The 54,811-nt window shown below is 68.3% G+C and carries 55 protein-coding genes and 1 tRNA gene (2 of these 56 running past the window's edge); 34 read left to right on the top strand and 22 right to left on the bottom strand.

Features of this window, described 5'->3' with window-relative positions:
- The 8 genes from WDLP6_RS16545 to WDLP6_RS16510 all read left to right on the top strand — a co-directional run.
- On the top strand, window positions 1-121 hold the end of the coding sequence (locus WDLP6_RS16545; RefSeq protein WP_162568204.1) for a branched-chain amino acid ABC transporter permease. It extends 752 nt beyond the left edge of the window; the window shows 121 of its 873 coding nt (coding positions 753-873); its start codon lies off the left edge, out of view; its stop codon occupies window positions 119-121.
- A 25-nt stretch (window positions 122-146) separates the two neighbouring features.
- Window positions 147-1,169, top strand: coding sequence for a branched-chain amino acid ABC transporter permease (locus tag WDLP6_RS16540; RefSeq protein ID WP_232077087.1), 1,023 nt, complete (start codon window positions 147-149; stop codon window positions 1,167-1,169).
- Window positions 1,159-1,935 (top strand): ABC transporter ATP-binding protein, encoded by a 777-nt coding sequence (locus tag WDLP6_RS16535; RefSeq protein ID WP_162593219.1) that lies wholly within the window; start codon window positions 1,159-1,161, stop codon window positions 1,933-1,935. The genes WDLP6_RS16540 and WDLP6_RS16535 overlap by 11 nt, the downstream gene beginning before the upstream one ends.
- A 136-nt stretch (window positions 1,936-2,071) precedes the next feature.
- Window positions 2,072-2,800, top strand: a complete 729-nt coding sequence (locus WDLP6_RS16530; RefSeq protein WP_162593218.1) for a branched-chain amino acid ABC transporter ATP-binding protein — start codon at window positions 2,072-2,074, stop codon at window positions 2,798-2,800.
- A gap of 41 nt (window positions 2,801-2,841) precedes the next feature.
- Window positions 2,842-4,932 carry a hydantoinase/oxoprolinase family protein gene (locus WDLP6_RS16525; RefSeq protein ID WP_162593217.1) on the top strand — a complete coding sequence of 697 codons (2,091 nt, stop codon included), beginning with the start codon at window positions 2,842-2,844 and terminating at the stop codon, window positions 4,930-4,932.
- Window positions 4,933-4,943: 11 nt separating this feature from the next.
- Window positions 4,944-6,632 carry a hydantoinase B/oxoprolinase family protein gene (locus WDLP6_RS16520; protein ID WP_162593216.1) on the top strand — a complete coding sequence of 563 codons (1,689 nt, stop codon included), beginning with the start codon at window positions 4,944-4,946 and terminating at the stop codon, window positions 6,630-6,632.
- Complete coding sequence (locus WDLP6_RS16515; protein ID WP_162593215.1) at window positions 6,629-7,435, top strand: SDR family oxidoreductase; 807 nt, start codon at window positions 6,629-6,631, stop codon at window positions 7,433-7,435. Before WDLP6_RS16520 ends, WDLP6_RS16515 begins: the two co-directional genes overlap by 4 nt.
- 15 nt (window positions 7,436-7,450) lie before the next feature.
- Window positions 7,451-8,152 (top strand): HpcH/HpaI aldolase family protein, encoded by a 702-nt coding sequence (locus WDLP6_RS16510; protein WP_162593214.1) that lies wholly within the window; start codon window positions 7,451-7,453, stop codon window positions 8,150-8,152.
- 132 nt (window positions 8,153-8,284) lie between these two features.
- Here the strand turns inward: WDLP6_RS16510 and WDLP6_RS16505 are convergent, their stop codons facing one another.
- Complete coding sequence (locus WDLP6_RS16505; protein WP_162593213.1) at window positions 8,285-9,235, bottom strand: LysR substrate-binding domain-containing protein; 951 nt, start codon at window positions 9,233-9,235, stop codon at window positions 8,285-8,287.
- 90 nt (window positions 9,236-9,325) lie between these two features.
- Between WDLP6_RS16505 and nac (WDLP6_RS16500) the strand changes: the two genes are divergently transcribed.
- A complete protein-coding gene (gene nac, locus WDLP6_RS16500; RefSeq protein WP_162593212.1) occupies window positions 9,326-10,249 on the top strand; it encodes a nitrogen assimilation transcriptional regulator NAC in 924 nt (307 codons plus the stop codon).
- Between the two features lie 20 nt (window positions 10,250-10,269).
- On the opposite strand, the gene WDLP6_RS16495 is transcribed toward nac (WDLP6_RS16500), so the two are convergent.
- Together WDLP6_RS16495 and WDLP6_RS16490 are read right to left on the bottom strand one after the other, a co-directional pair.
- Window positions 10,270-10,941 (bottom strand): RraA family protein, encoded by a 672-nt coding sequence (locus WDLP6_RS16495; RefSeq protein ID WP_162593211.1) that lies wholly within the window; start codon window positions 10,939-10,941, stop codon window positions 10,270-10,272.
- Between the two features lie 34 nt (window positions 10,942-10,975).
- Entirely contained in the window at window positions 10,976-12,184 is a 1,209-nt protein-coding gene (locus WDLP6_RS16490; RefSeq protein WP_162593210.1) for an aspartate transaminase, read from the bottom strand.
- 165 nt (window positions 12,185-12,349) lie between these two features.
- Between WDLP6_RS16490 and nac (WDLP6_RS16485) the strand changes: the two genes are divergently transcribed.
- The 12 genes from nac (WDLP6_RS16485) to WDLP6_RS16430 all read left to right on the top strand — a co-directional run bounded on the left by nac (WDLP6_RS16485) (window position 12,350) and on the right by WDLP6_RS16430 (window position 22,163).
- A complete protein-coding gene (gene nac / locus WDLP6_RS16485; RefSeq protein ID WP_162568192.1) occupies window positions 12,350-13,288 on the top strand; it encodes a nitrogen assimilation transcriptional regulator NAC in 939 nt (312 codons plus the stop codon).
- A gap of 133 nt (window positions 13,289-13,421) precedes the next feature.
- Window positions 13,422-13,823: an acetyl-CoA carboxylase biotin carboxyl carrier protein gene (locus WDLP6_RS16480; protein WP_162593209.1), complete on the top strand. Its 402-nt coding sequence runs from the start codon at window positions 13,422-13,424 to the stop codon at window positions 13,821-13,823.
- Between the two features lie 12 nt (window positions 13,824-13,835).
- On the top strand, window positions 13,836-15,188 hold the full coding sequence (gene accC / locus WDLP6_RS16475; RefSeq protein WP_162593208.1) for an acetyl-CoA carboxylase biotin carboxylase subunit: 1,353 nt from the start codon (window positions 13,836-13,838) through the stop codon (window positions 15,186-15,188).
- A gap of 56 nt (window positions 15,189-15,244) precedes the next feature.
- Complete coding sequence (pxpB, locus tag WDLP6_RS16470; RefSeq protein ID WP_269475603.1) at window positions 15,245-15,904, top strand: 5-oxoprolinase subunit PxpB; 660 nt, start codon at window positions 15,245-15,247, stop codon at window positions 15,902-15,904.
- A complete protein-coding gene (locus tag WDLP6_RS16465) occupies window positions 15,901-16,890 on the top strand; it encodes a biotin-dependent carboxyltransferase family protein (RefSeq protein WP_162593207.1) in 990 nt (329 codons plus the stop codon). The genes pxpB and WDLP6_RS16465 overlap by 4 nt, the downstream gene beginning before the upstream one ends.
- Window positions 16,887-17,261, top strand: a complete 375-nt coding sequence (locus WDLP6_RS16460) for an acetyl-CoA carboxylase biotin carboxyl carrier protein (RefSeq protein ID WP_162593206.1) — start codon at window positions 16,887-16,889, stop codon at window positions 17,259-17,261. Before WDLP6_RS16465 ends, WDLP6_RS16460 begins: the two co-directional genes overlap by 4 nt.
- 25 nt (window positions 17,262-17,286) lie before the next feature.
- Window positions 17,287-18,051: a LamB/YcsF family protein gene (locus tag WDLP6_RS16455; protein ID WP_162593205.1), complete on the top strand. Its 765-nt coding sequence runs from the start codon at window positions 17,287-17,289 to the stop codon at window positions 18,049-18,051.
- A gap of 100 nt (window positions 18,052-18,151) precedes the next feature.
- Entirely contained in the window at window positions 18,152-18,904 is a 753-nt protein-coding gene (locus WDLP6_RS16450) for an SDR family oxidoreductase (protein WP_162593204.1), read from the top strand.
- 43 nt (window positions 18,905-18,947) lie between these two features.
- Window positions 18,948-19,649, top strand: a complete 702-nt coding sequence (locus WDLP6_RS16445) for an amino acid ABC transporter permease (RefSeq protein WP_162593203.1) — start codon at window positions 18,948-18,950, stop codon at window positions 19,647-19,649.
- A gap of 3 nt (window positions 19,650-19,652) precedes the next feature.
- Entirely contained in the window at window positions 19,653-20,411 is a 759-nt protein-coding gene (locus WDLP6_RS16440) for an amino acid ABC transporter permease (RefSeq protein WP_162568183.1), read from the top strand.
- A 44-nt stretch (window positions 20,412-20,455) separates the two neighbouring features.
- Window positions 20,456-21,190, top strand: coding sequence for an amino acid ABC transporter ATP-binding protein (locus WDLP6_RS16435; protein ID WP_162570514.1), 735 nt, complete (start codon window positions 20,456-20,458; stop codon window positions 21,188-21,190).
- Between the two features lie 136 nt (window positions 21,191-21,326).
- Complete coding sequence (locus tag WDLP6_RS16430) at window positions 21,327-22,163, top strand: ABC transporter substrate-binding protein (RefSeq protein ID WP_232077086.1); 837 nt, start codon at window positions 21,327-21,329, stop codon at window positions 22,161-22,163.
- Here WDLP6_RS16430 and mog read toward each other — a convergent pair.
- Both mog and yjgA read right to left on the bottom strand, forming a co-directional pair.
- Window positions 22,141-22,728 carry a molybdopterin adenylyltransferase gene (gene mog, locus WDLP6_RS16425; protein ID WP_162593202.1) on the bottom strand — a complete coding sequence of 196 codons (588 nt, stop codon included), beginning with the start codon at window positions 22,726-22,728 and terminating at the stop codon, window positions 22,141-22,143. The two genes, WDLP6_RS16430 and mog, sit on opposite strands and share 23 nt — an antisense overlap.
- Before the next feature lie 144 nt (window positions 22,729-22,872).
- Window positions 22,873-23,529, bottom strand: a complete 657-nt coding sequence (gene yjgA, locus WDLP6_RS16420; RefSeq protein ID WP_162568181.1) for a ribosome biogenesis factor YjgA — start codon at window positions 23,527-23,529, stop codon at window positions 22,873-22,875.
- 58 nt (window positions 23,530-23,587) lie between these two features.
- On the opposite strand from yjgA, the gene pmbA reads away from it, so the two are divergent.
- Complete coding sequence (pmbA, locus tag WDLP6_RS16415; protein ID WP_162593201.1) at window positions 23,588-24,958, top strand: metalloprotease PmbA; 1,371 nt, start codon at window positions 23,588-23,590, stop codon at window positions 24,956-24,958.
- On the opposite strand, the gene WDLP6_RS16410 is transcribed toward pmbA, so the two are convergent.
- The 11 genes from WDLP6_RS16410 to WDLP6_RS16360 all read right to left on the bottom strand — a co-directional run bounded on the left by WDLP6_RS16410 (window position 24,955) and on the right by WDLP6_RS16360 (window position 37,801).
- Window positions 24,955-25,410, bottom strand: coding sequence for an NUDIX domain-containing protein (locus tag WDLP6_RS16410; protein WP_162593200.1), 456 nt, complete (start codon window positions 25,408-25,410; stop codon window positions 24,955-24,957). The genes pmbA and WDLP6_RS16410 overlap by 4 nt on opposite strands.
- A gap of 2 nt (window positions 25,411-25,412) precedes the next feature.
- Window positions 25,413-25,862, bottom strand: a complete 450-nt coding sequence (locus tag WDLP6_RS16405) for a GatB/YqeY domain-containing protein (protein ID WP_162593199.1) — start codon at window positions 25,860-25,862, stop codon at window positions 25,413-25,415.
- A gap of 99 nt (window positions 25,863-25,961) precedes the next feature.
- On the bottom strand, window positions 25,962-26,174 hold the full coding sequence (gene rpsU, locus WDLP6_RS16400) for a 30S ribosomal protein S21 (protein WP_007833691.1): 213 nt from the start codon (window positions 26,172-26,174) through the stop codon (window positions 25,962-25,964).
- Window positions 26,175-26,407: 233 nt separating this feature from the next.
- The gene (locus WDLP6_RS16395) at window positions 26,408-27,610 is read right to left on the bottom strand and encodes an NAD(P)/FAD-dependent oxidoreductase (protein ID WP_162593198.1); all 1,203 of its coding nucleotides are present in this window, start codon (window positions 27,608-27,610) and stop codon (window positions 26,408-26,410) included.
- 31 nt (window positions 27,611-27,641) lie between these two features.
- Window positions 27,642-28,772: a sterol desaturase family protein gene (locus tag WDLP6_RS16390; protein WP_162593197.1), complete on the bottom strand. Its 1,131-nt coding sequence runs from the start codon at window positions 28,770-28,772 to the stop codon at window positions 27,642-27,644.
- Window positions 28,773-28,937: 165 nt separating this feature from the next.
- Window positions 28,938-29,726: a uroporphyrinogen-III C-methyltransferase gene (gene cobA, locus WDLP6_RS16385; RefSeq protein WP_162593196.1), complete on the bottom strand. Its 789-nt coding sequence runs from the start codon at window positions 29,724-29,726 to the stop codon at window positions 28,938-28,940.
- Window positions 29,723-30,646, bottom strand: coding sequence for a DNA-binding protein YbiB (gene ybiB, locus WDLP6_RS16380; protein WP_162593195.1), 924 nt, complete (start codon window positions 30,644-30,646; stop codon window positions 29,723-29,725). Before ybiB ends, cobA begins: the two co-directional genes overlap by 4 nt.
- A gap of 101 nt (window positions 30,647-30,747) precedes the next feature.
- Window positions 30,748-33,609 (bottom strand): nitrate reductase, encoded by a 2,862-nt coding sequence (locus WDLP6_RS16375; RefSeq protein WP_162593194.1) that lies wholly within the window; start codon window positions 33,607-33,609, stop codon window positions 30,748-30,750.
- A gap of 13 nt (window positions 33,610-33,622) precedes the next feature.
- Window positions 33,623-34,021, bottom strand: a complete 399-nt coding sequence (gene nirD / locus WDLP6_RS16370) for a nitrite reductase small subunit NirD (RefSeq protein WP_162593193.1) — start codon at window positions 34,019-34,021, stop codon at window positions 33,623-33,625.
- Between the two features lie 13 nt (window positions 34,022-34,034).
- Window positions 34,035-36,500 (bottom strand): nitrite reductase large subunit NirB, encoded by a 2,466-nt coding sequence (gene nirB / locus WDLP6_RS16365; protein ID WP_162593192.1) that lies wholly within the window; start codon window positions 36,498-36,500, stop codon window positions 34,035-34,037.
- The gene (locus tag WDLP6_RS16360) at window positions 36,497-37,801 is read right to left on the bottom strand and encodes an MFS transporter (protein ID WP_162593191.1); all 1,305 of its coding nucleotides are present in this window, start codon (window positions 37,799-37,801) and stop codon (window positions 36,497-36,499) included. The genes nirB and WDLP6_RS16360 overlap by 4 nt, the downstream gene beginning before the upstream one ends.
- Window positions 37,802-38,053: 252 nt before the next feature.
- Here WDLP6_RS16360 and WDLP6_RS16355 point away from each other — a divergent pair, with 252 nt between their 5' ends.
- On the top strand, window positions 38,054-39,334 hold the full coding sequence (locus tag WDLP6_RS16355) for an ANTAR domain-containing protein (protein ID WP_162593190.1): 1,281 nt from the start codon (window positions 38,054-38,056) through the stop codon (window positions 39,332-39,334).
- Between the two features lie 42 nt (window positions 39,335-39,376).
- On the opposite strand, the gene WDLP6_RS16350 is transcribed toward WDLP6_RS16355, so the two are convergent.
- The 4 genes from WDLP6_RS16350 to WDLP6_RS16335 all read right to left on the bottom strand — a co-directional run bounded on the left by WDLP6_RS16350 (window position 39,377) and on the right by WDLP6_RS16335 (window position 43,846).
- Window positions 39,377-40,186 (bottom strand): ABC transporter ATP-binding protein, encoded by an 810-nt coding sequence (locus tag WDLP6_RS16350; RefSeq protein ID WP_162593189.1) that lies wholly within the window; start codon window positions 40,184-40,186, stop codon window positions 39,377-39,379.
- Window positions 40,183-41,100 (bottom strand): nitrate ABC transporter permease, encoded by a 918-nt coding sequence (gene ntrB, locus WDLP6_RS16345; protein WP_162593188.1) that lies wholly within the window; start codon window positions 41,098-41,100, stop codon window positions 40,183-40,185. Before ntrB ends, WDLP6_RS16350 begins: the two co-directional genes overlap by 4 nt.
- A gap of 10 nt (window positions 41,101-41,110) precedes the next feature.
- On the bottom strand, window positions 41,111-42,355 hold the full coding sequence (locus WDLP6_RS16340) for a CmpA/NrtA family ABC transporter substrate-binding protein (protein ID WP_162593187.1): 1,245 nt from the start codon (window positions 42,353-42,355) through the stop codon (window positions 41,111-41,113).
- Between the two features lie 234 nt (window positions 42,356-42,589).
- Window positions 42,590-43,846, bottom strand: a complete 1,257-nt coding sequence (locus WDLP6_RS16335; protein WP_162593186.1) for a nitrate regulatory protein — start codon at window positions 43,844-43,846, stop codon at window positions 42,590-42,592.
- Between the two features lie 99 nt (window positions 43,847-43,945).
- Here WDLP6_RS16335 and tsaD point away from each other — a divergent pair, with 99 nt between their 5' ends.
- Entirely contained in the window at window positions 43,946-44,995 is a 1,050-nt protein-coding gene (gene tsaD / locus WDLP6_RS16330; protein WP_162593185.1) for a tRNA (adenosine(37)-N6)-threonylcarbamoyltransferase complex transferase subunit TsaD, read from the top strand.
- On the opposite strand, the gene WDLP6_RS16325 is transcribed toward tsaD, so the two are convergent.
- Window positions 44,943-45,677, bottom strand: a complete 735-nt coding sequence (locus WDLP6_RS16325; RefSeq protein ID WP_232077084.1) for an esterase family protein — start codon at window positions 45,675-45,677, stop codon at window positions 44,943-44,945. The two genes, tsaD and WDLP6_RS16325, sit on opposite strands and share 53 nt — an antisense overlap.
- Window positions 45,678-45,886: 209 nt before the next feature.
- Window positions 45,887-46,264 carry an Hsp20/alpha crystallin family protein gene (locus tag WDLP6_RS16320; RefSeq protein ID WP_162593184.1) on the bottom strand — a complete coding sequence of 126 codons (378 nt, stop codon included), beginning with the start codon at window positions 46,262-46,264 and terminating at the stop codon, window positions 45,887-45,889.
- Between the two features lie 125 nt (window positions 46,265-46,389).
- On the opposite strand from WDLP6_RS16320, the gene WDLP6_RS16315 reads away from it, so the two are divergent.
- The 10 genes from WDLP6_RS16315 to WDLP6_RS16270 all read left to right on the top strand — a co-directional run.
- The gene (locus WDLP6_RS16315) at window positions 46,390-47,670 is read left to right on the top strand and encodes a branched-chain amino acid ABC transporter substrate-binding protein (RefSeq protein WP_162593183.1); all 1,281 of its coding nucleotides are present in this window, start codon (window positions 46,390-46,392) and stop codon (window positions 47,668-47,670) included.
- Between the two features lie 21 nt (window positions 47,671-47,691).
- Complete coding sequence (locus WDLP6_RS16310) at window positions 47,692-48,849, top strand: pyridoxal phosphate-dependent aminotransferase (protein WP_162593182.1); 1,158 nt, start codon at window positions 47,692-47,694, stop codon at window positions 48,847-48,849.
- Between the two features lie 114 nt (window positions 48,850-48,963).
- Complete coding sequence (rpsO, locus tag WDLP6_RS16305) at window positions 48,964-49,230, top strand: 30S ribosomal protein S15 (RefSeq protein WP_007837783.1); 267 nt, start codon at window positions 48,964-48,966, stop codon at window positions 49,228-49,230.
- A 218-nt stretch (window positions 49,231-49,448) separates the two neighbouring features.
- Entirely contained in the window at window positions 49,449-51,776 is a 2,328-nt protein-coding gene (gene pnp, locus WDLP6_RS16300) for a polyribonucleotide nucleotidyltransferase (protein WP_162593181.1), read from the top strand.
- A gap of 82 nt (window positions 51,777-51,858) precedes the next feature.
- Window positions 51,859-52,857: an NAD(P)H-quinone oxidoreductase gene (locus tag WDLP6_RS16295; protein WP_162593180.1), complete on the top strand. Its 999-nt coding sequence runs from the start codon at window positions 51,859-51,861 to the stop codon at window positions 52,855-52,857.
- A 9-nt stretch (window positions 52,858-52,866) separates the two neighbouring features.
- Window positions 52,867-53,616, top strand: coding sequence for a triose-phosphate isomerase (gene tpiA / locus WDLP6_RS16290; RefSeq protein ID WP_162593179.1), 750 nt, complete (start codon window positions 52,867-52,869; stop codon window positions 53,614-53,616).
- Between the two features lie 38 nt (window positions 53,617-53,654).
- The gene (gene secG / locus WDLP6_RS16285; protein WP_162593178.1) at window positions 53,655-54,077 is read left to right on the top strand and encodes a preprotein translocase subunit SecG; all 423 of its coding nucleotides are present in this window, start codon (window positions 53,655-53,657) and stop codon (window positions 54,075-54,077) included.
- A gap of 120 nt (window positions 54,078-54,197) precedes the next feature.
- Window positions 54,198-54,282: transfer RNA gene (locus tag WDLP6_RS16280), tRNA-Leu, on the top strand.
- A gap of 59 nt (window positions 54,283-54,341) precedes the next feature.
- The gene (locus WDLP6_RS16275) at window positions 54,342-54,701 is read left to right on the top strand and encodes an NADH-quinone oxidoreductase subunit A (RefSeq protein WP_162568157.1); all 360 of its coding nucleotides are present in this window, start codon (window positions 54,342-54,344) and stop codon (window positions 54,699-54,701) included.
- A gap of 15 nt (window positions 54,702-54,716) precedes the next feature.
- Window positions 54,717-54,811, top strand: partial view of a NuoB/complex I 20 kDa subunit family protein gene (locus tag WDLP6_RS16270; RefSeq protein WP_021008163.1) — the start only. It continues 385 nt past the right edge of the window; 95 of the gene's 480 nt are visible here — the first part of the coding sequence; the start codon lies at window positions 54,717-54,719; its stop codon lies beyond the right edge, outside the window.

Genomic DNA, 54,811 nt, shown 5'->3' with positions numbered 1-54,811 from the left:
CGAGAGCCTGGTCGCCGGCTACATCGGCCTGCAGTACCGCGACTCGGTCGGCTTCATCGCGCTCCTGCTGATGCTGATGTTCCGGCCGCACGGCCTGTTCAGCAGCAAGGCCCGGTTCTGAAACCCCCTCCATGCAACGGGCCCTCATGACAACCACCACGCTGGACACCCCCCGCCTGCCGGCCGCACGGCTGGCCACGGTGAACTGGAGCGCCTGCGCGCTCGCCCTGGCCGCGCTGCTGGCGGCGCCGCTCTTCCTCGGCGACTACTACCTGCATGCCATGGTGCTGGCGATGATCTTCCTCTTGCCCGCGCTGGGGCTGAACCTGATCCTCGGCTACACCGGCATGCTGTCGCTCGCGCAGGGCGTCTTCTTCGGCATCGGCGCCTATGCGTCGGCGCTGATGTCGCTGCACTTCGGCACGCCCTTCTTCCTCAACTTCCTGATCGCCGGCGCGGTCGCGGGGCTGATCGCGCTGCCGCTCGGCATCCCGGCGCTGCGGCTGCGCGACACCTCCTTCGTCATGTGCACGCTGGGGCTGGTGGTGATCGCGCAGATGGTGTCGAAGAACTGGATCGATCTCACCCGCGGCGACATGGGCCTGTCGGGCGTGCCGCGTCCGCGGCTGGGCTTCGGCGACATGGCCTTCACCGTGATCAAGGCGCCCGACTACTTCTACCTCGTGCTGGTGCTGGCGGCGATCGCGGTGGCGGCCTTCGTCGCGCTGATCCGCTCGCCGGCCGGCCGCTGCATGGTGGCGATCCGCGACAACGAGATGCTGGCCGAGTCGCTCGGCGTGCCGACCTGGACCTACAAGCTCATCGTCTTCATGCTGAGCGCGGTCTTCGCCGGGCTCGGCGGCAGCCTCTACGCGCACTTCTCGACGGTGGTGAGCCCGCTGGTGTTCCAGTCCTACTACTCCAACACCATCCTGATCATCGTGCTGGGCGGTGGCGTCGGCCGGGTGCCGGGCGCGATCATCGGCAGCTTCGTCTTCGTCGCCGTGTCGGAGGCGCTGCGCATCACGCCCGAGCTGCGCATGGTGATCTACGGCTTCGTGCTGCTCGGCCTGGTGTTCCTGTTTCCGAAGGGGCTGGCGCCGCTGTTCGAGCGCTTCGCCGAGCGCATCGCCGGCATCGGCCGAGCGGAGAAGCACGATGGCCGCTGATACATCGTCCATGCTGCGCATCGAGGGCCTGCGCAAGAACTACGGCGCGGTGGCCGCGCTGCAGGGCGTCGACATCGAAGTCCGGCGCGGCGAGGTGATGGGCCTGATCGGGCCGAACGGCTCGGGCAAGTCGACGCTGTTCGACTGCTGCACCGGGCTGCAGAAGAGCGATGCCGGGCGCGTGCTGCTCAAGGGCATCGACATCACCGGCTGGCCGATGAACCGCATCGCGCGCGAAGGCCGCTTCCTGCGCAGCTTCCAGAAGACGGTGGTCTTCCCGACGCTCGACTGCGAAGAGAACCTGGTGCTCGCAGGCCAGATGTCGCGCTTCCCGAACGTGCTGTCCACCTTCTGGATCGGGCCGGCCGCAAGGCGGCGCGTGAAGGCGCTGCGCGAACGCGCGCGCGAGCTGATCGAGATCGCGGGCCTCGCGCGCGTCGCGCACCTGCCGGCCGGCCACATGTCGGGCGGCCAGCAGAAGCTGCTGCAGTTCGCCTCGATGCTGATGCCCGAGCCCGAGCTGATCCTGCTCGACGAGCCGCTGGCCGGCATCAACCCGATGCTGATCGAGAAGGTGATCCAGAGCATCGAGCACGCGAACCGCGAACTGGGTGTGACCTTCGTGGTGATCGAGCACAACACCGACGTGCTGATGAACCTGAGCCACCGCGTGGTGGTGCTGCACCAGGGCAGCAAGCTGGCGGACGACACGCCGGAAGCGGTCGTGAAGAACCCCGAAGTGATCGAAGCCTACCTCGGCGGTTGAAATATGAAACACCCCCAGGCTTGCCCACTTCGTGTGGCCGCCCACCCCCTTGCAGGGGGCAACACCAGCGGCCCGGCAAAGCCGGTTCCGCGGTGTTCCTGGAGTTTGGCCCTTCTTGATCTGGAGAACTGAAATCGTGGAACTCGAAATCGACAACCTGCGCGCCGGCTACGGCCATCTGGACATCCTGCACGGCGTGGACCTGAAGATCCGCCACGGCGAGTTCGTCACGCTGCTCGGCCCCAACGGGGCCGGCAAGTCGACGCTCCTGAAATCGCTGTTCGGCATGACCACGCACAAGGGCGGCTCGATCCGCTGGAAGGGCAAGGACATCGCCGGCCTGCGCCCGCAATCGATGCTGGCGCACGGCATCGCCTACGTGCCGCAGGGCCGCTGCAACTTCCAGCTGATGACCATCGACGAGAACCTCGAGATGGCCGCCTACACGCTGAAGGACGGCGACCTGAAGGGCGAGCGCGAGTACGTCTACGACCTGTTCCCGATCCTGCGCACGCGCCGCAACGAGTTCGCCGGCAACATGTCCGGCGGCGAACAACAGCTTCTCGAAATGGCGATGGCGGTGCTGCGCCGGCCCGAGATCCTGCTGGTGGACGAGCCCTCGGTCGGCCTGTCGCCGCAGGCGATCACGCTGGTCTTCAACGAACTCAAGCGCCTGCACCAGGGCGGCCGCACGATCCTGCTGGTCGAGCAGAACACCCGCAAGGCGATGGAGGCGGCCGAGCGCGCCGTGGTGCTGCGCCTGGGCAAGGTGATCTGGGACAGCCCCACCCGCGAACTCAGCAGCGCCGACCTGGGCGAACTCTTCATGACGGGCCGGCGCGCAGCCGACGCGGCCACGGCCTGACACCGACGCAATCCAACCGAACACTGAAGGAGCTGAAAGGCATGAAACTGGCATTCGACACGGGTGGCACGTTCACCGACTTCGCGATGACCGAGGACGACGGCAGCATCCTGCTGCACAAGGTGCTGAGCACGCCCGATGCGCCGGCGCGCGCGGTGCTGCAGGGCGTGGACGAGCTGCTCGCCAAGGTGCGCGCCAGGCACGCCGGCAAGGCGGCCGGCGCCGGCGCGCTGCAGATCCTCGGCGCGACCACGGTGGTCACCAACGCGGTGCTCGAACGCCGCGGCGTGCACACCGCCTTCATCACCACCGACGGCTTCCAGGACATGCTGCGCATCCGCACCGAAGGCCGCTACGACCTCTACGACCTGCGCATCCAGTACCCCGAGCCGCTGGTGTCGCGCGAGCTGTGCTTCGGCGTCGACGAGCGCATCGCGGCCGACGGCACCGTCATCAAGACGCTGGACGAGGAGGGCGTGCGCGCCATCGGCCGCACGCTGCTGGAGAAGAAAGTCGAGTCGGTCGCCGTCTGCCTATTGCATGCCTACAAGTACGCGCAGCACGAGCGCCGCGTCGCCGAGCTGCTGGCCGAGGTGGCGCCCGGCATCTCGGTGTCGCTGTCGTCGACCGTGTGCCCCGAGGTGCGCGAGTACGACCGCGCCTCGACCACCGTGGTCAATGCCTACACGCGGCCGATGATGGTGGGCCATGTGAACCACCTCGAGCGCGAGCTGTCGCAGCGCGGCGTCGAAGGCCAGCTGCTGTGGATGACCTCCAGCGGCGGCGTGGTGCCGAGCTCCTCGGCCTCGCGCACGCCGGTGCGCCTCATCGAATCCGGCCCGGCCGCCGGCGCGGTGGCCGCCGCCGACTATGCGCGCCAGGCCGGCGAGCAGAGCGTGCTGTCCTTCGACATGGGCGGCACCACCGCCAAGCTGTGCCTGATCCCGAACGGCCAGCCGATGGTGGCCAACGACCTCGAGGTGGCGCGGCACGAGCGCTTTCGCAAGGGCAGCGGCTTCCCGCTCAAGATCCAGTCGATCCACATGATCGAGATCGGCGCCGGCGGCGGCAGCATCGCGGCGCGCAACAAGCTGGGGCTCCTGGGCGTCGGCCCGCGCAGTGCCGCGGCCGCGCCGGGCCCGGCCTGCTATGGCCGCGGCGGCACCGAGCCTACCGTGACCGATGCCGACCTGCTGCTCGGCTACCTCGACGAGAAATCCTTTCTCGGCGGCGATTTCGCGCTCGACCGGCCGGCCGCCGAGGCCGCGATGGCGCGGCTGGCCGATGAGCTCGGCATCAGCGCCGAGCGCTGCGCCTGGGGCATCCACGACATGGTCAACGAGAGCATGGCCGAGGCGGCCTCGATGCAGGCCACCGACAGCGGCGTCGATCCGCGCGCGCTGCCCTTGATCGCCTTCGGCGGCGCCGGCCCGGTGCATGCCTACGGCGTGGCGCGCAAGCTCGGCATCCGCAAGGTGATCTGCCCGCTGGGCGCGGGCGTGACCTCGGCCATCGGGCTGCTCGGCGCGCCGGTCGCGGCCGACCTGTCGACCAGCCTGCCGATGCGGCTGTCGGCCTGGAATCCGAGCGCCGTCCACGTGGTCAAGGCCAGCCTCGCGGCGCAGGGCCGCGAGGTGGTGCTGGCGAGCAAGGTGCCGGCCGATCGCATCGGCTTCAGCTACACGGTGGACATGCGCCATGTGGGGCAGGGCTACGAGATCTCGGTCGCATTGCCGGATCTCGATCCGGCCGATCCGGCTTTTCTCGCGGAGCTCACGGCGCGCTTCCATGCCAACTACGTCGCGCTCTACGGGCGCGCCGTCACCGGCACCGATGCCGAGGTCATCACCTGGCGCATCCGCGCCAGCGGCCCGAAGGGCGAGGTCTCGCTCGCCGGCCTGCGCGGCGAGGCCGGTGCGGTGCGCGATCCGCGCAAGGGCACGCGGCCGGTGTTCTTCTCCGAGCTCGGCAAGTTCGTCGACACGCCGGTCTACGACCACTATGCGTTGCTGCCCGGCGTGCCGGTCGAAGGCCCGGCCATCATCGAGCAGCGCGAGTCGACCGTGGTGATGGGCCCGAACGCCAGCGCCTCGCTCGATGCCCAGCACAACCTGATCATGCTTCTGTCCTGAAGGCCCATGCCATGCCCATCCTCCGACCCGACTTCAACGATCCGATCACGCTGCAGGTGATGTGGGACCGCCTGGTCTTCATCGCCGACCAGGCCGACAGCGCCCTGGGCCGCACCGCCTTCTCGCCCATCGTGCGCGAGAACCACGACTACGTGAACGTGCTGCTCGATGCCAAGGGCCGCGCGCTGGCGCAGTGCACCTGGTCCATTCCGGTGTTCATCACCACCTTGCCGATGGCGGCGCAGAACTACTTCCTGCCGGCCTTTCCGCCCGAGTCGCTGGAGCCCGGCGACGTGCTCGCCACCAACGACCCCGTGATCGGCACCGGGCACCTGCCGGACATGGTCATGCTCACGCCGATCTTCCGCCACGGCAAGATCGTCGCCTACGCGGGCAGCATCGCCCACCTGCCCGACATCGGCGGGCGGCCGCAGTCGCCCGATTCGACCGACATGTTCGAGGAAGGCATCCGCATCCCGATGCTGAAGCTGTTCAAGGCCGGCCAGCCCAACACCGACGTGTTCTCGGTCATCGAGGCCAGCGTGCGGCTGCCGCACGAGGTGCGCGGCGACATCCAGAGCATGGTGGCGGCCAACGAGGTGATGTGCCGCGAGCTGACCCGCTTCATGGACGAATACGGCATGGACGACTGCGACGGGCTGGGCGAGGCCATCTTCAGCCGCTCCGAGCGCCACATGCGCAAGGCGATCGCGGCCTGGCCCAACGGCAGCTACAAGGCCGACATGACGATCGACGGCTTCGAGACCGAGGTCAAGCTGTGCGTCAGCGTGGAGGTGCGCGGCGACTCGATCCATGTCGACTACACCGGCACCTCGCCCGAGGTCGCGCGCGGCATCAACGTGGTGCCGCACTACCGCGTCGCGCACAGCGTGTATGCGCTCAAGTGCCTGCTCGATCCCGAGACGCCGAACAACGAAGGCTGCATGGTCGCGCTCACCGATTCGGCGCCCGCGGGCTCGATCCTCAACCCGCGCCCGCATGCGGCCGGCGCGGCGCGCAACCTGGTGGGCCATTGCATCCCGAGCCTGATCTTCAAGGCGCTGCAGGACGTGGTGCCCGAAGGCGCGATGGGCGACAGCGGCGGCGCGCCGATCTGGGGCATCAACTGCCAGGGCCAGCGATCCGACGGCACGGCCTACGGCAGCGCGCAGAACTTCCATGGCGGGCAGGGCGGCCGATCGTCGATGGACGGGCTCGACACGCTGAGCTTTCCGTCCAACTGCCGCGTGACGCCGATCGAGATGTACGAACTCGCGGTGCCGGTGCTGACCGAATGCAAGGAGCTGATTCCCGACTCGGGCGGCCCCGGCAAATTCCGCGGCGGGCTCGGCCAGCGCGGCGTGATCCGCAACCTGTCGGACCGCGAGATGAACATCTACCTGAGCACCGAGCACGTGAAGTACCCGTGCCTGGGCGTGCTCGGCGGCCAGGCGGGCCGCAATGGCGCCGTGATGCACGACGGCCAGCCGGTCTTCGCCAAGGGCCGGCTGGTGCTCGCGCCCGGCGAGCGCCTGACGATCGAGCTGCCGGGCGGCGGCGGCTGGGGCGATGCGGGGCAGCGTTCGCGCTTGCAGATCGAGGACGATCTGCGGCAGGGCCTGATCAGCACGGCAGGCGCGCTGGCCGACTACGGCTATGAAGCGGCCGTGCCCGCGAAGCCTGCCAAGGTGGCGGCATGACCGCCGGCACGGCATTGAAGGGCCAGGTCGCGCTGGTCACCGGCGGCGGCTCCGGCATCGGCCGCTCGACCGCGCGGAGGCTCGCGGCCGAGGGCGCGCGCGTGGTGGTGATGGGCCGGCGCAAGGAACCGCTCGACGCGGTGGTGGCCGAGATCCATGCCACCGGCGGCCAGGCCTGGGCGCGGCAGGCGGACCTGCAGCAGCGCGAGCAGCTGCAGGATCTGGTCCGATGGATCGAGGCCGAGATCGGCGCCGTCGGCATCCTCGTCAACAACGCGGGCCTGACCAGCCGCGTGCGCAACATCCGCTGGATCGAGCCGGACGATTGGGAGTCGGCCATCTCGGTGAACCTCACGGCGGTGTACGTGCTGATGCAGGCGGTGCTGCCCGGCATGCTGGCCGCGGGCGCAGGCACGATCGTCACCGTCTCGTCGCTGGCTGCGGTGCGGCCCAACCTGCTGGGCGGCGCACCGTACGGCGCGGCCAAGGCGGCGGTGCTCAACCTGATGGGCTTCATGCACGGCACCTTCCGCAACCACAACATCCGCTCGACGACGATCCTGCCGGGCGAGGTCGACACGCCGATCATGGACACGCGCGTGCGCCCGCCGACGGCATCGGAGCGCGCCGCGATGGTGGCGCCCGACGACGTGGCGCGCGCGATCCTGCTGGCCTGCACGCTGCCGCAGGGCACGACGATCGAGCAGCTGGTGATCAGCCCGACGCTGGCGCGCGACCAGGGGCCCGACATCGAGATCAGCCGCTGGCTCGGCGCGCCCGAAGGCACGGCCGGCAAACCCTGAACCAGAGAGAGCACGATGAGCAACTCACTTCACGAGCGGCTGGCACGCGGCGACAGCGTGCTGATGGTCAACCCCAATCACATCTCGCCGACGCTGTGCGAGAAGCTGGTGCGCTCGGGCGCCGACTCGGTCTTCATCGACTGCGAGCACGGCCTGGCGAGCTTCGAGGACATCCACCACATGGCCAAGGCCGCGCGCTACGCGGGCGGCTTCGGCATCGTGCGGCCGCAGAACCAGGAGCGCTCGACGATCACGCGCTGCCTCAACGCCGGCGCCGACGGCGTGATGGTGCCGCTGATCCACACGGCCGAGATCGCGCGCCAGGTGGTGCATACCTTCCGCTATGCGATGCCGGACGACCGTGCGAGCAAGCTGCTGATCGCGATGGTCGAGTCGGTGGAGGCCGTGGGCAACCTCGACGAGATCCTCGCGGTGGAGGGCATCGACGTGTTCTTCGTCGGCCCGGGCGATCTGTCGCAGTCGATGGGCTATTCACCCGCGGTCGCGGCCGGCAAGCGGCGTCCGCAGCCGGCGCTGGATCTGGTCGACGAGACGCTGCGGCGCATTCGTGCGGCGGGCAAGATCGCGGGCACGCTGGTCGTTCGACATGACGTGGAACATCTGGTGTCGATGGGTGCACAGCTGCTCTACTACCACGCCGATCCGTTCGTGGTCGAGGGCGTGGCGGCGATGCGGCAGCTTTCGGCGCCGCGCTGACTCTTGTCCCCTCTCCCTCTGGGAGAGGGTTAGGGTGAGGGCACTGGGCCTCGGCAAGGTGCGACCCGTTCCACCGCCCGCTGCCCTCACCCCAGCCCTCTCCCAGAGGGAGAGGGAGCAAGACGCGCAAACCTATTTGGCAGCACGTATCCCGATCAACCGCCCCTCGACAAAGAGATCGTCGATCTGCTTGCGCAAGATACCTAGCACCGCACCGGCCTGATCGGACATCGGCAGATGATCGGTCACGCACAGCGAGATCGTCGCCTGCAAATCGGGCTCGACGATGCGCCGGATGACCGTCTTCCCCGCCGGCGACGAGAGGTCGGCCAATGCCGAAGGCAGCACCGTCGCGCCGAGCCCCGCATCGATCGCCTGGTGCAGCGTCGAGGCCGACTCGATCTCGGCAATGATGCGCGGCGCGATGCCGATGCGCGCGAACTCGTCGTCCAGCAGCCGGCGCAGGAAATGCATGCGGCTCGGCAGCAGCAGGTCGATGCCGGCCAGCGCGCGCAGAGGGATCGTCTGGTCGTCGGACGCCGGCAATGGCATGCCCGCCGGCGCGATCAGGAACAGCTCCTCGGTCAGCAGCGGCTGCAGCGTCACCCCTTTGATCGGGCTGCCCGCGTAGATGATCGCCATGTCCATGCGGCCCGTCATCACCATCTCGCTCAGCACCAGGCCGAAGTTGTCGTTGATGAACAGGTTGACCTGCGGATATTCGCGCCGCACCGCCTGCAGCAGCGGCATCGACAGGATCGAGGCCGTGCTGTAGGTTGCCAGGCCCACCGAGACCGCGCCCGCGATGAAGCTCGCATCGCTGCGCTCGGCAAGGTCGCGCTCCGCCTGCTCGAGATGGCTCAGGATCAGCTGCGCATGCCGATACAGTTCGCTGCCCGCGCGCGTCGGCGTGACGCCCGCATTCGAGCGGTTCAACAGCCTGTGCCTGAAGTGGTCCTCGAGCGATGCGATGTGCTGGCTCAATGCAGACTGCGCCACGCTCAACTGATGCGCCGCGGCAGAAAGGCTTCTTGCATCCACGGCGGTGACGAAGCTCTTCAAGGTCTTGAAATTCACCGTCATCGCGCTGATCGTAACCCCGGTTGACGCCTCCGGGCGATGGCTCGATGCTTGCTTGAAACACACCCCAAGAAGCAAGCACGAGGCCCCGCTTTGAATCTCAGGCGTCTGAAGTATTTCGTGAAGATCGTCGATGTCGGCAGCCTGACGCAGGCCTCCGAGGTGCTGCACGTCGCGCAGCCGGCGCTCAGCCAGCAGCTCGCGACGCTCGAAGGCGAGTTCAGGCAGCAGCTGCTGCTGCGCACGCAGAAGGGCGTGGTCCCGACCGAGGCCGGCCGCGCGCTCTACCGCCATGCCCAGATCATCCTGCGCCAGTTCGAGCAGGCGCAGTCCGACGTGCTCCATGCCGGGCGCGCGCTGTCGGGCCAGGTCTCGGTCGGACTGGCACCGGGCACGGCGGCGTCGGCGCTCGCGCTGCCGCTGCTGCAGACGGTGCAGGGCCGCTATCCGCAGATCGTGCTGCACATCAACGAGAACTTCGGCACCACGCTGTGCGACGTGGTGCGCGACGGCCGCATGGACATGGCCGTGCTGTACGGCGGCGAGCGCGTCATGCAGGGCCTGTCCTTCGACGCGCTGCTGACCGAAGACCTGTTCGTCGTGGCGCCCGAAGGCACGCTGGGCCAAGACGACGAGGTGGCGCTGGCCGAACTGCGCGATGTCGACCTGCTGCTGCCGCGTTCGAGCAACCAGCTGCGCAAGCATGTCGACCAGGCCTTCGCGTCGGCGCGCATCGTGCCGCACGTGGTGGCGGAGATGGAGTCGTCGAACACGCTGGCCGCCGCCATCGCCTCGGGCGTGGGCGCGACGATTCTGCCGGTCTCGATGGCGCGCGGCGTGGCCGCCATGGCGGCCGTCGAGCTGCGCCGCATCGTGTCGCCGACGATCGAGGTGCCGCTGTCGCTGTGCGCGTCCGACCACCTGCCGCTGTCGGAACCGGCGCAGGCGGTCAAGGCCATTCTGCTGGAGCTGGTGGACCGGCTCGAACGCGAGGCCGGCCTGCACGCGCTGCACTGAAGCTGCGTGCGGCGCTCGCCCTAGTTGGCGCAGCGCGCTTCGAGCGCGTCGATGAAGGAGCGGTCCCAGCGGCCTTCCTTCATGGCCCGCATCGTTTCTGCTTCGGCCTTCAGATGCGCGCGCGCCTTCTCGATCAATGTCTCGGCCTCATCGGGCGCGAAGGCCATCAGGCCGTCCTGGTCGCCGACCACGATGTCGCCGGGGCGCACCAGCATGCCGCCGACCGACACCGGTACGTTGATCTCGCCGGGCCCGTCCTTGTAGGGGCCGCGGTGGTTGACGCCGCGCGCATAGACCGGGAAGTCGCGCTCGCGGATCTCGGCCAGGTCGCGGATCGCGCCGTCGAGTACCACGCCGACCGTGCCGATCGTCGCGGCATAGAAGGACAGGATGCCGCCGATCACCGCATTGGTCACGTCGCCGTCGGCATCGATCACGATCACGTCGCCGGGCCGGCAGAACTCGAAGGCGCGCAGGAGCGTGAGGTTGTCGCCGCCGCGCGACTTCAACGTCACGGCGGTGCCGGCCATCGTTGCCGGCCCGGGACGGTGGTAGGGCTGCAGGCCGACGCTGCCGATGTTGCGGTGCATGTTGTCGCTCAAGGCGGCGACGGGAATGTCGCGCAGCGCGGCGATGATCTTCGCGTCGACCTGCGGGGCCGACGGGTTCTTGCGGATGCCTTTGAATTGCATGGGGTGTCCTTGGTCAAGCGTGGGGTGCGGGCGCTCAGCGCAGCTCGGCGACGGCGCGGGCGATGCGCGCGCAGCCTTCCTCGAGGATCTCGATGGAGGTTGCGATCGACAACCGGAAGTAGGGCGAGAGGCCGTAGGCCGTGCCGGCGACCGTGGCCACGCCCTGGCTTTCGAGCAGGTACATCACGACGTCGCCGTCCTCGTTCAGCACCTTGCCTTGCGGCGTGGTCTTGCCGATCAGGCCGCTGCAGTGGATGTAGAGGTAGAAGGCGCCGGGCGGCGTCGCGCAGCTCAGGCCGGGGATCGCATTGATCAAGGACAGCGTGCGGTCGCGGCGCTGCTTGTAGATCGCGACGCTCTCGGCCACGAAGCCCTGGTCGCCGTTCAGCGCGGCGGCCGCGGCGGCCTGGCTCACCGAGCAGCAGTTGCCGGTCGATTGCGACAGCAGCGTGTCCAGCGCCTGGATCAGCACGGCCGGCCCGGCCGCATAGCCGATGCGCCAGCCCGTCATCGCATAGGTCTTGGAGACGCCGTTGACCACCAGCGTGCGGTCGCGCAGCGCGGGCGCAACCGCGAGGATGTGCGGCGTCGACCGTCCGTCGAAGCGAATGTGCTCGTAGATGTCGTCGGTCATCACCATCACGTGCGGATGCCGCGCCAGCACCTCGGCCAGCGCGCGGTATTCGTCGGCCGTGTAGCTGGCACCGGTGGGATTGCTCGGCGAGTTGATCAGGAGCCAGCGCGTGCGCGGCGTGATGGCCGCTTCGAGCTGCGCGGGCGCGAGCTTGAAGCCCTGCGACTCGGGGCAGGCGATGGTGACCGGCGTGCCGTCGCAGGCCAGCACCATGTCGGGGTACGACACCCAGTAGGGCGCGGGGATGATGACCTCGTCGCCCGGCTCCAGCGTGATCGCGAAGGCGCTGTAGATCGCGCTCTTGGCGCCGCTGGTGGCGATGATCTCGTTCATCGCATAGGTCAGGCCGTTCTCGCGTTCGAGCTTGGCGGCGATCGCCTGGCGCAGTTCGACCGTGCCGGCCATCAGCGTGTAGCGCGTCGCGCCTTTCTCGATCGCCGCGCAGGCGGCCTGGCGGATGTGGGGCGGCGTGTCGAAGTCGGGCTCGCCGACGACGAGGTTGACGATCGATTGGCCCTGCCGGCGCAGCTCGTTGGCGCGGTCGGCGGCGGAGGTGCTGGGCGAGGGCTTGATGCGGCGCACGCGGGCAGCGATGCGTAAGGCGGTCATGGTCTTCCTTGGGATGCGGCGGGGTGGACAGGCTCCACGGTACGGTCATCGCGCGTCCAAGGCCAAGACAAGATCGCTCTGGTTCTATAGGCAGTGCTTATGGTGAGCCCGGGTAGGCGCCCCCGCGGCCCGGTGCTAGGCTCGGCTTTTGCATGGGGACATGGCGTGAACCTGCGGCGCCTCAAATACTTCGTGAAGATCGTGGACATCGGCAGCCTGACGCAGGCCGCCGAGGTTCTGTACATCGCCCAGCCGGCGCTGAGCCAGCAACTGGCCACGCTCGAGGGGGAGGTGCGCCAGCAGCTCCTGGTGCGCACCAAGCGCGGCGTCACGCCGACCGAGGCCGGCAAGGTGCTGTACCGCCATGCGCAGATCATCCTGCGCCAGTGCGAGCAGGCCAGCGTCGACATGGAAGCGGCCGGGCAGGGCGTGTCGGGACAGGTGTCGGTGGGCCTGGCGCCGGGCACGGCGGCCTCGGCGCTGTCGCTGCCGTTGCTGCGCACGGTGCGCGCGCGCCATCCCGGCATCCTGCTCTACCTCAATGAGAACTACGGCACCACGCTGAGCGAGCTGATCATGAACGGCCGCATGGACCTGGCCGTGCTCTACGGCGACAAGGCGATCCACGGGCTGTCCTTCCTGCCGCTGCTGAAGGAGCCGCTGTTCCTGGTCGGCCCGGCCTCGATGCCGGTGCCGGCGCAACCGGTGCGGTTGGCCGACCTCGGCGAGATCGAGCTGTTCCTGCCGCGGCCCTACAACGTGGTGCGCAAGCTGGTGAGCGAGGCCTTCGGGCGCCTCGGCATGGCGCCGCGCGTGGTGGCCGAGATCGAGTCGGCCTTCACGCTCACTGCGGCCATCGCCGACGGGCTCGGCGCCACCATCCTGCCGGCCTCGATGGCGCGCGAGGTGGTGGCGGCCTGCGGCGCCTGGCAGTTCCGCATCGTCGATCCGGTGATCGAGGCGCCGCTCGCGCTGTGCCAGTCGGACCACCTGCCGCTGTCGGAGCCGGCGCAGGCGGTGAAGGACATCCTGCTCGAGCTGGTCACCGACCTTGCCGCCACCGTGCCCTCGGCGCCCGAACCGGCCCTCAGCGCCTTGTCATAAGGCACCCTTATCCCGGCACAGCCAATCCGTCTTGGGCCTCGGGCGCCAGACGGGCTACCTTTCATGCCTGCCGTCACGCGTTCGCGGAATGCGTCGGCCACCAAGGAGCTTCCGTCGCAGCGACGGGTCCGGCATGAACCAGGAACAGATCAAGACCTTCATCGATGCGCTCGCCGCGTCGGCGCTGTCGGAGCTGGAATTCAGCGAGAACGGCTGGACGCTGCGGCTTGCGAAGCATGCGGCGCCGGCTGCGATCGCACCCGGCGCCGACGCGCCGGCACCTGCGCTGCGCGCGGCATCGTCTGTCGAATGCCTGGCGCCGCTGTACGGCGTGGTGCATCTGCAGGGTACGCCCGGCGACCCGCCCTTTGTCGAAGCCGGGCAGGCGGTCGCGGCCGGCCAGACGCTGTGCGTGATCGAGGCGATGAAGGTGTTCAACGAAGTCCGCGCCGAACGCGACGGCGTGCTGCAGTCGGTGCTGGTGGCCTCGGGCGACGAGGTCGAAGCCGGCCAGCCGCTGTTCCGCTTCGCCTGAGGAAGGGATGCCATGTTCGACACCGTCCTGATTGCCAACCGCGGCGAGATCGCCTTGCGCATCCTGCGCGCCTGCCGCGGGCTCGGCTTGCGCACCGTGGTCGCGTATTCGCAGGCCGATCGCGAGGCGGACTATGTCGCGCAGGCCGACGAGGCGCTGTGCATCGGGCCGGCGGCGCCGGGGCAGAGCTATCTGAACCAGAGCGCGATCCTGTTCGCGGCCGAGGTCAGCGGCGCACAGGCCATCCACCCGGGCTACGGCTTCCTGTCGGAGAACGCGGGCTTTGCCGAGCGCATCGAGCAAGCGGGCCTGGTGTTCGTCGGGCCGAGTGCGGCCTGCATCCGCACGCTGGGCGACAAGGTCGCGGCCAAGCGTGCGATGCGGCGTGCGGGCGTGCCTTGCGTGCCCGGGCCGGACGAAGGCCTGCCTGAAGATCCCACCGCCATCAAGACGCTGGCGCGCGAGGTCGGCTACCCGGTGATCGTGAAGGCCGCCGGCGGCGGCGGCGGACGCGGCATGCGCGTGGTGCACGACGAGTCGGGGCTGCTCGACGCGCTGGCCCTGACGCGCGAAGAAGCACGACGCGCCTTCGGCAATCCCGAGGTGTACATCGAGAAGTTTCTGGTGCATCCGCGCCATGTCGAGATCCAGGTGCTGGCCGACAAGCACGGGCATGCGGTGTGGCTCGGCAGCCGCGACTGTTCGCTGCAGCGCCGCCACCAGAAGGTGATCGAGGAGGCACCCGCGCCCGGCATCGACGAGGCGCTGATCGCCGAGGTCGGCGAGCGCTGCGCGGCGGCCTGCCGGCAGCTCGGCTATGCCGGCGTCGGCACCTTCGAATTCCTCTACGAGAAGGGCGCCTTCTATTTCATCGAGATGAACACGCGGCTGCAGGTCGAGCATCCGGTGACCGAGATGACCAGCGGCATCGACATCGTCCAGCAGCAGCTGCGCATGGCACGCGGCGAGTTGCTCGGCTTCACGCAGGCCGACGTGCGCTGCCACGGCCATGCGATCGAATGCCGCATCAATGCCGAAGACCCCGACACCTTCGCGCCGTCGCCCGGCCGCATCACCGGCTGGCAGATGCCCGGCGGCTTCGGCGTGCGGGTCGATTCGCATGCCAACGCCGGCTACCGCGTGCCGCCGTACTACGACTCGATGATCGCCAAGCTGATCGTGCAGGGCACGACGCGCGCCGACGCGCTGGACCGCATGCGCCTGGCGCTGTCGGAGATGCGCGTCGAGGGCATCGCGACCAACGTGCCGCTGCACCGCCGCATCCTGCGCGACGCGGGCTTCGATGCCGGCGGCGTCGACATCCATCATCTCGAACGCTGGCTCGCAGCGGGGAGCGCGGCGTGAGCACGCCGGGCCGCCCCAAGGGCGAATACCGCAGCGCGCAGCGCGAAGGTACTCTGGTGAACGCGCCGCACGCCGCTACCAGCCTGCTCGGCACCAGCGCGATGCTGTTCGAGGCGCCGGGCGAACTCACATTGAATTCGCAGCAGCGCATCTGGGCGCTGGCCCACGAGGCCGAGGGCTGGCCCGAGGTGCGCGAGGCGGTGCCCGGCATGAACAACCTGATGCTCAGCTTCGTGCGGCCGCCGCGCGACGTGGCGGCACTCGAGGCGCGACTGATCGCGGCATGGGACGCGGTGCACGCGCTGCCGCGCGAAGGCCGCGTGGTCGAGTTGCCGGTCGTCTATGGCGGCGAGGGCGGCCCGCACATGGCGGACGTGGTCGCGCACACGGGCCTTCGCGTGGACGAGATCGTCGAGCTGCACAGCGCGCCGCTGTACCCGGTGTATGCGCTCGGCAGCCACCCCGGCTACTGCTACCTCGGCGGCATGGACGCACGCATCGCCACGCCGCGGCGCCAGGTGCCGGTGCTGAGTATCCCGGGCGGCGCGGTGTCGATCGGCGGCGCGCAGACCGGCGTGTCGGCCTCGGCCGGGCCGAGCGGCTGGAACACCATCGGCAGCACCTCGATGTGCTTCTTCGACCCCGCGCAGGACCCGCCCGCGATGCTGCAGCCCGGCGACATGATCCGCTTTCGCGTGCAGAAGGTGCTTCGATGATCGAGATCCTTTCCGCCACCGCGCTCGCCACCGTGCAGGACCTGGGCCGCAACGGCAGCCTGCGCTGGGGCGTCGGCAGCTCCGGCGCCATGGACAAGCTTGCGCTCGCGGCCGGCAACCTGATGCTCGGCAACGACGCGAACGCGGCCGGCATCGAGGTGCCGGTGTTTCCATTCAAGCTGCGCTTCGATGAAGACTGTGCCTTTGCACTGACCGGCGCCGACTGCGCCGCGCGGCTCGACGACGAGGCCTTGCTGCCCTGGTGGGCGCATCGCGCACGGGCCGGGCAGGTGCTCACGCTCGGCCTGCCGCAGGGCGGCGCGCGGCGCGCCAGCCGCGCCATGGTGTGCGTGGCCGGCGGCATCGACGTGCCCGAGGTGCTCGGCTCGCGCAGCACGCAATTGCGCGGCGCCTTCGGCGGCCACGAAGGCCGCGCGCTGCGCCGCGGCGACGTGCTGCGCGCTGCGCGCGGCGGTGCGGACTGCGTCGCGGGCTTCGGGCTGGTTCCGCCGGCACTGGCGCTGCCGCTCGATGTCGACGGCGTGCCCGCGGTGCGCGTGCTGCCGGCGGCCGAGTACCTGCGCTTCGAGGAAGCCTCGCGCGCCGCGTTCTGGTCGAAGGAATGGAAGATCACCGCGCAGAGCGACCGCTACGGCTATCGCCTCGAAGGCGAGGCGCTGCGGCCGGTGGCGCCGATGGAGATGCGCTCGCACGGCATCGTGCCGGGCGTGATCCAGGTGCCGCACAGCGGGCAGCCGATCATCCAGATGCGCGACGCGCAGCCCTCGGGCGGCTATCCGAAGTTCGGCACGGTGATCGAGGCCGATCTGTGGCGCCTCGGCCAGGCGCCGATCGGCAGCCGGATCCGTTTCGTCGAGACGAACTGGGACGAGGCCGTCGCCGCGCTGGAGCAAGCCGAGGCCTGGTTGCGCAAGGTCAGCCGGATGGTCGGCCTGCATCGCGGATCGCCGGCGGTCGCATCATGAAGACGCCCGCCGAGCTGGAACAGCTCACGGCCTGGCTCGCGCAGACCGACATCGGCCTGCTGGAGCTGCGCATGCCCGGCGGCACGGTGCGGCTCGACAACCCGCGCGCCACCGCACGCGCAGTGGCGCCCGGCACGGTGATCGCCGCGTCGTCGGTCGGCGTGTTCCTGCACGCCCATCCGCTCGCCGAAGCGCCCCTCGTGCGCGCGGGCGAACGCGTGCGTGCAGGACAGCCCGTGGGCCTGCTGCGCATCGGCCCGCTGCTGCTGCCGGTCGCCGCGCTGCGCGACGGCGTGGTCGCGGCCATGCGCGCGGCCGACGGCACGCCGGTCGGCTACGGCACGGCACTGGTCGAACTGCAAGCGCCCTGAAGCACCAACGAAGGACAGCTACACCATGGACATCGATCTGAACGCCGATCTCGGCGAGGGCTTCGGCCCCTGGCGCATGGGGGAGGACGAGTCGCTGCTGGAGATCGTCTCCTCCGCCAACGTGGCCTGCGGCTTCCATGCCGGCGATCCGGTCATCATGGAGCGCACGGTGCGCATGGCGAAGGCGCGCGGCGTCGATGTCGGCGCGCATGTGGGTTTTCCCGACCTGCTCGGATTCGGACGGCGGCCGATGCAGATCGACGTGAAGGAGCTCGCGAGCTACGTGCTCTACCAGCTCGGTGCGCTGGCCGGCATGGCGCGCACCGCGGGACACCGCATGACGCACATGAGCTTCCACGGCGCGCTCGGCAACATGGCCGCGGCCGACGCCGCGCTGGCCGGGCCGCTGGTGCGCGCGGTCGCGGACTTCGACCCCGCACTGATCGTCAGCACCTCGGCCAGCCGCGCGATCGAGGATGCGGCGCGCGATTGCGGCCTGCGCGTCGCGATCACCTTCCTGGCCGACCGCGCCTGCCATGCCGACGGTCTCCTGGTGCCGCGCAAGCTGCCCGATTCGGTGATCCATGACCGCGACATCGTGCTGGCCCGCGTGCGCCAGCTGCTGGCCCAGGGCACCGTCACCGCCTACGACGGCCAGACGATTCCGATGGAGGCGAACTCGATCCTGCTGCATGGCGACACGCCGGGCGCGGTGGCGCTCGCGCGCACGGTGCGCGAGGTGGTCGAACAGGCCGGGCGCATCGTGCCGATCTCGCGCCAGCTTGCATGACATAAGGGTGTCTTATTGCTCCACAGCCAATCCGTCTTGGCGTGTCGCGAAGCCGCTCGATACAGTGAATTCAACAGCACAGACAGACAAGGAACCGAAGATGCCTTTTTCCGATTACAAGACCGCACTGGTGACCGGCGCCTCCTCGGGCATCGGGGCCGCGGTGGTCGAGCGCCTGTGCAAGGAAGGCCTCACGGTCCACGCGCTGGCACGCAGTGCCGGCAAGCTGGCCGAGCTGGCCGAACGCACCGGCTGCATCCCGCAGGCCCTCGACGTCAGCGATCTCGCGGGCATCACCGCGCTGACGAAGAAGGTCGAGTTCGACGTGCTGGTCAACAGTGCCGGCGTCGACCGGCCGGGCTCGATCCTGAAGGCAGATGCCGAGGGCATCGACCTGCTGATCGACGTCAACCTGCGCGCGGTGCTGCACCTGTGCCGGCTGGTGCTGCCGGGCATGGTGGCGCGCGACCGCGGCCACGTGGTCAACATCAGCTCCATCGCGGCGGCCTACAACTTCGGCGGCAACAGCACCTACCACGCGACCAAGGCCGCGGTCAGCATGCTGTCGCGCCAATTGCGCATCGATGCCTACGGCAAGCGCGTGCGCGTGACCGAGATCTGCCCCGGCCGCGTGGCCACCGACATCTTCGCGCACGTGCATGGCGATTCGGACGAGATCCGCGCGCGCTTCATCGACGGCTTCGAGCTGCCGCAGGCCGCGGACATCGCCGATGCGATCGCCTTCGCGATCGCCGCGCCGATCGCGGTCAACGTCGGCCACATGGAAATCACGCCCACGCTGCAGGTGCCGGGCGGCCTGTCCACCGCGCGGCCCGAGGCGCCGCAGGCCTGAGCGGCACGGTCCTCCCGCAACCACCACGCAACCGGGAACGCGCATGAAGGACTTCGACCTGATCGCCGTCTTGATGAAGCCGGAATTCGGCGCCATGCTGCTGCACGGCGTGGAGGCCACGCTGCAGATCGCGGCCGGCTCGTGGCTGCTCGCGATGGCGATCGCGCTGGCGCTGCTGGTGGTGCGGCTCACCACCCACCCGGTGGCCGAGCGCGTGGTCGCGGCCTATGTCTCCTACCACCGCAACGTGCCGACGCTGGTGCAGCTGATGTTCTGGTACTTCGGCATCTTCAGCCTGCTGCCCGATGCGCTGCAAGGCTGGCTTTCGGCGCACAACGCCGAGCTGCTGCTGTCGATCGTCGCGCTCGGCCTCTGCCAGGCCGCGTACTTCAGCGAGGACATGCGCTCCGGTCTGCGTTCCATTCCGCCCGGGCAGTCCGAGGCGGCGCGTGCGCTGGGCCACGGCTACATCGGCGCGATGCGCCATGTGCTGCTGCCGCAGGCGATCCGCAACGCGGTGCCGGCGCTGGTCAATCACAGCGTGTCGCTGTTCAAGAACAGCAGCCTCGCGATGGCGATCGGCGTCGCCGAGTTGACGCATGCGGTGAAGGAAATCGAGAGCCAGAGCTTCCGCGCCTTCGAGGCCTACAGCGTGGCGACCCTCCTCTACCTGTTCTTCTCGCTGCTGATCATGGCCGGCGGCGCGTGGCTGGCCCGGCGCTATCGCATCGTCGGAGCGAGGTGAGCGATGTACAGCGTCTACGAAATCCTTCGCGACAACTGGCTGCTGCTGCTGGTCGGGCAGTATCCGAGCGGCCCGCTCGGCGGCATCGTCGCCACGCTGATCCTGTCGGTGCTGGGCATCGTGCTGGCCTTCCCGCTGTCGGTGCTGCTGGCGCTGGCGCGGCTGTCGCCGTGGCGCGCGCTGCGCTGGCCCGCGGCGGTGCTGGTGTACGTGGTGCGCGGCGTGCCGCTCCTGATGGTGATCCTGTGGGTCTACTTCCTGGTGCCGATCCTGGTCGGGCGCGAGGTCTCGGGCTTCACCACCATGCTGTGCACGCTGGTGATCTACGAGGGCGCCTACCTGTCCGAGGTGGTGCGCGCCGGCATCCTGGCGCTGCCCAAGGGCCAGACCGAGGCCGCGCGCGCGCTCGGCCACAGCCACCTCGGCACGATGTGGTCGGTGATCCTGCCGCAGGCGCTCTACAACATGCTGCCGAGCATGCTGAGCCAGTTCATCTCGACCATCAAGGAAACCACGCTGGGCTACGTGATCAACGTGCAGGAACTCACCTTCGCGGCCAACCAGATCAACAACCAGCTGCTGACCAAGCCGTTCCAGGTCTTCTTCATCCTGGCGATGACCTACTACGTCGTCTGCTTCAGCCTCACGCAGCTCGCGCAGTGGGTGGAGCGGCGCATCGCCCACAAGCGGCTCGGCGCGAAGACGGCGGCGCTGCCCGGCGGCGACGTGTCCCTGCCGCCGCCCATCGTCGCAAATCCCTGAGGAGACTTTGCATGACTTCCGCTTCCGCTTCCGGTACCGATGCCATGATCCTGTTCTCCCACATCGACAAGTGGTACGGCGACTACCAGGCGCTGGCCGACATCAACGCCGAGGTGAAGAAGGGCGAGGTGGTGGTCGTGTGCGGGCCTTCGGGCTCGGGCAAGTCGACCTTGATCCGCACCGTCAACCGGCTTGAAGAGATCGGCAAGGGGCAACTGCTGTTCGACGGCCACGACATTCACGCGCCGATGCGCAGCGCTGCGCTCAACCGGCTGCGCAGCCGCATCGGCTTCGTGTTCCAGAGCTTCAACCTGTTCCCGCATCTGTCGGTGCTGGAGAACATCATGCTGTCGCCGATGCGCGTGCTCGGCGTGAAGCGCGCGGATGCCAAGGCCAAGGCCGCGCAGCTGCTGGAGCGTGTCGGCCTCTCGAACAAGGCGGGCGCCTATCCGGCGCAGCTCTCGGGCGGCCAGCAGCAGCGCGTGGCGATCGCGCGTGCGCTCGCGATGGAGCCGCCGGCGATGCTGTTCGACGAACCCACGAGCGCGCTCGACCCCGAGATGGTGGGCGAGGTGCTCTCGGTGATGCGCAGCCTCGCCGACGAAGGCATGACCATGATGTGCGTCACGCACGAGATGAATTTCGCGCGCGACGTGGCCGATCGCGTGTGGTTCATGGACGCGGGGCGGATTCTTGAAGAGGCGGATCCGGAGACCTTCTTCAACAGCCCTCAGCATCCGCGTGCCAAGCGCTTCTTGTCCGATCTGCGAGCGCATTGATGGCACACCCCCAGTCTTCGCGCACTTCGTGTCGCTTCGCCAACCCCCTTGCAGGGGGCAACACCGGCGGACCGGCGAAGCCGGATCCGCGGTGTTTCCCGTTTCTCGTTTCATCTTCAACCAGGAGTTCATCACCATGAAGACCGTCTTTCGTCTCGCCGCCATCGGTTGCAGCCTTTCCGTGCTGTCCCTACTGGCCCATGCCGACCAGTGGGACGAGATCAGCCAGCGCAAGGAGCTGCGATGCGGCACCTTCGCCGACGTGCCGCCCTTCGCCGCGCCGGATCCGAAGACGCGCGAGATGGTCGGCCACGACGTCGACCTCTGCAACGCGCTGGCCAAGCAGCTCGGCGTCACCGCCAAGGTCACGCCGCTCTCGGTGGAAGCGCGCGTGCCCGAGGTCAAGCTCGGCCGCGTCGACGTGACCATCGCCAACCTGGCCTACACCAAGAGCCGCGGCGAGCAGATCCAGTTCAGCGATCCGTACTACGTCGCCAAGGAAATGCTCGCGGTGAAGGCCTCCGACCCGGGCACCACCAAGGCCGACTACAAGGGCAAGCGGCTGAGCTCGACCAAGGGCTCGACCTCGGAGCTGTCGATCAAGATGAACGGCTCGGAGCCGGTGACCTTCCAGGACACGGGCTCGGCCTTCATGGCCGTGCAGCAGAACAAGTCGGTGGGCATGGTCGCCAACACCATGACCATCACCAAGCTGGTCAATCAGTCGAAGACCGACGGCGTGCCGCTGAAGATGATCAAGGATCCGATGGTGCTGCAGCCGATCGGCATCGGCATGAAGAAGGACGAGCCGGTGCTGCTCGCCAAGGTCAATGCGGCGCTCTACGCGCTCGAGAAGTCGGGCGAGCTCGACCGGCTGTGGGCGAAGTGGCTCGGCCCGAACACCGAATACAAGATGGTGCGCGAAGAGAAGGTCATGCCGCTGGCCGACCTCAAGTTCGAGCTGCTGCCCTGATCGCCGACTTGGGCCGGAAGGCCTTGCACACCGCGTCGTCGGCCTCGAGGTAGGGGCCGCCGATCAGGTCGATGCAGTAGGGCACGGCGGCGAAGATGCCGGGCACGGCTTGCGAGCCGTCGGCGTTCTTCAGGCCTTCGAGCGTCTCGGCGATGGATTTCGGCTGGCCGGGCAGGTTGATGATCAGGCTCTTGTCGCGGATCACCGCGACCTGGCGCGACAGGATCGCGGTCGGCACGAAGTGCAGGCTGATCTGGCGCATCTGTTCGCCGAAGCCGGGCATCGTCTTGTGCGCGACGGCCAGCGTGGCCTCGGGCGTTACGTCGCGCAGTGCCGGCCCGGTGCCGCCGGTGGTCAGCACCAGCGCGCAGCCGGCGTCGACCAGCTCGATCAGCGCGGCGCTGATGGCGGCCTCGTCGTCCGGTATCAGCCGTGCCGCGAAGGTGATGGGATTGCGCAGCGCGCGTTGCAGCCATTCCTGCAGTGCGGGCAGGCCCTTGTCCTCGTAGACGCCGCTCGATGCACGGTCGCTGACCGAGACGATGCCGATGCGCACGGGGTCCATGTCAGAGACTCCCGGTGCGCTGCGGACAAGACTGGCGCGGCCAAGACCAGGAACACCGCGGAACTGGCTTCGCCAGGCTGCTGGTGTTGCCCCCAGCGGGGGTTGGCGGCCACACGAAGTGGGCAAGCCTGGGGGTGAGCTTGATCATGCGTCCTCCTCGCGTGACTGCTCGGCGGCCTCGGCGGCATGGTCATCCGTGCCGTGCACGCTCAGCTGCGCGCGCACGATCCGGAACACCTCGCGGTAGGCCTTGGCCTGCCGCGGCGCCTCGCCGGGCGGGCCGGCCTTGATGTCCTTGCGCGCCTGGCGCACCAGCGCGCGCAGCTGCTGGGCGTCGGTGTCGGGATGGGTTTCGATCCAGCCGCCGAGCGCGTCGTCGTCGGCGATGATGCGGTCGCGCCAGCGCTCGGCATCGTGCAGCGCGGCGGTTTCCTGGGCCGGGCCGCGGTTCTGCTCGTCGAGCGCAGCGCGCACCGCATCGAGCGTGGCCGCGTCGAGCCCGCGCATCAGCTTGCCGACGAACTGCATCTGGCGGCGTTTGCCTTCGAAATTGGTGATGCGCCGGGCCTCTTCGATGGCGTCGCGCAGCTTCTCGCCGAGGTCGAGCTTGTCGAAGAGACCTGCGCGCAGCCCGAGCAGGGCTTCGCCCAGCGCCTGCAGCTCCGTGCTCTCGCGCTTGAGATCGGTCTTGCTGGCGGCATCGGTGCCCTTGAGCTCGCGCTTGAGCTCCAGATCGAGCTCACTGCCTTCCGCCACGAACTGGCCGCGGACGAAATAGCCTTTTTTGGGTTTGCGGGACATGTGGGGAAATCGTTGACTCCCCGTCGGGGACGGGGGGCGCAAGTATCATAGCCAACACATGAGCACATCTTCCTCGCGCGCCGACTCCGGCTTCGCCTACAGCCGCTCCTTCTTCGAAAACCTGGTCGATTCGGCCCTGGCGCACGCCAAAAGGCTGGGCGCCACCGACGCCGGCGCCGAGGCGTCCGAGGGCTGCGGCCTGAGCGTCTCGGTGCGCAAGGGTGAACTCGAGAATGTCGAGCGCAACCGCGACAAGTCGCTGGGCATCACGGTCTATGTGGGCAAGCGGCGCGGCAATGCCAGCACCTCGGACTTTTCCGACGCGGCGGTCGCGCAGACCGTCCAGGCGGCCTACGACATCGCGCGCTTCACGGCCGAAGACCCGGTCAGCGGCCTGCCCGACGCGGACGACATCGCACGCGAGCAGCCCGATCTCGATCTGTTCCATCCCTGGGACGTGACGAGCGAGCAGGCGGCTGCGCTGGCGCTCGAATGCGAGGCCGCGGCGCTCTCAACCGACAAGCGCATCACCAACAGCGAAGGGGCGGGCGTCTCGGCGCAGCAGAGCCACTTCTTCAGCGCCCATACGCACGGCTTTCGCGGCGGCTACGCGAGCTCGCGCCATTCGATCTCGGTGGCACCGATCGCCGGCCGTGGCGACGGCATGCAGCGCGACGCCTGGTACAGCTCGATGCGATCGGCCGACGAGCTTGCAAGCCCGCAGGCGGTGGGCCGCTATGCGGCCGAGCGCGCGCTGAGCCGGCTCAAGTCCCGCAAGATCAAGACGACGCAGTGCCCGGTGTTGTTCGAATCGCCGCTGGCCGCGGGCCTGCTCGGCGGGCTGGTGCAGGCCGTCAGCGGCGGTGCGCTCTACCGCAAGAGCAGCTTCCTGCTCGATTCGCTGGGCAAGCAGGTGCTGCCCAAGCACCTGGATGTGGCCGAGGACCCGCACATCCTGCGCGGCAAGGGCAGCTCGCCCTTCGACGACGAAGGCGTGATCACCCGGCGGCGCAAGGTGGTCGATGCGGGGCGGCTCGAGGGCTATTTCCTCAGCACCTATTCGGCACGCAAGCTGGGCATGAAGACCACCGGCAATGCGGGCGGCTCGCACAACCTCACGCTGACCTCGCGATTGACGAAGGCAGGCGACGACCTGGATGCGATGCTTGCCAAGCTGGGCACCGGCCTGTTCGTGATCGAGCTGATGGGGCAGGGCGTCAACTACGTGACGGGCGACTATTCGCGCGGCGCGAGCGGCTTCTGGGTCGAGAAGGGGCGCATCGCGTTCCCGGTGCAGGAGATCACGATCGCCGGCAACCTCAAGGACATGCTGCTCGGCATCGAGGCGGTCGGGGCCGATGCGTACAACTACGGTGCCAAGACCACCGGGTCGCTGCTCATCAACCGCATGAAGATTGCCGGTAGCTAAGTCGCGGACAGTGCTGCACGGACTTTGGCGATCGCATTCGCGTAGGGCGTCGCGAAGCCGTCGAGCGGCGCATCCGGCGCCAGCCAGCTGAAACTGAAGACCAGGCCCTCTTCGTCGGGGCTGCCCGTGGCGATGTGGTCGAAGCGTTCGGGCAGCGGGCCTTCGGCGCGCATCAGGTACAGGTGCCAGAGCTGCGGATGCCGGCGCTTGCTGCCCTCCACGCCGGCTTCGCAGTCGCGGTCGAGCGTGCCGAGGGATTGCAACGGGCCGGTGTGGCGGATGCCGGATTCCTCCAGCAGTTCGCGCCGCACGGCGTCCTCGGGCGCCTCGCCGGGCTCGACCGTGCCCTTGGGCAACTGGATGTTCCCGTCGTCCGGGTGATGGAACACCAGCAGCCGGCCGCGCCCGTCCACCAGGCAGGCACAGGCCTTGTGGACGATGCGTGTCGTCATGGTCAGGCGCCCGAAAGAGCAGCCTTCACGGCGCTGCTGACCAGGCCCATGTCGGCCTTGCCGGCCAGGCGCGTCTTGACCGCGCCCATCACCTTGCCCATGTCGCCCGGGCCCTTGGCGCCGAGCTCGGCCACGATCGCCTTGACCTCGGTCGCGATCTCGTCGGCGCTCATGCGCTGGGGCAGGTAGACCTCCAGCACCTTGATCTCGGCGGCTTCCTTGTCGGCCAGGTCGATGCGGCCGCCCTGGGTGAATGCGGCGACCGAATCCTTGCGCTGCTTGACCAGCTTGTCGACGATGGCCACCACCATCGCGTCGTCGAGCACGATGCGCTCGTCGACTTCCTTCTGCTTGAGGGCCGCGAGCAGCAGGCGGATGGTGCCCAGGCGCTCGGCGTCCTTGGCGCGCATCGCGGTCTTCATGTCTTCGGTGATCTGGTCCTTGAGGCTCATGGTGGATTTCCTTCGGTCGACAAAAGAGAAAAGCCGCGACAGGTGTCCCTGGCGCGGCTTGCGAACCGGGCGCTGGCCTCGGGCCAGCGCAGCGGATGCTCAGTACAGCTTCTTGGGAAGCTGCATGCTGCGCACGCGCTTGTAATGGCGCTTGACGGCTGCGGCCTTCTTGCGCTTGCGCTCGGCGGTCGGCTTTTCGTAGAACTCGCGGGCGCGCAGGTCGGTCAGCAGGCCGAGCTTTTCGATGGTGCGCTTGAAGCGGCGCAGTGCGACGTCGAAAGGCTCGTTTTCTTTAACGCGGATGGTGGTCATTTAAAAATCGTTGGGTTGAATTTGGCCTGGGGAAGATCGGGCCCCGGGCCGGGTTCCTCAACTGAAAGCATGTGTGGCCGTTGAGGGGAGGCCAAAGTTAGCCAAAAATTATATACCACCCCCAGGCTTGCTCGCTACGCATAGCCGCCCACCCCCTTCGAGGGGGCGATACCGGCGGACCGGCAAAGCCGGATCCGCAGTATCTCTGGAAAAGAGAGGGGGGCAAGGTGCGCTCAGAGGGCCGTGGCGCAGGCATGCGCGCTGGCCCAGGCCCACTGGAAGTTGTAGCCGCCGAGCCAGCCGGTGACGTCGACCACCTCGCCGATGAAGCAGAGGCCGGGCTGTTTCGATTCCATGGTCTGCGACGAGAGCTCGCGGGTGTCGATGCCGCCGGCGGTGACTTCGGCCTTGCGGTAGCCCTCGGTGCCGCTGGGCGTGATCTGCCAGCGCGCGATGCGCTCGGCCAGCGCGTGGAGGGCGCGGTCGGCGGCTTCGTTGATGGGCCGTTGCAGCGCGCTGTCCTGGCCGACCCAGGCATCGGCGAGCCGCGACGGCACCAGCGCGGCGAGCTCGTTGGCAATGCGCTTGCGCGACAGGCGCTTGGCCTCGGCCAGCGCGGACGCGACCTCCACGCCGGGCGCGAAGTCGATCGTGAGCGGCATGCCCGGCCGCCAGTAGCTCGAGATCTGCAACACCGCGGGGCCCGACAGGCCGCGATGGGTGAAGAGCAGGTCTTCGACGAAGGCCATGCGCTCCTTCCGGCTGCCGGTCTCGATCTGCACCGGCAGCGCGAGGCCGGCCAGTCCTGCGTAGGGCGCCCAGCCTTCGCCGCCGAAGGTCAGCGGCACGAGGGCCGGGCGCGGCGTGACCACGCGCAGCCCGAATTGCGCCGCGATGCGGTAGCCGAAGTCGCTGGCGCCGATCTGCGGGATCGACAGCCCGCCGGTGGCGATCACCAGCTTGGGCGTACGGACTTCGCCGCGATCGGTGTCGATCCGGTAGCCGCCTTCGTCCGAGAAGGCGATGTCGCGCACGCCGCAGGGCTGCCAGTGCGCGACGCTGCCGCTGGCGCACTCGGCCAGCAGCATGTCGATGATCTGCTGCGAAGGGCCGTCGCAGAACAGCTGGCCCTTGTGCTTCTCGTGAAAGGCGATGCCGTGGCGCTCGACCAGCGCGATGAACTGCTGCGGCGTGTAGCGCGACAGCGCCGAGCGGCAGAAGTTCGGGTTGTCGCCGATGAAGTGGCGCTGCGGCGCGCGCACGTCGAGGTCGCGGTTGGTGAAGTTGGCGCGGCCGCCGCCCGAGATGCGGATCTTCTCGGCGATGCGCTCGCCGTGGTCGAGCAGCAGCACCTTCAGGCCGCGCTGGCCGGCCACGGCGGCGCAGAACAGGCCTGCGGCGCCCGCGCCGACGACGACGGCGTCGAACGAACTCAACGCCGCTGGCCCATGTGCATGCGCCGCGCCGTCATCCCTTCCACACGAACGGGAACTTCAGCTGCTTGAAGAAGCCGTTCGGCACATAGTCGCCGACCACGCCGTAGTGCTCGGGCCACAGGCGCGTGCTCTTGACGGCGGTTCCGAAGAGATAGTCGAGAAACGCATAGTGCGCAGCGTAGTTGCGGTCGATCGCCTCGTCGTCCTGGCTGTGGTGCCAGTGGTGGAAATTCGGCGTCACGATCAGGTAGCGCAGCGGGCCGAGCCGCACGCTCACGTTGCAGTGGTTGAACACCGCCTGGAAGCCGACCACCACGATGTAGGCATCGATCACTTCCTTGCTGAAGCCGAGCACGTAGATCGGCGCCAGCACCAGCGTGCGCGTGATCAGCAGCTCGAGGATGTGCTGGCGCGAGCCGGCCATCCAGTCCATGCTCTTCACGCTGTGGTGCACCGCATGCAGGCGCCACAGCAGCGGCACCTCGTGGTAGGCGCGGTGTGTCCAGTACTGCACGAAGTCGGCCACCCCGATGATCAAGAGCACGCCGGCCCAGAAGGGCAGGCCCGCCACCCAGCCGCGGATGCCGTCGTTGGCGGCCCAGCCGAAGAGCTTGTGCACCAGCAGGTTGGTCGCCAGCAGCACGAAGCCGACGATCATGTGGTTGACGACGAAGTGATGGAAATCGGTCTGCCACTCGGCACGGAACACCGGCTGGTCCTTGCGGTGCGCGAACAGCTTCTCGATGAAGATGAAGATCAGCGACGAGCCCAGCAGGTCGAGGATGAACCAGTCCAGGCCGATGTAGGGCGTGTTGTCCGCGAAGTCGCTGACCGGCACCTTGTGGCCGCCGAGCAGCGCCGACAGTGCCACCAGCAGGAAGGCGAAGGACGACAGCCAGCGCGAACGGTCGAAGACGATGTTGACCAGCGAGAGGCCGCCCGAGATCACCATCGCGCCCAGCAGCAGATAGCGCATCACGTCGACGTTGTAGCTGCGCCGCAGCTCGGGTGTGGTCAGGTACTGCGGGAAGTGGAAGGCCAGCACGCCCAGAAAGCACAGGATGCCCAGCGCGAGCGCGATGGTGCCTGTGACCAGGCCGCGCCCGCGCTGCAGTTCGCCGTGGCTTTCGGTGAATTCATTGAGTTTGTCGAGCTCCAGCATCCCGTCCTCCGCCCGTGGTTCGAGTGCGCGGAATTCTAGGCGCCCGCGGACTCGTCGGGGCCGTTTCCAGGAACGCCGCGGAACCGGCTTCGCCGGGCCGCAGGTGTTGCCCCCTGCAAGGGGGTGGGCGGCCACACGAAGTGGGCAAGCCTGGGGGTGTGCTTTTTATGTGCCGAAACGCGTGACAGGTACACCGGCCGCTGCCAGACCGCGCAGCACGTCGCCGACCACGATCACGGCCGGACTCGCCAGCCCGGCCGCGGCGATGTCCTCGCGCAGCCGGTCGAGCGTGGTCGCGATGTGCCGCTGCTGCGGCAGGCTCGCGTGCTGGATCACCGCCACCGGCGTCTCGCCCGGCAGGCCGTGCAGCAGTTCGTCCTGGATGTGGGCCGCGCCCGAGACGCCCATGTAGATCACCAGCGTGAGCCGCGCATCGCGCGCCGTCGCGGCCAGCTGGCGCCAGTCGGTCGGATGCTCGGCGGCGGCGTGGCCGGTCTTGGCATGGCCGGTGACGAACACCACGCCCTGCGCATGGTCGCGGTGCGTGAGCGGCACGCCCAGCGAGGTGATGGCGGCCAGCCCGGCCGTGATGCCGTTGACGACCTGCACTTCGATGCCGGCCTCGCGCAGATGCTCGACCTCCTCGCCGCCGCGGCCGAAGATGAATGGGTCGCCGCCCTTGAGGCGCACGACCGTCTCGCCCTCCTGCACCGCGGTGATCATGAGCCGCTCGATGAAGGCCTGCGGCGTGCTCTTGCAGCCGCCGCGCTTGCCCACGTGGACGATGCGCGCGCCGGGGCGCGCATAGGCCAGGACGCCGTCGCCGACGAGGTCGTCGACCAGCAGCACCGTCGCCGCCTGGATGGCCTTGACAGCCTTGACCGTGAGCAATTCCGGGTCGCCGGGTCCGGCGCCGACGAGCGTGCAACTGCCGTGATGGGGAAGTGGATTCATGAAGGCTCCGCTTGTTGTGCGCGCTGCGCCAGTTGCACGATCTGCGCCACCTGCTGCGCGATCGCCTGCGGCACGGCCGCTTCGCCGGCCAGCACGCGGCGTGTGTAGCCGGCCGTGGTCCGGATGTCGATGTCAATCGGAAGGCCGGGCACCTCGGCCAGCGTGCCGGGTTGTTGCGCCTGCAGCGCGATGCGCCGTCCGCGCACGAAACCATCGACCTGCGCGGTACGGCGCGGGTCGGCCACGCTCTCGCCTTCGAGACCGCGCGAGAGCAGGGCGTTCATGCCCAGCAGCTCGAAGGTCGCGGCCATCGATTGCGCGTACTCGGGGTGCGTGTAGCTGCCGATCACCACGCAAGGGCCCTGGCTCGGCTGCATCAGCTTGACCACGCTGTGGCCCGGGTTGCGCAGGCCGACCACGCGGCGCACGTCGAGCAGGCGCTTGAGGCCCGGGCTGAGCAGCTCGGTCGGCGCGAACACGGCCTCGCCGTCGGCAATGGCGCGAATGGCGGTCAACGGCGGCAGGTCGAGCGCGGCCAGCACGCCGGAGGCCAGCACGCGGGTCGATTCGGTGGCCGCGCCGTGCACCAGCACCGGCAGGCCTTCGCGCGCCAGCAGCAGCGCCAGCAGCGGCGTGAGCACCGGCAGCCTGCGCGCGCCGTTGTAGCTGGGCAGCACGATCAGCGGCTGGCCCGTGGCGGGAAAGAGGGCGAGCCGCGCATGCGTCGCGTCCAGGAAGCCGGCCAGCTCCTCGGGCGTCTCGCCCTTGATGCGCATCGCCAGGCAGAAGGCGCCGATCTCGAGATCGGTCACCGTGCCGTCGAGCACCTGGCCGAACAGGTCGGCCGCCTGCGCGCGGTCGAGCGGCCTGGCGCCGCGTGCGCCGCGGCCGATTTCCTTGATGTACTGGCTGATTCCCATGGGTTCGCGAATTGTCCTGCATGGCTTATGCCGCAAAGAGGGGCGCCTTATGCCCCTGCGCGCGGCAAGGGCTGTCGGCAGGGAGCGCCTGGCGCGTGTCCTCATGACACTGGCGCGAGTGCCGACGCGGCCCCCGCGCGCACCATGCGCTTGAGTTCGGGCAGGCAGGAGCCGCAGTTGGTGCCGCACTTCAGCGCACCCTGCAGCGCGGCGAGGCGTTCGTCGGCCGAGCCCGCGACGGCCGCGAGCTTGCCGGCGATCGCGGTCTGCGTGACGCCGAAGCAACCGCAGACGATCTTGCCGCGGGTTGCCACGCCGGCGGGCGCTGCGGCGCCGGGCCGCAGCAATTGGCGGCCGTAGGCCTGCGCGGGCAGGCGGTCCTGCAGCAGCGTCTTGATCCAGGCTTCGGCACTGGTGTCGCCGCCGAGCAGGAAGCCGTCGAGCCGCGCCTCCGCACCCTCGCGCACCAAACGCACCGTGCGCCGCTGCCCGCGCCGGGCATCGACATAGCGCAGCGCGTCGGGACCGCCGAGCGCGAGCAGGCGCTCGATCTGCGTCATGACCGCGTCGGGCGGTACCTCGTACGCCGCCGCCCGAAAGAGGATGCCCGCACGCTCCGGCTCGCCGCCCGCCAGCGAGCCGCCGGCGCCGAAGGGCACGCAGCTGGCGAAGGGAAAGGAGGGCATCAGCGCACGCAGCGCGGCGGCGACGTGAAGCGACGCCTCCTGCGGCAGCCAGGCCGCGGCGAGCAGCGACCAGGGCAGTTCGGCCTTGAGAACCTTCACGGCCGCGTGCTTGAGCTCGGGCTGTTTCGAATCGGGGCAGAAGCGCGAGGTGGTGAGCGCGTTCACGCCGGCGAGGCGCTCGCCGGTGCTGGAGCAGCCGCTCAGGTATTCGCCGCCCCAGTGCATCGCGATGAAGGCCTGGCTCAGGCCGAGCTCGGTGCTGGCCGCGACGGGCAGCACGATCGAGCCGCGGCGCGAGGTCACGTGCACCAGATCGCCTTCGGCCAGCTGACGGCGCGCCATGTCCTGCGGATGCAACTGCACCGTCGGCTCGGCTGCATGGCCGAACAGGCGGCCGAGCGTGCCGGTGCGGCTCATGCCGTGCCACTGGTCGCGCAATCGTCCGGTGTTGAGCGAGAAGGGATAGCGCGCCTCGCGGGCTTCCGCGACCGGTGCGTAGGGCGTGTCGGCGAAGCGGGCGCGGCCATCGGGCGTCGAGAACACGCCGTCTTCGTAGAGGCGCTCGCGGCCTGTGGCTTCGCCTTCGCGCAGCGGCCATTGCTGCGGCGCGGCTTCGAGCATCGCGTAGCTCATGCCGGTGATGTCGAGGTCGCGCCCGCGCGTCGACTCGCGGTGTTCGTTCCAGACCGATTCGGCGCTGGCATACGGGAACAGCGCGGCCGTGCGCCCGAGCCGGCTTTCGAGGCGGCGCGCGAAAGCCACGCCAATGGCCCAGTCGTCGCGCGCTTCGCCTGGCGCCGGCACCGCGGGACGCACGCGCGAGATGCGGCGCTCGCTGTTGGTGACAGTGCCTTGCTTTTCGCCCCAGGTGCTGGCCGGCAGCAGCAGGTCGGCGAAGTCGCAGGTGGCGGGGGTCGAGAAGGCTTCCTGCACGACGACGAACTCGCAGCGCTCGAGTGCACGCCGCACGGTGCCCTGGTCGGGCATCGATTGCGCCGGGTTGGTGCAGGCGATCCAGAGCGCGCGGATCTCGCCGTCGGCGGCGGCCTGGAACATCTCGACCGCGGTCTTGCCGGGCTTGAAGGGCACCTCGGGCACGCCCCACAGCGCCGCGACCTCGGCGCGGTGCTGCGGGTTCGCGAGATCGCGATGCGCCGACAGCAGGTTGGCCAGTCCGCCCACTTCGCGCCCGCCCATCGCATTGGGCTGGCCGGTCAGCGAGAAGGGGCCGGCGCCGGGCTTGCCGATCTGCGCGGTGGCCAGGTGCAGGTTGATCAGCGCGGCATTCTTGGCCGTGCCCGAGGACGATTGATTCAGGCCCTGGCAGTAGAGGCTCAGCGTCGCGGCCGAGGTGGCGAACAGGCGCGCGGCCTGCAGCAGATCGTCCTTGGCAATGCCGCAGACCTCGGCCACGCGGTCGGGCGTGCAGTCGCGCACGGTGGCCTTGAGCGCATCGAAGCCGCTGGTGTGCGCCGCGATGTAGCGCGTGTCGGTCCAGCCTTCCCACAGCATCAGGTGCAGCATGCCGTTGAACAGCATCACGTCGGTGCCCGGCTGCAGCGCAAGATGCAGGTCGGCGATCTCGCAGGTGTCGGTGCGGCGCGGGTCGGCGACGATGATCTTCAAGGCCGGGTTGGCGGCCTTCGCGTCCTCGATGCGCCGGTACAGGATCGGGTGTGCCCAGGCCGTGTTGCTGCCGACGATGAACAGGCACTCGGCATGCTTCAGGTCGTCGTAGCAGGCCGGCGGTGCATCGGCGCCCAGCGTCTTCTTGTAGCCGGCCACCGCGCTGCTCATGCACAGGCGCGAGTTGGTGTCGATGTTGTTGGTGCCGACCAGGCCCTTGGCCAGCTTGTTGAAGACGTAGTAATCCTCGGTGAGCAGTTGGCCCGAGACATAGAAGCCCACCGCGTCGGGGCCATGGTCGCGGATCACCTGGGCGAATTTGTCGGCGGCGAGGTCGAGCGCAGCGTCCCAGCCGATGGCTTCGGGCGTGGCGCGGCGCGTGATGCGGCGCAGGGGCTGAAGCAGGCGCGTCTGGCGCGTGATCGCCGCGCTCGCGGTGAGGTGCAGCGTCGAGCCCTTGGTGCAGAGGCGGCCGAAGTTGGCCGGATGGTCGGGGTCGCCGCGCACACCGGTGATCTGCGTGCCTTCGGCCTCGATGATCACGCCGCAACCCACGCCACAGTAAGGGCAGGTCGAGCGCGTTTCGCTTTTCTCCCTCTCCCTCTGGGAGAGGGTGGGGGTGAGGGCAAACGGCGTTGCCAGTGGAAGCATCGCTGCCCTCACCCTAGCCCTCTCCCAGAGGGAGAGGGGACAGGACGCGCTTCGGTCCGGCCACGGGGCGTTCGAGATCGGTCGCATGCGTGGCGATCTCCTCGGCATCGAGATGCACCACACCCTCGACCACCTTCACCGCGAAGCGCGGCGTGCAGCCTTCGTCCGGCGATTTCGCGCAGCCATCGTCGAGCCCGACGGCCCAGTTGTGCAGCGGGCAGGCCACGCTGGTGCCGAACACGATGCCCTGGCTCAGGGGGCCGCCCTTGTGCGGGCAGCGGTCGAGCAGCGCGAAGACCTGGTCCTCGGCATTGCGGAACACCGCCACGTCCACGCCCACGGGCCGTGCCACGCGCCGCGCGCCGAGCACGGGAATATCGTCGACGCGGCAGATCACTTTCCATTCGCTCATGGATGTCTTCCTTTCAGGCCGGCTGCGCGGTGCGTTCGGCGGCCGGCACCACGGCAACGGGCGTGAACTGCCGCACGTCGACCGAGGCCTGGCTCGATGCGAACCACGGATCGGGCTCGCCGTCGAGCGCGAACTGCAGCCGCTCCCACAGCGCCTGGCGGCCTTCGGCGTCCTCGAGGATCTTCTTCTTCACGTAGTCCAGTCCGACACGGCCGATGTAGTGCACCGTGCGCTCGAGGTACCAGCCTTCTTCGCGGTAGAGCTGCAGGAAGGCTCCCGCGTACTGCATCACTTCCTCGGAAGTCTTCACCTTGACCAGGAACTGCGCGACCTCGGTCTTGATGCCGCCGTTGCCGCCGACATAGATCTCCCAGCCCGAGTCGACGCCGATCACGCCGACGTCCTTGATGCCGGCCTCGGCGCAGTTGCGCGGGCAGCCCGAGACCGCGAGTTTGACCTTGTGCGGCGAGTACATCGCCCACAGCGCGCGTTCGAGGTCCTTGCCCATCTGCGTCGAGTCCTGCGTGCCGAAGCGGCACCACTCGCTGCCGACGCAGGTCTTCACCGTGCGCAGCGACTTGGCGTACGCGAAGCCCGAGGGCATGCCGATGTCCTTCCAGACGTTCTCCAGGTCTTCCTTCTTCACGCCCAGCAGGTCGATGCGCTGGCCGCCGGTGATCTTGACGGTCGGGATCTTGTACTTGTCGGCCGCGTCCGCGATGCGTCGCAGCTCGTCGGGCGTGGTGTGGCCGCCCCACATGCGCGGGATCACCGAATAGGTGCCGTCCTTCTGGATGTTGGCGTGGCTGCGCTCGTTGACGAAGCGGCTCTGCGGATCGTCCTTCGCCTCCTTCGGCCAGGTGCTGATCAGGTAGTAGTTGACGGCCGGGCGGCAGGTCGCGCAGCCATTGGGCGTGCGCCAGCCGAGGCCGTGGTAGAGCGCTTCGTGCGTGAGGTAGTGCGCCTTGCGGATCGCGTCGCGCACGTCCTGGTGGCTGAAGTCGGTGCAGGCGCAGACGGCCTTCTTCTTCGGCGTCGCCGAGTAGTCGCCGCCGGCCGTGAACATCAGGATCTGCTCGACCAGCCCGGTGCACGAGCCGCACGATGCGCTGGCCTTGGTGTGCTTCCTGACCTCGTCGAGCGTGAACAGGCCGCGGTCCTTGATCGCCTTGCAGATGGTGCCTTTGGTCACGCCGTTGCAGCCGCAGACCTCGGCCTCGTCGGCCATCGACGCAGCCTTGCTGTGGCCCTCGTGGCCGGTGTCGCCGATGTTGGATTCGCCGAACATCAGCTTGTCGCGGATGTCCTGCACGCTGCGGCCGTCGCGCAGCAGCTTGAAGTACCAACTGCCGTCGACGGTGTCGCCGTAGAGGCAGGCGCCGACCAGCTTGTCGTCCTTGATCACCAGCTTCTTGTAGACGCCGCCGACCGGGTCGCTCATGACGATTTCCTCGGTGCCTTCGCCGCCCATGAATTCGCCGGCCGAGAACAGGTCGATGCCGGTGACCTTGAGTTTGGTCGAGGTCAGCGAGCCGAGGTAGCGGCCGATGCCGAACTGCGCCAGGTGGTTGGCCGCCACCTTGGCCTGCTCGAACAGCGGCGCGACCAGGCCATAGGCGATGCCGCGGTGCGCCGCGCATTCGCCGACCGAGTAGATGCGCGCGTCGGTCACCGTCTGCATGGTGTCGGTGACGACGATGCCGCGGTGGACGTGCAGGCGCATCTTCTCGGCCAGCTCGGTGTTGGGTCGGATGCCGACGGCCATCACCACCAGGTCGGCCGCGACCTCGGTGCCGTCCTTGAAGCGGATGGCGGTGACGCGGCCGGCCTCGTTGCCGACCAGTTCCTGCGTCTGTGCGCCGATCAGGAAGTTCAGGCCACGGTCCTCCAGCGACTTCTGCAGCAGCTTGCCGGCGACGTCGTCGAGCTGGCGCTCCATCAGCCAGGGCATGACGTGCACCACCGTCACCTTCATGCCGCGCAGCATCAGGCCGTTGGCCGCCTCCAGGCCCAGCAGGCCGCCGCCGATCACCACCGCGTTCTTGTGGGTGCGCGCGGTCTCGATCATGTAGTCGGTGTCGGCGATGTCGCGGTAGGCGATCACGCCCTTCAGCTCCTTGCCCGGCACCGGCAGCATGAAGGGATTGGAGCCGGTGCACAGCAAGAGGCGGTCGTAGGCGGCCTCGGTGCCGTCCTCGGCGCGCACGATGCGCCGCACGCGGTCGACCTCGACCACCTTCTTGCCGGTGTGCAGCGTGATGCGGTGGTCGGCATACCACTCGCGCGTGTTGAGCACGATCTCGTCGACCGTCTGCTCGCCGGCCAGCACCGGCGACAGCAGGATGCGGTTGTAGTTGGGATGCGGCTCGGCGCCGAAGACGGTGATGTCGTAGAGATCGGGCTCGATCTTCAGCAGCTCTTCGAGCGTGCGCACGCCGGCCATGCCGTTGCCGACCATCACGAGTTTCAGTTTCTTCATGGCGTGGGACCTTTCATGGAATCGAGCAGACGGAGATCGGGACTGAGCGATGCGCCGGCGTTGCGATGCCGCGCCGGTGCCGCATGCACGGCGACTCGGGCCAGGCCGCCCTTGCCGGCCCAGGTGCGGGTCCAGCGCGTCTGCATCACGCGCATGACGCCCAGCATCACCAGCGCCAGCGCGGCGAAGAAGACGAAGCCCCAGAGGTAGCTGCCCATGTACTGCTTCGACAGGCCCATCGCGTTGGGCACCAGGCCGCCGCCGAGCGCGCCGATCTCGCCGATCATCGAGCCGGCCACCGCGGTGCTCGCGGGCCAGCGCAGCGGCACCAGCTGGAACAGCGCACCGTTGCCCGCGCCGAGCGCGGCGAAGCACACGATCAGCAGCAGCGTGGTGAGCGCGAGCGAGGCCGAGGAGGCGCCGACCAGCGCGAGCCCCGCGGCCACCACCACCAGCACCAGCGTCAGCGTGTTGACGCCGCCCCAGCGGTCGGAGATCCATCCGCCGGCCACCCGCACCGCGGCACCCATGAACGCGGCCAGCATGGTCAGCTCGCCGGCCTGCACCTTGCTCACGCCGAACTGGTCGTAGTAGTAGGAAGGCAGGAAGGTGGTGAGGCCGATGAAGCCGCCGAAGGTGATGCCGTAGATCAGGCTGAAGGCCCAGCCGTCCTTCTCGAACAGGCAGGCGACATGCGCGCGCAGGCTGGCGTGGCTGTCGACATCGGGCGGCTCCTTGGCGAACACGACCATGACGACCATCGGGATCAGGATCGCGGCCGCGGCGATGCCGTACACGCTCTGCCAGCCCAGCCATTGCGCCAGCGGCGGCGCCACCAGCACCGACACCGCGGTGCCGACATTGCCGGCGCCCACCAGACCCATCGCGAGGCCCTTGTGCTGCGCCGGGAACCAGCCCGAGCCGAGCGACATCGCGACGCCGAAGCTCGCGCCCGCGATGCCCAGCAGCACGCCCATCGCGAGCAGGTCGTTGAAGCTGTGCACCATGAAGAAGCCGTACAGCATCGCGATGGCGATCATCCCCATCTCGACCAGCGTCGCGTTCTTGCGGCCGATGTACTGCGACAGGATGCCGAGCGGAAAGCGCATCAGCGCGCCGGCGATGATCGGCACCGACAGCATCAGCCCCTTCTGCGCCGGCGAGAGATGGAAGCTCTCGCCGATGAACGGCGCCATGGCGCCGTTGAGCACCCAGATGCAGCACGAGAACGTGAAGTACAGGAAGGCCGAGAACAGCGTCGGCCCGTGGCCGGCATGCAGGAAGGTCTTGAATCTGGACATGGCATTCGATGCGAAATGCCGCGGCGCGGCCGTTGGCGGGCCGTGTCGTCGGACAGGGGTGGGCGGTGTGCCGGCGGCTGCTGACGCTGCCGGCGTGAAGGGTGTCCGGCGCGCGTGCGGCCGAAAGGGACGCGGGACCGCGTCTTCACCAAAGCGGTGCTTCGTTACACCGCCGTCTCCATGACGCAAGACGCATGCCTGCCTGCGCCGGCCCTCGTGTCCTATGCTCGTGTGTCTGTCCAACGCCTCGCGATGAATTCCCTTCTTGTTGTCCTGCCGGACGAAGCCGTCGACCCGCAACTGCCCGAGGGCTTGCGCGCGATCCTTGCACAGGCCGGGCTCGTGCTGATCGGCTGCGTCGGCCATGGCGACATGGGGCGCCAGGTCCGCGCGTTGGCGCCGCAGCATGTACTGATCCATTGGTCCGCGCCGATGCCCGCGCTGCTCGAGACACTGCAGGCCTGGTCCGGTGCACCGCCGTGCGCGCTGAGCCTGGCCAGCGCGCCGCTCGATGGCGCGCTGCATGAGGCATTGGTGACACTCGGCGTGCAGGCCTGGACAGCGATCGACACCCTCGATGCCGATGCGCTGCGTGCGCTGCTCGCGCGGGCAGCGGCGCGGTGGCAGCGCGAGGCCGTGCTGCGCACCGAACTCGGCGCGATGCGCACCCGTCTGGACGAACGCAAGTGGATCGATCGCGCCAAGGGCCTGCTGATGGCTGCGCGCGGCATCGGGGAAGACGAGGCCTTCGGCCTGCTTCGCGGCGCCGCGATGCATGCCAACCTGCGCCTGGGCGAGGTCTCGCGCTCGGTGGTCGAGGCCACGCAATGGGCCGATGCGGTCAACCGCGCCGGCCAGTTGCGCATGCTCTCGCAGCGCCTGGCGCGGCTGGCCGCGCAATCGGTGGCCGGCATCGATGCGCGGCGCAGCAGGGCGCTGCGCGCCGAATCGGCCGAGCGGGTGCAGGCCAACCTCGATCATCTCGGAACGCTCGCGCTCGACGCGGCCGGCACGCGCGCGCTGGCCGATGCGCGGCAGGCCTGGCAAGCGCTGGCGACGGCGCTCGCGGCCCGCATGGCGCCGTCCGCGCTGGTTGGGATCGACGCCGGCGCCGAAGCCTTGCTGGTCGCGGCCGAGGCCTTGACCGATGTGCTGGAGGCCTCCGGCGGGCGGCGCGCGCTGCGCATCGTCAACATCTGCGGCCGCCAGCGCATGCGCGTGCAACGGCTGGCCAAGGATGCGCTGCTGGCATCGATGGCCCCGGCGCATGGCGCGCGCGATCGGCTGGTGGCGACCATGGACGCGTTCGAGGCGGCGCTGCTCGAACTCGAGCGCGCGCCGCTGAGTTCGCCCGCGATCCGCGCCGAGCTGGCGGCGGCGCGCGACGAATGGCTGCTGCTGGTGCGCGGCGTGCACGGCGCCGACAGTGCCGAAGGGCGCGCCGCGCTGGTGCGCGCCAGCGATGCGCTGGTCGCGACCTTCGAGCAGCTCACGGCTTCGTACGAGCACAGCCTGCAGGTCATCATGTCCTGACTCCGTCGTGCGCGCGGCGTCGGGCGGTGCGCGTGCGGGCGTTCAGGCCGCGGCCTGCTCCACGTGCGCCTGGCGCGTGTAGAGAAAATCGATCACGGCCTTGCGGGCGCGAAGGTAGGCTGCATCCTCGGCCAGTTCGACGCGATCGCGCGGACGCGCAAGATCGACGCGCAGCACCTCGCCGATGGTGGCCGCCGGGCCGTTGGTCAGCATCACGATGCGGTCCGACAGCAGCACCGCTTCGTCGACGTCGTGCGTGACCATCACCACCGTGCTGCGCGTCTTGTGCACGATCGCCAGCAGTTCGTCCTGCAGCCGGGCGCGGGTCAGCGCGTCGAGCGCGCCGAAGGGCTCGTCCATCAGCAGCACCCGGGGCTCCATCGACAGCGCGCGCGCGATGCCGACGCGCTGCTTCATGCCGCCGGAGATTTCGCCGGGGCGTTTCTGCGCGGCCGGCGCGAGGCCGACCAGCGCCAGCGCGGCGTCGGTGCGCGCGCGCAGCTGCGCCTTGCTCTCGGTCGCCGCGAACACGCGCTCGACCGCGAGGTACACGTTCTCGAAGCAGCTGAGCCAGGGCAGCAGCGAATGGTTCTGGAACACCACGGCGCGCTCGGGGCCGGGGCCCTTGATCTCCCGGTTGGCGCACAGCAGCACGCCTCGGGTCGGCGTGCCGAGGCCGGCGATCAGGTTCAGCAGCGTCGACTTGCCGCAACCCGAGTGGCCGATCAGCGTGACGAACTCGCCCTTGGCCACATCGAGGTCGATGTCGCGCAAGGCGAGGAAGCTGCCCTTGGGCGTCCTGAAGCGCTGCTCGACGCCCTGGATCGCGATGTACTTGCCATCGTCGTTCATGCCTTCACCTCCTCGAACGTGAATGCGGTGGCGACCTTGATCAGCGCGAACTCGAGCACCAGCCCGACGATGCCGATGACGAAGATCGCGATGATGATGTGGGCGACGTTGAGGTTGTTCCACTCGTCCCAGACCCAGAAGCCGATGCCGACGCCGCCGGTCAGCATCTCGGCCGCGACGATCACCAGCCACGCGGTGCCGACGGCCAGCCGCACGCCGGTCAGCATGTAGGGCAGCACGGCGGGAAACAGGATGCGCGTGAGGACCTTCCATTCGGAAAGATTCAGCACGCGGGCGACGTTCATGTAGTCGCCGGGCACGCGCTGCACGCCGACGGCCGTGTTGATGATCATCGGCCAGATCGAGCAGATGAAGATGGTCCAGATGGCCGCCGGATTCGCGCCCTTGAAGACCAGCAGGCCGATCGGCAGCCAGGCCAGCGGCGAGACCGGCCGCAGCAGGCTGATGAGCGGATTGAACATGCGCCCGAGAAAGTCGAAGCGCCCGATCGCGAAGCCGGCCGGGATGCCGACCGCCGCCGCCAGGCCGAAGCCGAGCGCCACACGCCGCAATGACGAGAGCACGTTCCAGCCCACGCCCTGGTCGTTGGGTCCGTTGCTGTAGAACGGATCGCTGAACACGACCAGCGCTTCCTTCCAGGTCTGCAGCGGCGACGGAAAGCCGTTGCTGCTCTTCATCGCCACCAGCTCCCAGACCAGGACCAGCAGCGCGAAGCCGAGCAGCGGCGGCAGCACGCGCTGCCACAGCAGGTTGAAATCGCGCGGTGCGCGCGCCATGGTTGCGTTCGCGGCCTGCTGCGGCGCGGCGGACATCATCGGGCGCACCGGCGCGGCCGCGACCGGCCTGGGCTGGCCGGCATCGAGGGGCGGGGCATGGAAGACGGCACTGACCATGGCAGGCTCCTCAGGCATGGACCTTGAATGAATCGGCGTACTTCTTCGGGTCCTTGCCATCCCACACCACGCCGTCGAACAGCTTGCTGGTGCGCAGCGGATCCTTCGGCACGCCGACCTTCATCGCGCCGGCGACCTCCTTGTAGAGATCGATCTGGTTGATCTGCCGGGCCACCGCGAGGTAGTCCGGGTGCTCCTTCAGGATGCCCCAGCGCTTGTGCTGGGTCAGGAACCACATGCCGTCGGACAGGTATGGGAAGTTGACCGCGCCGTCGTCGAAGAACTTCATGTGGTTGGGGTCGTCCCAGGTCTTGCCCATGCCGTTGTCGTAGCGCCCGAGGATGCGCTGGTTGATCGCATCGACGCTGGTGTTGATGTAGGACTTCTCGGCCACCACGTCGGCCATCTTGTTCTTGTTCTGCAGGTTGGCGTCGATCCACTTGCCGGCCTCGAGGACGGCCATCATCACGGCGCGGCAGGTGTTCGGGTTGGCCTTGACGAACTCGGCGCGCGTGCCGAGCACCTTCTCGGGATGGTCCTTCCAGATGTCCTGCGTGGTGATCGCGGTGACGCCGATCCTGTCCATGATGGCGCGCTGGCCCCAGGGCTCGCCGACGCAGAAGCCGTCCATGTTGCCGACGCGCATGTTGGCCACCATCTGCGGCGGCGGCACGACGATCACCTTGGCGTCCTTCACCGGGCTGATGTCGGCCGTGGCCAGCCAGTAGTTGAGCCACATCGTGTGGGTGCTGGTCGGGAAGGTGCCGGCGAAGGTGTATTCGCGCTTGTCCTTCGCCATCACCCTGGCCAGCGACGGCGCATCGACCGCGCCCTTGTCGGCCAGCGCCTTCGAGAGCGTGATCGCCTGGCCGTTGCGGTTCAGGCCCATCAGCACCGCCATGTCCTTCTTCGGCCCGCCCACGCCCACGTGCACGCCGTAGACCAGGCCATAGAGCACATGCGACATGTCGAGTTCGCCGTTCACCAGCTTGTCGCGCACGCCGGCCCAGCTGGCCTCCTTGCTGGGCACGATCTTGACGCCGTACTTCCTGTCGAAGCCGAGCACCGAGGCCATCACGACGCTGGCGCAGTCGGTCAGCGGGATGAAGCCGATCTTCACCTCTTCCTTCTCGGGCTTGTCCGAGCCCTGGGCCCAGACGGCTGCGCGCAGCGCGGGGGCGAGGCCGGCGACGCCCGCGGCCGCAGCTTGCAGGACGCGGCGGCGGCTCAGTGCGGGTTTCAATGAATCGGTCATGGGGCGAACTCCGAAAAGGAAATGGACAAATCACGAAAGCGCAAAACGAAAAGGCGTCCTCATCACGCCGGGGCTCGCTCGATGACGAGCCCTTGCGGGATGGGGACGCCTTTGTCCGTTCGATGGGCCGCACCCGTCGTTGGATGCCGCCTGTCTGAAGACCTTCGTCGGTCTATGGCTCTCGGGATTGCAAGCTGCGTGCCAGCCGAAGCGCACGCTCGTGCACCATTTCAGTCATTCCAGGTATTCGGCCATTGAAAGTACGGACTCCGCCACTTCGACCAGCCGACGGCCCTGGTTCATCGCGGTCCGGCGCAGCATCTTGTGCGCCTCTTCCTCGCTCAGGCGGCGGTGCGCCATCAGCAGTCCCTTGGCGCGCTCGACCAGCTTGCGCTCGTTGAGGGCGGCGCGCACGGTGTCGAGCTCGTCGCTCATCGCCTGCAGCCGATGCGATTGCTCCTGCACGATCTCGAGGATCGAGCGTTCGAGCTGCCGCCCGTAGGCGGTCGTGTCCGCCGACGGCGGCGACGCGGCCGCATCGCCGAAGAACAGGTCGGCCGGCGCATCGGCGTCGCCCACCAGCCGGGCCAGCAGCGCCTCGTGCACCTGCAGGTCCGCGCGCGCCTGCGCGGTCTTCTGCGCACACAGCTGCCGCAGATCGGCAGCCAGGCGGTCTTCGACATCCTTCATCGCATCGATGCGGCGCGTCGAGCAGTCGAACCAGGCCTGGCTCAGCCCCGTGTCGAGCGCCACACCCGCGGGCGCCGCGCAGGCGATGCGGCGAAAGCGCTCCAGCTCGGCGAACTGCAGGGCAGGCCGGTCGCTGGGCCAGAGTTCGCCCGGGTGCGAAGCCGTGAACTCGGCGAAGACCTGGAAGCAACGCTCCTGCGATTCGATCAGGTGCAGCCAGTGCTGCTGCCGCGCGCTGTCGTTGTGGCCCGAGGCGAAAGCCGCGGCGCCGCAGGCGCGTTCCTGGCCCGCGAATTCCTTGCCTTGCATGAAGTTGAACATCGCGACCAGCAGGCGCGAGATCTCCGGCGAGGTCGCGCCGTCGGCCGCCTCGAACACGACCGCGAGGAGCCCGGCGATCAGCTTGACGAAAGCTGCGGTGGCCTGCGCGGCATCGATCTCCGTCGCACCGATGCGGCTGCGCAGCGCGGGCAGGGCGTCCAGGCCGGGCAGCACCCAGGCGATGCGGCTGAAGAGGCGGGCGCCGTTGCCGATGCGGCCGGCGTCCGTTTCGAGCCGATCGAAACCGGTGCGCACCGCCTGCTCCATCCGCACGCATTCGACGACTTGCGCACTGCGTTGGACCGCGAAGCCCTGGCCGCGCGAACCCAGCAGCAGGTTCGACAGCCCGCGCTCGCGTTGCAGCGCATGGACCAGCCGGCCGATGGTGCCGACCAGTTCGCTGGTGCGTGCGAGCTGCTCCAGCGCGTCGATCTCGCAGCGCAGTGCGGCCATCAGGAAATTCGGGCCGGATTTCGTCATCGGGCACTGCAGGGGCGCGGATCGCGGGTCCGGGAGGAGGGCATAGGGGCATGGAGCAACATTCGTGCCCCGAAAACGGGCGCCCCCTACACTCGCCGCATGCTCGTCCTGGGAATCGAATCGTCGTGCGACGAAACCGGCGTGGCCCTGGTGGAAGCCAATGCCAGCGGCCTGCCGCGTCTGGCCGCGCACGCGCTGCACAGCCAGATCGCCATGCACCGGGCCTATGGCGGCGTGGTGCCTGAACTGGCCAGCCGCGACCACATCCGCCGCGTGCTGCCGCTCGCGCAGGCGGTGTTCGACGAAGCCGGCCGAACGCTGGCCGAGGTCGACGTGGTCGCGTACACGCGCGGGCCGGGCCTGGCGGGCGCGCTGCTGGTGGGCGCCGGTGTGGCCTGCGCGCTGGGTGCTGCACTGGGCCGGCCGGTGCTCGGCGTGCACCACCTCGAAGGGCATCTGCTGTCGCCGTTCCTGAGCGCGGATCCGCCCGAATTTCCCTTCGTCGCACTGCTGGTGTCGGGCGGGCACACGCAACTGATGCGCGTCGATGGCGTGGGCCGCTACATGCTGCTCGGCGAAAGCATCGACGACGCGGCCGGCGAAGCCTTCGACAAGAGCGCGAAGCTGATGGGCCTGCCTTATCCCGGCGGCCCGTGGCTGGCCAAGCTGGCGGAGCAGGGCGACGCCACGGCGTTCAAGCTGCCGCGGCCGCTGCTGCACAGCGGCGACCTCGACTTTTCCTTCGCCGGCCTGAAGACGGCCGTGCTCACGCAGGCGAAGAAGCTCGGCAGCGAGCTCGAAGCCCGCAAGGCCGATCTCGCCGCATCGACGCAGGCCGCCATCGTGGAGATGTTACTGAAGAAGTCGCTGGCCGCGCTCGAAGAGACCGGCCTGGGACGGCTGGTGGTGGCTGGCGGCGTGGGTGCGAATCGCGCGCTGCGCGAGCAATTGAACACCGCCTGCGCGACACGCGGCGTGCGTGTGCACTACCCCGAGCTGCACCTGTGCACCGACAACGGCGCCATGATCGCCATGGCCGCGGCCATGCGCCTGCAGTCCGGTGTGGAGGCGGCAGCCGAGCGCTATGCCTTCGACGTCAAGCCGCGATGGCCGCTGGCGTCGCTGGCCGCTCCAGCGCTGGCCGCCTAGGCTGCGGCGCGATGTCCTTGCCGTGCGCGGGCAACGGCAGCACGTCCAGCACCTTGCGCCAGAGCCGCGACCATTGCGGCCAATCGTGGCCGCCTTCGGTGGTGAACACGCGGCCGGGCGGCAATGCGTCCGCCAGCAGGCGATGGTTGGCCGCGAAGCGATCGCTCAGGCCGAAGCCCAGGTAAAGCGGCGGCAGGCCCTTGGCGGGCTTGGGGGAGGCATATTGCTGCAGCCACGGCCAGAGCTTGCGGTCGACTTCCTCGTCCGGCGGCGGGCCCTCGGGCGCCTTCCAACTGCGCAGGCCGCCGGCCTTCTGGATCTCGGCGCCGATCGGGCGCCGGCCCAGGTAGGGCGCCAGCGCGACGATGCCGTCGACGGTGCCCGGCTTGGCGAGCTCATGGATCAATGCGCCGAAGCCGCCGATGGAAATGCCCACCAGCCAGATCGCCTTGTAGCCCAGCGCCCGCTGGGGCTGGATGACGTCCTGCTGCAGGCGCTCGATGAAGGTCTGGTCGTAGTAGTACGACACGTCGGCGTCGACGAGCAGCGCGTCGGCGGCCAGGTCGCGTTCCCGCACGGCGTTGACGAATCCTTCGCGCTCGAACTCTTCAGGCTTCAGGAATGCACCCGGCAGGAACACCAGGAGGGTTTCCGAGCGTGAACCGTCGTTTGCGAATTTCAAGTGCGTTTTCATGGCGCTTCGTCTTGTGCTCCTCACCCGCGGCTTTCGAGGCCCGGCAAGCGAACGCAGATTTTGAGTACAGCATTGAAAAAACCGCCACAAAACGTGACGTTATCCGCACTTATTGTCAGATCAAATGAAGTCGGGCCGGCAACAAAAAGTTACCGACCCGGATATTGTGGTTTTTTTGATTTGAAGGCGCAGACGGATCAGTTGATCGCAAGTTGCGCCGCGTTGCTGACCGGCACCCGTTTGCCCAGTTTCAGCGTCAGCACGCCGTTCTCGAGCTTGGCCTCGCTGGCGGCGACGTCGATGTCCTGCGGCAACTCGTAGGCGGCCTTGAACTGGCGCTTGGCGTCGGCCTTGCTGTCGATGCGCACGACGGCGCCTTCGATGCCGACCGTCAGGTCTTCGCGCGAGAGGCCCGGCACGTCGAGCGCGAGGGTCCAGGTCTTTTCATCCTGCTCGACATTGAGCGCCTGGCGTGCGGTGGCGGTGGAGAAGGCATCGTTCACGAAACGCTCGAAGCTGCGGTCGTAGGTGCGCGGAACGAAGCGGGAGGTGCGAATGGCGGGTGCGAAAAACATGGTGAAGACTCCTGAATGAACACAACGAGAGGGACAAGGAATGTGTGTCCCGTACACTGCGCGGCGTTTCAACCTGAGTGCCGCTTGCCACTTCATCTAGGCATGGCGGCGCGCGTTTCAAGACAATGAACTCCAGCTTTATTTGGCGCCGAAGGGCCTTGAAAATCGGCGCCCTGGCGCTATGCGCACCGGCGATCGCGCAGGTGCATGCCCAGTCCGCGGCGCCCATCCGGCTGGCGCTGATCGAGAGCATGAGCGGGCCCTTCGCCAACACCGGGGAGGCCGTCTTCCGCAACATCCTGTGGGCTGTCGAACGCGTGAATGCGCGCGGCGGCGTCAAGCTGCCCGGCGGCGCCCGGCCGCTGCAACTGGACCGTTACGACAGCAAGGGGCAGAACGAGGAAGCGCTCTCGGCCTTGCGCGCCGCGATGGACGACGGCGCGCGCGTCGTGCTGCAGGGCAACTCGTCGGCCACCGCCGCCGCGCTGCTCGATGCCATCGACAAGAACAACGAGCGCGACCTGTCGCGGCGCGTGCTGTTCCTCAACTATGCGGCGGTCGATCCGATCCTCACCAACGAGCGCTGCAGCTTCTGGCACTTTCGCTTCGACGCGCATGCCGACATGCGCATGGCGGCGCTGATGGACGTGGTGAAGGGCGATGCGGCGCTCAAGCGCGTCTACCTGATCGGCCAGGACTACAGCTTCGGCCAGGCCGTGCTGCGCGAGGCGCGGCGCGAACTCGGCGTGCTGCGACCCGACGTGCAGATCGTCGGCGACGAACTGCATCCGATGGGCCGCGTGAAGGACTTCGCGCCCTACGCGAGCAAGATCCTCGCGAGCGGCGCGCAGGCGGTGATTACCGGCAACTGGGGCAACGACCTCACGCTGCTCGTCAAGGCGGCGCGCGAGGCCGGCTTCAACGGCACCTTCTATACCTTCTACGGCAATGCGCTCGGCGCGCCGGCGGCGATCGGCGACGCCGGCATCGGCCGCGTGCTGGCCGTCGCCGACTGGCTGCCCAACGTGCCGACGCCCGAATCCGAAGCGTTCTATCGCGCGTTCCGTGAACGCTTCCCGAAGCCCGCCGACGACTATGTCCACATGCGCATGCGGCTGATGGTCGAGGCGCTGGTGCAGGCGATGGAGCGCGCGGGCAGCGTCGACACCGTGGCCGTGGCGCGTGCGCTCGAACAGGCCGACGTCACCGTCGCGGGACAGCGTGGCCGCATGCGGGCCGCGGACCATCAGTTCCAGCAGCCGCTGGTGGTCGGCGTGATGGACAGGCAGGGCGCGCCCGGCGTGAAGTTCGACGTCGAAGGGTCCGGCTACGGCTTTCGCGTCGTGAAGACGCTCACCGCCGAGCAGGCCGAGATGCCGACCACCTGCAAGATGCAAAGACCTTGATGGCCGGAAGGAACCGATCCGATGCGTGAAGCGATTCACAACCTCGAAGCCTCCAAGATCCGTGAGGTCGCCAATGCCGGCCTGGGGCGCAGCGACGTGCTGGCCTTCTGGTTCGGCGAGAGCGATGAAGTGACGCCCGAGGTGATTCGTCAGGCGGCGATCGAGTCGCTGCAGCGCGGCGAGACTTTCTATGCCCACAACCTCGGCCTGCCCGAACTGCGCGAGGCGATCGCGGCGTACATGAGCGCGCATCACCCGGTGGTCGATGCATCGCGCATCGCGGTCACTTCGGGGGGCGTCAGCGCGTTGATGCTCGCCGCGCAGGCGCTGATCGACGCCGGCGACGAGGTGGTTGCGGTCACGCCCGTATGGCCGAACCTGATCGCGCAGCCCGCGATCCTCGGTGCGCGCGTGCGCTGCGTGCCGCTGGTGCCGGGGGATGGGCGCTGGACGCTCGATCTCGAGGCCCTGCTTTCCGCGATCGGCCCCGCGACCCAGCTGCTGATCGTCAATGCGCCCAACAACCCGACCGGCTGGACGCTCACGCGCGACGAGCAGCAAGCGATCCTCGCGCACTGCCGCCGCACGGGCACGTGGATCCTGGCCGACGAGGTCTACGAGCGGTTGTACTTCGAGTCGACCGCCAACGGATGCGCGCCGAGCTTCCTCGATGTCGCCGCAGCCGATGACCGGCTTGTCGTCGCGCACAGCTTCTCCAAGAGCTTCCTGATGACCGGCTGGCGGCTCGGCTGGCTGGTGCTGCCGCCGGCGCTGGTCGACGCCATGGGCAAGCTGATCGAATACAACACCTCGTGCGCAAGCGTGTTCACCCAGCGCGCCGGCGTCGCCGCGCTCGCCCACAGCGAGGACATCACGCCGCGCGTCGTCGCGCACCTCAAGGCCTGCCGCGACACTCTGGTGCCGCTGCTGGCCGACATGCCCCGTATCCGCGTGCAGCCGCCCCGCGGCGGCATGTACGCGTTCTTCGAGCTCGAAGGCTTCGGCGATTCGCTGGCGGTCGCCAAGCGCCTGGTCGCCGAGGCCGGCCTCGGCCTCGCCCCCGGCAATGCCTTCGCGCCCGAGGCGCAGGGCTGGCTGCGCTGGTGCTTTGCATCGAAAGACCCTGAGCGCCTGGTGCAAGGCGTCGACCGCCTCAAACGCTGGTTACTTGCGCACTAGAGAGGCGGGCCATCCTTCGAGCTATAATTCCAAGGCTTTGCATCCGCCAAGCGCACGGTGCGTGCAGTTCCAGCGCACACCGCAAGTCAAATATCCCGGAACAAGGAAAAACCAATGATCGCAGCCTCCATCAAGGCCGAAGTTGTCAAGGACAACGCCCGAGCCGCCAACGATACCGGCAGTCCCGAAGTGCAAGTCGCACTGCTGACCGCCCGCATCAACGAACTCACCCCGCATTTCAAGACGCACGCCAAGGACCACCACGGTCGTCGCGGCCTGCTGCGCATGGTGAGCCGCCGTCGCAAGCTGCTGGACTACCTGAAGTCCAAGGACGCCGACCGCTACACCGCGCTGATCGCCAAGCTGGGTCTGCGCAAGTAAGCCGAATCGCATGCAAGAACGCCTGGGTTAGTCCGCTAGCTCAGGCGTTTTTTACTTCGCGAATCGTTTCCGGAGTGCCAGACAGAGCGAAGCTGTGTCATTCCATCGAAGTTCGAACCGAGCTTCTCTGGAATGGCATCGTGTTCTGGAAAGCGCTTCAGCCCCCGCGGGGCCTGTGATCCGCACAGGTTGGCCGCCATCCAAAACAGGAGCTAAACATGAGCCTCTTCAACAAAGTCACCAAGTCGTTCCAATGGGGCGACAAGACCGTCGTGCTGGAAACCGGCGAGATCGCCCGCCAGGCCAGTGGCGCCGTGGTCGTGGACATCGAAGGAACCGTGGTGCTGGCCACCGTGGTCGCCTCCAAGACCGCCAAGCCCGGCCAGGACTTCTTTCCGCTGACCGTCGACTACATCGAGAAGACCTATGCCGCGGGCAAGATCCCCGGCAGCTTCTTCAAGCGCGAAGCCAAGCCCAGCGAGCATGAGACGCTGACCTCGCGCCTGATCGACCGCCCGATCCGCCCGCTCTTTCCCGAAGGCTTCCTGAACGAAGTGCACGTGGTCATCCACACGCTGTCGCTCAACCCCGAGGTCGATGCCGACATCGCCGCCATGATCGGCGTGAGCGCCGCGCTGTCGGTCTCCGGCATTCCCTTCAGCGGCCCGATCGGCGCCGCGCGCGTGGGCTACATCAACGGCCAGTACGTGCTGAACCCCGGCCAGACCGCGCGCAAGGATTCGCAGATGGATCTCGTGGTCGCCGGCACCGAAGCCGCCGTGCTGATGGTCGAGTCCGAAGCCCTGCAACTGAGCGAAGAGATCATGCTCGGCGGCGTGGTGTTCGGCCATGAGCAGGCCAACATCGCGATCAATGCGATCCACGAACTCGTGCGCGATGCCGGCAAGCCGGTCTGGGACTGGAAGGCGCCGGCCGAAGACGAAGCCTTCGTCGCCAAGGTCAAGGGCCTGGCCGAAGAGAAGCTGCGCGCGGTCTACCAGATCCGCAGCAAGCAGGCCCGCACGCAAGCGCTGCGCGAAGCCAACGCCGGCGTGATGGCCGCGCTCAAGGAAAGCGGCGAGCCCTTCGACGCCGGCAAGGTCAACGACCTGCTGTTCGCGATCGAGTCGAAGATCGTCCGCGGCCAGATCCTGGCCGGCGAGCCGCGCATCGACGGTCGCGACACGCGCACCGTGCGTCCGATCGAGATCCGCAATAGCGTGCTGCCGCGCACCCACGGCTCGGCGCTCTTCACGCGCGGCGAAACCCAGGCGCTGGTCGTGACCACGCTCGGCACCGAACGCGACGCGCAGCGCATCGACGCGCTGATGGGCGAATACGAAGACCGCTTCCTGTTCCACTACAACATGCCTCCCTTCGCCACCGGCGAAGTGGGCCGCATGGGCTCGACCAAGCGCCGCGAAGTCGGCCATGGCCGCCTGGCCAAGCGCGCGCTCGTGGCATGCCTGCCGAGCAAGGACGAGTTTCCCTACACCATCCGCGTCGTGTCCGAGATCACCGAGTCGAACGGTTCCTCGTCGATGGCTTCGGTCTGCGGCGGCTGTCTCTCCATGATGGACGCCGGCGTGCCGATGAAGGCGCACGTGGCCGGCATCGCGATGGGTCTGATCAAGGAAGACAACCGCTTCGCGGTGCTGACCGACATCCTGGGCGACGAGGATCACCTGGGCGACATGGACTTCAAGGTGGCCGGCACGACCAACGGCATCACCGCGCTGCAGATGGACATCAAGATCCAGGGCATCACCAAGGAAATCATGCAGGTCGCGCTGGCGCAGGCCAAGGAAGCGCGCATGCATATCCTCGGCAAGATGCAGGAAGCGATGGGCGAGGCGAAGGCCGAGGTCTCGAGCTTCGCGCCGCGCCTGTTCACGATGAAGATCAACCCCGAGAAGATCCGCGACGTGATCGGCAAGGGCGGCTCGGTGATCCGCGCGCTGACCGAGGAAACCGGCACGCAGATCAACATCGACGAGGACGGCACCATCACCATCGCCTCGACCGATCCCGAGAAGGCCGAGATGGCCAAGAAGCGCATCGAGCAGATCACGGCGGAAGTCGAGATCGGCAAGGTCTACGAAGGCCCGGTCACCAAGATCCTCGACTTCGGCGCGCTGATCAACCTGCTGCCCGGCAAGGACGGTCTGCTGCACATCAGCCAGATCGCGCACGAACGTGTCGAGAAGGTGACCGACTACCTGAGCGAAGGCCAGATCGTCAAGGTCAAGGTGCTCGAGACCGACGAGAAGGGCCGCGTCAAGCTGTCGATGAAGGCATTGACCGAGCGTCCGGCCGGCATGGAGTTCAACGACCGTCCGCCGCGCGAAGACCGCGAGCGTCGCGAGCGTTCCGACCGTGGTGATCGCGGCGGCGACCGTGGCGACCGTGGCGATCGTCCGCCGCGTCCCGAGCGCGCACCGCGCTTCGAGAACAACAACGAGCGCGGCGGTGAACAACAGGCCGAGCAGGTGGTTGAGCAACAGCCGTTGCCGCAGGACGCCCATCGCGGCGAGCATCAATCCTGATGAGGTGCGCGCGGCGGCTGCAACGCCGCCGCGCGTCGTGGAACCAGCGATTTCCGCCCGCCGGGCGCTGCCAGGAAAAACCATGAAAGCCATTGAAATCACATCGTTCGGTGCCCCCGAGGTGCTGCGCGTGGTGGAACGTCCTGCGCCGGTCGCGGGCGCGGGCGAATTGCTGATCCGCGTGGCCGCGAGCGGCGTGAACCGGCCCGACGTGCTGCAGCGCACCGGCAACTATCCGGTGCCGCCGGGCGCTTCCGACCTGCCGGGCCTCGAGGTGGCCGGCGAGATCGTGTCGGGCGACGCGAAGGCAATGGCCGATGCTGGATTCAAGATCGGCGACCACGTGTGCGCGCTGGTCGCCGGCGGCGGCTATGCCGAGCTGTGCGCGGCGCCCGTCGCGCAATGCCTGCCGGTGCCCAAGGGATGGAGCGATGCCGATGCGGCCACGCTGCCCGAGACCTTCTTCACCGTCTGGAGCAACGTGTTCGAACGCGGCCGCCTGCAGAAGGGCGAGACGCTGCTGATCCAGGGCGGCTCGAGCGGTATCGGCGTGACGGCGATCCAGCTCGGCAAGGCGCTCGGCGCCACCGTGATCGTCACCGCGGGCAGCGACGACAAGTGCGAAGCCTGCCGCAAGCTCGGTGCCGACCATGCGATCAACTACAAGACCGCGGATTTCGTCGCGGAGGCCAAGCGCCTCACCGGCGGCAAGGGTGTAGACGTCGTGCTCGACATGGTCGCCGGCAGCTACGTCGCGCGCGAGATCGAATGCCTGGCCGAAGACGGTCGCCTCGTGATCATCGCGGTGCAGGGCGGCGTCAAGAGCGAGTTCAACGCCGGCATGGTGCTGCGCAAGCGGCTCACGGTCACCGGCTCGACCTTGCGTCCGCGGCCGATCGCCTTCAAGGGCTCGATCGCCAAGGCGTTGCGCGAGAAGGTCTGGCCGCTGCTCGAAAGCGGCGCGGTCAAGCCCGTGGTCCACAGCAGCTTCGCTGCCGGCGGCGAGCCGAGCGGCGCCGCGCAGGCGCACGCGTTGATGGAATCGAATCAGCACATCGGCAAGATCGTGCTGACCTGGTGAAGAGATGGCATGACGAAGAAGAAGCTGATCGCCGGAAACTGGAAGATGAACGGCAGCCTCGGCGCCAACGAGGCGCTGGTGAAGGCCCTGCTGCAGGGCATCGGCACGCCCGCCTGCGAGGTCGCGGTGTGCGTTCCAGCGCCGTACCTGGCGCAGGTGCAGGCGCTGGTCGCGCGCTCGCCGATCGCGCTTGGCGCGCAGGACCTGTCGGCCCAGCCGCAAGGCGCGTTCACGGGCGAGCAATCGGCTGCGATGCTGAAGGACTTCGGCGTGCGCTATGCGATCGTCGGCCATTCGGAGCGCCGCCAGTACCACGGCGAGACGGACGAGGCGGTGGCTGCCAAGACCGCCGCTGCGCTCGCCAACGGCATCACGCCGATCGTCTGCGTCGGCGAAACGCTGGCACAGCGCGAAGCGGGGCAGACCGAGGACGTCGTCAAGCGGCAACTCGCGGCGGTGATCCATGTCAACGGCCATTGCATCAGCGAAGTCGTCGTTGCCTACGAGCCCGTGTGGGCCATCGGCACCGGCAAGACCGCGACACCCGACGAGGCGCAGGCGGTGCATGCCTTGCTGCGCGCACAGCTGCACCATGCCGCGAGCGAACACGCCGCCGGCATCCGGATTCTCTATGGCGGCAGCATGAACGCCGCCAATGCGGCCGAGCTGCTGGCGCAGGCCGATATCGACGGCGGCCTGATCGGCGGCGCATCGCTGAAGGCGCCCGATTTTCTGCAGATCATTGCCGCGGCGCGCTGATGCGGGCGCGACGGCCAATCAATTAGGAGTTAGAACGAATGAACGTGGTCCTCAATATCCTGGTGGGCGTGCAGATGCTCACCGCGCTCGCGATGATCGGCCTGATCCTGATCCAGCACGGCAAGGGCGCCGACATGGGCGCGGCCTTCGGCAGCGGCAGTGCGGGCAGTCTCTTCGGTGCCAGCGGCAGCGCCAACTTTCTTTCGCGCACGACGGCGGTGCTCGCTGCGGTCTTCTTCGCCTGCACGCTGATGCTGGCCTACTTCGGTCATGCGCAGCCTTCGGGCGGCGGCAGCCTGCTCGAACGCGCGGCCATCGCCGCACCGCCGCCGGCACCCGCGGCCTCGAATGCGGCAGGGCAGATCCCTGCGGGCAGCGAACCTGCCGCGCAGGCCGCGAGCGCCGCGGCGTCGGCGCCGGCTGCACCTGCTTCGGGCGCTGGCCAGATCCCGAGCAAGTGATCCGCGCGTGATCGATGCGGCCGTCGAGTGAAAACGACCGCATTTCAGGGTAAACTCTAAAGCTGTCCGGAAAGCCAAAACCTCAACGGGTTCCTCATGCCATTCGGACAGCAAAAAACCGCGGTCGTGGTGAAATTGGTAGACACGCTATCTTGAGGGGGTAGTGGCGAAAGCTGTGCGAGTTCGAGTCTCGCCGACCGCACCAAATCTCACCGGCAGGAATGAACGCTTCCTGCCGGTGGCAAGCGGTGATAGAACCTCCCGATGAACCTCGATTCCTACCTCCCCGTCCTGCTGTTCATCCTGGTCGGTGTCGGTGTAGGCGTCGCGCCTCAGGTTCTCGGTTACATCCTCGGGCCCAACCGCCCCGACGCCCAGAAAAACGCGCCCTACGAATGCGGCTTCGAAGCCTTCGAGGATGCGCGCATGAAGTTCGATGTGCGCTACTACCTGGTCGCCATCCTCTTCATTCTTTTCGATCTCGAGATCGCCTTTCTCTTTCCGTGGGCGATCGCGCTCAAGCAGATCGGCGCCGTCGGCTTCTGGGCCATGATGATCTTTCTCGCCATCCTCGTCGTGGGCTTCGTCTACGAGTGGAAAAAAGGCGCCCTCGACTGGGAATGACAAGGAATCCGCGAAATGGCCATTGAAGGCGTCATGAAGGAAGGCTTCGTCACCACCACCTACGACTCGGTGGTGAACTGGGCCAAGACCGGATCACTGTGGCCGATGAC

Origin of the sequence: Variovorax sp. PBL-E5 (assembly GCF_901827185.1) — a bacterium.
Taxonomy (GTDB): Bacteria; Pseudomonadota; Gammaproteobacteria; order Burkholderiales; family Burkholderiaceae_C; genus Variovorax.
Note: the sequence above shows the minus strand (reverse complement) of the source record. Positions and strands in the feature narration are given on the sequence as shown.

What these genes read in the sequence shown, in the direction of transcription:
- WDLP6_RS16540 (WP_232077087.1), top strand. Translation starts at nt 147, where the DNA reads ATGACAACCACCACGCTGGACACCCCCCGCCTGCCGGCCGCACGGCTG.
- WDLP6_RS16535 (WP_162593219.1), top strand. Translation starts at nt 1,159, where the DNA reads ATGGCCGCTGATACATCGTCCATGCTGCGCATCGAGGGCCTGCGCAAG.
- WDLP6_RS16525 (WP_162593217.1), top strand. Translation starts at nt 2,842, where the DNA reads ATGAAACTGGCATTCGACACGGGTGGCACGTTCACCGACTTCGCGATG.
- WDLP6_RS16520 (WP_162593216.1), top strand. Translation starts at nt 4,944, where the DNA reads ATGCCCATCCTCCGACCCGACTTCAACGATCCGATCACGCTGCAGGTG.
- WDLP6_RS16515 (WP_162593215.1), top strand. Translation starts at nt 6,629, where the DNA reads ATGACCGCCGGCACGGCATTGAAGGGCCAGGTCGCGCTGGTCACCGGC.
- WDLP6_RS16510 (WP_162593214.1), top strand. Translation starts at nt 7,451, where the DNA reads ATGAGCAACTCACTTCACGAGCGGCTGGCACGCGGCGACAGCGTGCTG.
- WDLP6_RS16505 (WP_162593213.1), bottom strand. Translation starts at nt 9,235, where the DNA reads ATGACGGTGAATTTCAAGACCTTGAAGAGCTTCGTCACCGCCGTGGAT.
- WDLP6_RS16495 (WP_162593211.1), bottom strand. Translation starts at nt 10,941, where the DNA reads ATGCAATTCAAAGGCATCCGCAAGAACCCGTCGGCCCCGCAGGTCGAC.
- WDLP6_RS16490 (WP_162593210.1), bottom strand. Translation starts at nt 12,184, where the DNA reads ATGACCGCCTTACGCATCGCTGCCCGCGTGCGCCGCATCAAGCCCTCG.
- WDLP6_RS16480 (WP_162593209.1), top strand. Translation starts at nt 13,422, where the DNA reads ATGAACCAGGAACAGATCAAGACCTTCATCGATGCGCTCGCCGCGTCG.
- accC (WP_162593208.1), top strand. Translation starts at nt 13,836, where the DNA reads ATGTTCGACACCGTCCTGATTGCCAACCGCGGCGAGATCGCCTTGCGC.
- WDLP6_RS16465 (WP_162593207.1), top strand. Translation starts at nt 15,901, where the DNA reads ATGATCGAGATCCTTTCCGCCACCGCGCTCGCCACCGTGCAGGACCTG.
- WDLP6_RS16460 (WP_162593206.1), top strand. Translation starts at nt 16,887, where the DNA reads ATGAAGACGCCCGCCGAGCTGGAACAGCTCACGGCCTGGCTCGCGCAG.
- WDLP6_RS16455 (WP_162593205.1), top strand. Translation starts at nt 17,287, where the DNA reads ATGGACATCGATCTGAACGCCGATCTCGGCGAGGGCTTCGGCCCCTGG.
- WDLP6_RS16450 (WP_162593204.1), top strand. Translation starts at nt 18,152, where the DNA reads ATGCCTTTTTCCGATTACAAGACCGCACTGGTGACCGGCGCCTCCTCG.
- WDLP6_RS16445 (WP_162593203.1), top strand. Translation starts at nt 18,948, where the DNA reads ATGAAGGACTTCGACCTGATCGCCGTCTTGATGAAGCCGGAATTCGGC.
- WDLP6_RS16440 (WP_162568183.1), top strand. Translation starts at nt 19,653, where the DNA reads ATGTACAGCGTCTACGAAATCCTTCGCGACAACTGGCTGCTGCTGCTG.
- WDLP6_RS16435 (WP_162570514.1), top strand. Translation starts at nt 20,456, where the DNA reads ATGATCCTGTTCTCCCACATCGACAAGTGGTACGGCGACTACCAGGCG.
- WDLP6_RS16430 (WP_232077086.1), top strand. Translation starts at nt 21,327, where the DNA reads ATGAAGACCGTCTTTCGTCTCGCCGCCATCGGTTGCAGCCTTTCCGTG.
- mog (WP_162593202.1), bottom strand. Translation starts at nt 22,728, where the DNA reads ATGGACCCCGTGCGCATCGGCATCGTCTCGGTCAGCGACCGTGCATCG.
- yjgA (WP_162568181.1), bottom strand. Translation starts at nt 23,529, where the DNA reads ATGTCCCGCAAACCCAAAAAAGGCTATTTCGTCCGCGGCCAGTTCGTG.
- pmbA (WP_162593201.1), top strand. Translation starts at nt 23,588, where the DNA reads ATGAGCACATCTTCCTCGCGCGCCGACTCCGGCTTCGCCTACAGCCGC.
- WDLP6_RS16410 (WP_162593200.1), bottom strand. Translation starts at nt 25,410, where the DNA reads ATGACGACACGCATCGTCCACAAGGCCTGTGCCTGCCTGGTGGACGGG.
- WDLP6_RS16405 (WP_162593199.1), bottom strand. Translation starts at nt 25,862, where the DNA reads ATGAGCCTCAAGGACCAGATCACCGAAGACATGAAGACCGCGATGCGC.
- rpsU (WP_007833691.1), bottom strand. Translation starts at nt 26,174, where the DNA reads ATGACCACCATCCGCGTTAAAGAAAACGAGCCTTTCGACGTCGCACTG.
- WDLP6_RS16390 (WP_162593197.1), bottom strand. Translation starts at nt 28,772, where the DNA reads ATGCTGGAGCTCGACAAACTCAATGAATTCACCGAAAGCCACGGCGAA.
- cobA (WP_162593196.1), bottom strand. Translation starts at nt 29,726, where the DNA reads ATGAATCCACTTCCCCATCACGGCAGTTGCACGCTCGTCGGCGCCGGA.
- ybiB (WP_162593195.1), bottom strand. Translation starts at nt 30,646, where the DNA reads ATGGGAATCAGCCAGTACATCAAGGAAATCGGCCGCGGCGCACGCGGC.
- WDLP6_RS16375 (WP_162593194.1), bottom strand. Translation starts at nt 33,609, where the DNA reads ATGCTTCCACTGGCAACGCCGTTTGCCCTCACCCCCACCCTCTCCCAG.
- nirD (WP_162593193.1), bottom strand. Translation starts at nt 34,021, where the DNA reads ATGAGCGAATGGAAAGTGATCTGCCGCGTCGACGATATTCCCGTGCTC.
- nirB (WP_162593192.1), bottom strand. Translation starts at nt 36,500, where the DNA reads ATGAAGAAACTGAAACTCGTGATGGTCGGCAACGGCATGGCCGGCGTG.
- WDLP6_RS16360 (WP_162593191.1), bottom strand. Translation starts at nt 37,801, where the DNA reads ATGTCCAGATTCAAGACCTTCCTGCATGCCGGCCACGGGCCGACGCTG.
- WDLP6_RS16355 (WP_162593190.1), top strand. Translation starts at nt 38,054, where the DNA reads ATGAATTCCCTTCTTGTTGTCCTGCCGGACGAAGCCGTCGACCCGCAA.
- WDLP6_RS16350 (WP_162593189.1), bottom strand. Translation starts at nt 40,186, where the DNA reads ATGAACGACGATGGCAAGTACATCGCGATCCAGGGCGTCGAGCAGCGC.
- ntrB (WP_162593188.1), bottom strand. Translation starts at nt 41,100, where the DNA reads ATGGTCAGTGCCGTCTTCCATGCCCCGCCCCTCGATGCCGGCCAGCCC.
- WDLP6_RS16340 (WP_162593187.1), bottom strand. Translation starts at nt 42,355, where the DNA reads ATGACCGATTCATTGAAACCCGCACTGAGCCGCCGCCGCGTCCTGCAA.
- WDLP6_RS16335 (WP_162593186.1), bottom strand. Translation starts at nt 43,846, where the DNA reads ATGACGAAATCCGGCCCGAATTTCCTGATGGCCGCACTGCGCTGCGAG.
- tsaD (WP_162593185.1), top strand. Translation starts at nt 43,946, where the DNA reads ATGCTCGTCCTGGGAATCGAATCGTCGTGCGACGAAACCGGCGTGGCC.
- WDLP6_RS16320 (WP_162593184.1), bottom strand. Translation starts at nt 46,264, where the DNA reads ATGTTTTTCGCACCCGCCATTCGCACCTCCCGCTTCGTTCCGCGCACC.
- WDLP6_RS16315 (WP_162593183.1), top strand. Translation starts at nt 46,390, where the DNA reads ATGAACTCCAGCTTTATTTGGCGCCGAAGGGCCTTGAAAATCGGCGCC.
- WDLP6_RS16310 (WP_162593182.1), top strand. Translation starts at nt 47,692, where the DNA reads ATGCGTGAAGCGATTCACAACCTCGAAGCCTCCAAGATCCGTGAGGTC.
- rpsO (WP_007837783.1), top strand. Translation starts at nt 48,964, where the DNA reads ATGATCGCAGCCTCCATCAAGGCCGAAGTTGTCAAGGACAACGCCCGA.
- pnp (WP_162593181.1), top strand. Translation starts at nt 49,449, where the DNA reads ATGAGCCTCTTCAACAAAGTCACCAAGTCGTTCCAATGGGGCGACAAG.
- WDLP6_RS16295 (WP_162593180.1), top strand. Translation starts at nt 51,859, where the DNA reads ATGAAAGCCATTGAAATCACATCGTTCGGTGCCCCCGAGGTGCTGCGC.
- tpiA (WP_162593179.1), top strand. Translation starts at nt 52,867, where the DNA reads ATGACGAAGAAGAAGCTGATCGCCGGAAACTGGAAGATGAACGGCAGC.
- secG (WP_162593178.1), top strand. Translation starts at nt 53,655, where the DNA reads ATGAACGTGGTCCTCAATATCCTGGTGGGCGTGCAGATGCTCACCGCG.
- WDLP6_RS16275 (WP_162568157.1), top strand. Translation starts at nt 54,342, where the DNA reads ATGAACCTCGATTCCTACCTCCCCGTCCTGCTGTTCATCCTGGTCGGT.